The sequence below is a fragment of the Veillonella sp. genome (assembly GCF_018364065.1).
Classification (GTDB): Bacteria; Bacillota; Negativicutes; order Veillonellales; family Veillonellaceae; genus Veillonella_A.
Window position 1 is genome coordinate 115,344 of the sequence record NZ_JAGZMO010000004.1, and the last position, 57,671, is coordinate 173,014.

The 57,671-nt window shown below is 44.1% G+C and carries 49 protein-coding genes (2 of these 49 cut by a window edge); all 49 read left to right on the forward strand.

Features of this window, described 5'->3' with window-relative positions; genetic code table 11:
- Positions 1 to 776, forward strand: the 3' portion of a protein-coding gene (gene lpxK, locus KHZ77_RS05445) for a tetraacyldisaccharide 4'-kinase (RefSeq protein WP_295196458.1). It extends 361 nt beyond the left edge of the window; only the last 776 of its 1,137 coding nucleotides appear in the window; the start codon falls outside the window, past its left edge; the stop codon is at positions 774 to 776.
- Complete coding sequence (gene kdsB, locus KHZ77_RS05450) at positions 773 to 1,504, forward strand: 3-deoxy-manno-octulosonate cytidylyltransferase (protein WP_295196460.1); 732 nt, start codon at positions 773 to 775, stop codon at positions 1,502 to 1,504. The genes lpxK and kdsB overlap by 4 nt, the downstream gene beginning before the upstream one ends.
- A gap of 139 nt (positions 1,505 to 1,643) precedes the next feature.
- Complete coding sequence (kdsA, locus tag KHZ77_RS05455) at positions 1,644 to 2,465, forward strand: 3-deoxy-8-phosphooctulonate synthase (protein WP_295196462.1); 822 nt, start codon at positions 1,644 to 1,646, stop codon at positions 2,463 to 2,465.
- Between the two features lie 54 nt (positions 2,466 to 2,519).
- On the forward strand, positions 2,520 to 3,491 hold the full coding sequence (locus tag KHZ77_RS05460; protein ID WP_295196463.1) for a KpsF/GutQ family sugar-phosphate isomerase: 972 nt from the start codon (positions 2,520 to 2,522) through the stop codon (positions 3,489 to 3,491).
- A complete protein-coding gene (locus KHZ77_RS05465; protein ID WP_295196464.1) occupies positions 3,491 to 4,012 on the forward strand; it encodes an HAD-IIIA family hydrolase in 522 nt (173 codons plus the stop codon). Before KHZ77_RS05460 ends, KHZ77_RS05465 begins: the two co-directional genes overlap by 1 nt.
- Before the next feature lie 38 nt (positions 4,013 to 4,050).
- A complete protein-coding gene (locus KHZ77_RS05470; protein ID WP_295196466.1) occupies positions 4,051 to 4,986 on the forward strand; it encodes a lysophospholipid acyltransferase family protein in 936 nt (311 codons plus the stop codon).
- The gene (lptC, locus tag KHZ77_RS05475) at positions 4,973 to 5,512 is read left to right on the forward strand and encodes an LPS export ABC transporter periplasmic protein LptC (RefSeq protein ID WP_295196467.1); all 540 of its coding nucleotides are present in this window, start codon (positions 4,973 to 4,975) and stop codon (positions 5,510 to 5,512) included. The genes KHZ77_RS05470 and lptC overlap by 14 nt, the downstream gene beginning before the upstream one ends.
- A gap of 13 nt (positions 5,513 to 5,525) precedes the next feature.
- Positions 5,526 to 6,242 carry an LptA/OstA family protein gene (locus tag KHZ77_RS05480; RefSeq protein ID WP_295196469.1) on the forward strand — a complete coding sequence of 239 codons (717 nt, stop codon included), beginning with the start codon at positions 5,526 to 5,528 and terminating at the stop codon, positions 6,240 to 6,242.
- Between the two features lie 12 nt (positions 6,243 to 6,254).
- Positions 6,255 to 6,974, forward strand: coding sequence for an LPS export ABC transporter ATP-binding protein (gene lptB, locus KHZ77_RS05485; RefSeq protein WP_295196471.1), 720 nt, complete (start codon positions 6,255 to 6,257; stop codon positions 6,972 to 6,974).
- 19 nt (positions 6,975 to 6,993) lie between these two features.
- On the forward strand, positions 6,994 to 8,085 hold the full coding sequence (locus KHZ77_RS05490) for an LptF/LptG family permease (protein WP_295196473.1): 1,092 nt from the start codon (positions 6,994 to 6,996) through the stop codon (positions 8,083 to 8,085).
- Positions 8,086 to 8,291: 206 nt separating this feature from the next.
- Complete coding sequence (locus tag KHZ77_RS05495; protein WP_295196475.1) at positions 8,292 to 9,467, forward strand: DUF3084 domain-containing protein; 1,176 nt, start codon at positions 8,292 to 8,294, stop codon at positions 9,465 to 9,467.
- Between the two features lie 306 nt (positions 9,468 to 9,773).
- Positions 9,774 to 10,238 (forward strand): hypothetical protein, encoded by a 465-nt coding sequence (locus KHZ77_RS05500; RefSeq protein WP_295196477.1) that lies wholly within the window; start codon positions 9,774 to 9,776, stop codon positions 10,236 to 10,238.
- Positions 10,239 to 10,403: 165 nt separating this feature from the next.
- Positions 10,404 to 11,279: a YitT family protein gene (locus KHZ77_RS05505; RefSeq protein WP_295196479.1), complete on the forward strand. Its 876-nt coding sequence runs from the start codon at positions 10,404 to 10,406 to the stop codon at positions 11,277 to 11,279.
- A gap of 130 nt (positions 11,280 to 11,409) precedes the next feature.
- Positions 11,410 to 12,000, forward strand: coding sequence for a signal peptidase I (gene lepB / locus KHZ77_RS05510; RefSeq protein WP_295196481.1), 591 nt, complete (start codon positions 11,410 to 11,412; stop codon positions 11,998 to 12,000).
- Positions 12,001 to 12,856: 856 nt separating this feature from the next.
- The gene (locus tag KHZ77_RS05515) at positions 12,857 to 14,143 is read left to right on the forward strand and encodes an S-layer homology domain-containing protein (protein ID WP_295196483.1); all 1,287 of its coding nucleotides are present in this window, start codon (positions 12,857 to 12,859) and stop codon (positions 14,141 to 14,143) included.
- Between the two features lie 433 nt (positions 14,144 to 14,576).
- Positions 14,577 to 15,881 (forward strand): S-layer homology domain-containing protein, encoded by a 1,305-nt coding sequence (locus KHZ77_RS05520; RefSeq protein ID WP_295196484.1) that lies wholly within the window; start codon positions 14,577 to 14,579, stop codon positions 15,879 to 15,881.
- A 475-nt stretch (positions 15,882 to 16,356) separates the two neighbouring features.
- Positions 16,357 to 17,628, forward strand: coding sequence for a putative porin (locus KHZ77_RS05525; RefSeq protein WP_295196486.1), 1,272 nt, complete (start codon positions 16,357 to 16,359; stop codon positions 17,626 to 17,628).
- Between the two features lie 466 nt (positions 17,629 to 18,094).
- On the forward strand, positions 18,095 to 19,390 hold the full coding sequence (locus tag KHZ77_RS05530) for an S-layer homology domain-containing protein (protein WP_295196488.1): 1,296 nt from the start codon (positions 18,095 to 18,097) through the stop codon (positions 19,388 to 19,390).
- Between the two features lie 245 nt (positions 19,391 to 19,635).
- Positions 19,636 to 20,442, forward strand: a complete 807-nt coding sequence (locus KHZ77_RS05535) for a Cof-type HAD-IIB family hydrolase (protein ID WP_295196490.1) — start codon at positions 19,636 to 19,638, stop codon at positions 20,440 to 20,442.
- Between the two features lie 47 nt (positions 20,443 to 20,489).
- Entirely contained in the window at positions 20,490 to 21,416 is a 927-nt protein-coding gene (gene rapZ, locus KHZ77_RS05540; RefSeq protein ID WP_295196492.1) for an RNase adapter RapZ, read from the forward strand.
- Positions 21,417 to 21,421: 5 nt separating this feature from the next.
- Complete coding sequence (locus KHZ77_RS05545) at positions 21,422 to 22,771, forward strand: gluconeogenesis factor YvcK family protein (RefSeq protein ID WP_295196494.1); 1,350 nt, start codon at positions 21,422 to 21,424, stop codon at positions 22,769 to 22,771.
- Positions 22,772 to 22,935: 164 nt separating this feature from the next.
- Positions 22,936 to 23,877 (forward strand): DNA-binding protein WhiA, encoded by a 942-nt coding sequence (gene whiA, locus KHZ77_RS05550; RefSeq protein ID WP_295196496.1) that lies wholly within the window; start codon positions 22,936 to 22,938, stop codon positions 23,875 to 23,877.
- Positions 23,878 to 24,076: 199 nt separating this feature from the next.
- Positions 24,077 to 25,546 (forward strand): hypothetical protein, encoded by a 1,470-nt coding sequence (locus KHZ77_RS05555; protein WP_295196497.1) that lies wholly within the window; start codon positions 24,077 to 24,079, stop codon positions 25,544 to 25,546.
- Between the two features lie 199 nt (positions 25,547 to 25,745).
- A complete protein-coding gene (locus tag KHZ77_RS05560; protein ID WP_295196499.1) occupies positions 25,746 to 26,546 on the forward strand; it encodes an energy transducer TonB in 801 nt (266 codons plus the stop codon).
- Positions 26,547 to 26,868: 322 nt separating this feature from the next.
- Positions 26,869 to 27,828, forward strand: coding sequence for an AraC family transcriptional regulator (locus KHZ77_RS05565; RefSeq protein ID WP_295196501.1), 960 nt, complete (start codon positions 26,869 to 26,871; stop codon positions 27,826 to 27,828).
- A gap of 159 nt (positions 27,829 to 27,987) precedes the next feature.
- Positions 27,988 to 28,605: a MotA/TolQ/ExbB proton channel family protein gene (locus KHZ77_RS05570; RefSeq protein WP_295196503.1), complete on the forward strand. Its 618-nt coding sequence runs from the start codon at positions 27,988 to 27,990 to the stop codon at positions 28,603 to 28,605.
- A gap of 3 nt (positions 28,606 to 28,608) precedes the next feature.
- Positions 28,609 to 29,010 (forward strand): biopolymer transporter ExbD, encoded by a 402-nt coding sequence (locus tag KHZ77_RS05575; protein WP_295196505.1) that lies wholly within the window; start codon positions 28,609 to 28,611, stop codon positions 29,008 to 29,010.
- A 96-nt stretch (positions 29,011 to 29,106) separates the two neighbouring features.
- Positions 29,107 to 30,765 carry a heme anaerobic degradation radical SAM methyltransferase ChuW/HutW gene (hutW, locus tag KHZ77_RS05580; RefSeq protein WP_295196507.1) on the forward strand — a complete coding sequence of 553 codons (1,659 nt, stop codon included), beginning with the start codon at positions 29,107 to 29,109 and terminating at the stop codon, positions 30,763 to 30,765.
- Positions 30,766 to 30,910: 145 nt separating this feature from the next.
- Positions 30,911 to 31,885, forward strand: coding sequence for an ABC transporter substrate-binding protein (locus KHZ77_RS05585; protein ID WP_295196509.1), 975 nt, complete (start codon positions 30,911 to 30,913; stop codon positions 31,883 to 31,885).
- Positions 31,886 to 31,952: 67 nt separating this feature from the next.
- Positions 31,953 to 32,903: an iron ABC transporter permease gene (locus KHZ77_RS05590; protein WP_295196923.1), complete on the forward strand. Its 951-nt coding sequence runs from the start codon at positions 31,953 to 31,955 to the stop codon at positions 32,901 to 32,903.
- Complete coding sequence (locus KHZ77_RS05595) at positions 32,900 to 33,691, forward strand: ABC transporter ATP-binding protein (protein ID WP_295196511.1); 792 nt, start codon at positions 32,900 to 32,902, stop codon at positions 33,689 to 33,691. The genes KHZ77_RS05590 and KHZ77_RS05595 overlap by 4 nt, the downstream gene beginning before the upstream one ends.
- Before the next feature lie 156 nt (positions 33,692 to 33,847).
- On the forward strand, positions 33,848 to 34,363 hold the full coding sequence (locus KHZ77_RS05600; protein WP_295196513.1) for a flavodoxin family protein: 516 nt from the start codon (positions 33,848 to 33,850) through the stop codon (positions 34,361 to 34,363).
- A gap of 548 nt (positions 34,364 to 34,911) precedes the next feature.
- Positions 34,912 to 36,834, forward strand: coding sequence for a TonB-dependent receptor (locus KHZ77_RS05605; RefSeq protein ID WP_295196515.1), 1,923 nt, complete (start codon positions 34,912 to 34,914; stop codon positions 36,832 to 36,834).
- Between the two features lie 472 nt (positions 36,835 to 37,306).
- Positions 37,307 to 39,379, forward strand: coding sequence for a TonB-dependent receptor (locus KHZ77_RS05610; RefSeq protein WP_295196517.1), 2,073 nt, complete (start codon positions 37,307 to 37,309; stop codon positions 39,377 to 39,379).
- Positions 39,380 to 39,451: 72 nt separating this feature from the next.
- Complete coding sequence (locus KHZ77_RS05615; protein WP_295196519.1) at positions 39,452 to 41,617, forward strand: TonB-dependent receptor; 2,166 nt, start codon at positions 39,452 to 39,454, stop codon at positions 41,615 to 41,617.
- A 37-nt stretch (positions 41,618 to 41,654) separates the two neighbouring features.
- On the forward strand, positions 41,655 to 42,545 hold the full coding sequence (locus KHZ77_RS05620) for an energy transducer TonB (protein WP_295196521.1): 891 nt from the start codon (positions 41,655 to 41,657) through the stop codon (positions 42,543 to 42,545).
- A 359-nt stretch (positions 42,546 to 42,904) separates the two neighbouring features.
- The gene (locus KHZ77_RS05625) at positions 42,905 to 43,855 is read left to right on the forward strand and encodes an aspartate carbamoyltransferase catalytic subunit (RefSeq protein WP_295196522.1); all 951 of its coding nucleotides are present in this window, start codon (positions 42,905 to 42,907) and stop codon (positions 43,853 to 43,855) included.
- Positions 43,839 to 45,128: a dihydroorotase gene (locus tag KHZ77_RS05630; protein ID WP_295196523.1), complete on the forward strand. Its 1,290-nt coding sequence runs from the start codon at positions 43,839 to 43,841 to the stop codon at positions 45,126 to 45,128. The genes KHZ77_RS05625 and KHZ77_RS05630 overlap by 17 nt, the downstream gene beginning before the upstream one ends.
- Positions 45,125 to 46,198: a glutamine-hydrolyzing carbamoyl-phosphate synthase small subunit gene (carA, locus tag KHZ77_RS05635; RefSeq protein WP_295196525.1), complete on the forward strand. Its 1,074-nt coding sequence runs from the start codon at positions 45,125 to 45,127 to the stop codon at positions 46,196 to 46,198. Before KHZ77_RS05630 ends, carA begins: the two co-directional genes overlap by 4 nt.
- Positions 46,199 to 46,206: 8 nt before the next feature.
- Positions 46,207 to 49,410 carry a carbamoyl-phosphate synthase large subunit gene (carB, locus tag KHZ77_RS05640; protein WP_295196527.1) on the forward strand — a complete coding sequence of 1,068 codons (3,204 nt, stop codon included), beginning with the start codon at positions 46,207 to 46,209 and terminating at the stop codon, positions 49,408 to 49,410.
- A gap of 8 nt (positions 49,411 to 49,418) precedes the next feature.
- On the forward strand, positions 49,419 to 50,366 hold the full coding sequence (locus KHZ77_RS05645) for a dihydroorotate dehydrogenase electron transfer subunit (protein ID WP_295196529.1): 948 nt from the start codon (positions 49,419 to 49,421) through the stop codon (positions 50,364 to 50,366).
- 53 nt (positions 50,367 to 50,419) lie between these two features.
- Positions 50,420 to 51,376 (forward strand): dihydroorotate dehydrogenase, encoded by a 957-nt coding sequence (locus tag KHZ77_RS05650; protein ID WP_295196926.1) that lies wholly within the window; start codon positions 50,420 to 50,422, stop codon positions 51,374 to 51,376.
- A 254-nt stretch (positions 51,377 to 51,630) separates the two neighbouring features.
- On the forward strand, positions 51,631 to 52,056 hold the full coding sequence (locus KHZ77_RS05655; RefSeq protein WP_295196531.1) for a HutP family protein: 426 nt from the start codon (positions 51,631 to 51,633) through the stop codon (positions 52,054 to 52,056).
- 450 nt (positions 52,057 to 52,506) lie between these two features.
- Positions 52,507 to 53,424 carry a glycosyltransferase family 8 protein gene (locus tag KHZ77_RS05660; RefSeq protein ID WP_295196532.1) on the forward strand — a complete coding sequence of 306 codons (918 nt, stop codon included), beginning with the start codon at positions 52,507 to 52,509 and terminating at the stop codon, positions 53,422 to 53,424.
- Between the two features lie 31 nt (positions 53,425 to 53,455).
- Complete coding sequence (locus tag KHZ77_RS05665; protein ID WP_295196534.1) at positions 53,456 to 54,622, forward strand: nucleotide sugar dehydrogenase; 1,167 nt, start codon at positions 53,456 to 53,458, stop codon at positions 54,620 to 54,622.
- A 65-nt stretch (positions 54,623 to 54,687) separates the two neighbouring features.
- Positions 54,688 to 55,695 (forward strand): NAD-dependent epimerase, encoded by a 1,008-nt coding sequence (locus KHZ77_RS05670; RefSeq protein WP_295196535.1) that lies wholly within the window; start codon positions 54,688 to 54,690, stop codon positions 55,693 to 55,695.
- Between the two features lie 125 nt (positions 55,696 to 55,820).
- Positions 55,821 to 56,813 carry a glycosyltransferase family 2 protein gene (locus tag KHZ77_RS05675; protein ID WP_295196537.1) on the forward strand — a complete coding sequence of 331 codons (993 nt, stop codon included), beginning with the start codon at positions 55,821 to 55,823 and terminating at the stop codon, positions 56,811 to 56,813.
- A 254-nt stretch (positions 56,814 to 57,067) separates the two neighbouring features.
- Positions 57,068 to 57,589 carry a translation initiation factor IF-3 gene (gene infC, locus KHZ77_RS05680; RefSeq protein ID WP_295196539.1) on the forward strand — a complete coding sequence of 174 codons (522 nt, stop codon included), beginning with the start codon at positions 57,068 to 57,070 and terminating at the stop codon, positions 57,587 to 57,589.
- A 20-nt stretch (positions 57,590 to 57,609) separates the two neighbouring features.
- On the forward strand, positions 57,610 to 57,671 hold the 5' end (the start) of the coding sequence (rpmI, locus tag KHZ77_RS05685; protein WP_295196540.1) for a 50S ribosomal protein L35. Its footprint extends 136 nt past the window's final position; only the first 62 of its 198 coding nucleotides appear in the window; its start codon is at positions 57,610 to 57,612; its stop codon lies beyond the right edge, outside the window.

Genomic DNA, 57,671 nt, shown 5'->3' on the forward strand with positions numbered 1-57,671 from the left:
GTGATGAACCGTACTTATTGGCCAAAGGCTTGGATCAGACCAGCGTTATTATCGGACGCAATCGCAGTGCATCCGGCAATGTGGCGGTGAACGAACTTCAAAGTGATATACTTGTGTTGGATGACGGTTTCCAGCATCGCCGTTTGGCCCGCGATTTAGATATTGTTCTTATTGATGCGGTACAGCCTTTCGGTTACGACCATGTATTGCCGCGCGGTCTTCTTCGCGAGCCGTTGGACGGCTTAAAACGTGCGCAGGTAATCGTGCTTACCAAGACTAATTTGGTACCTAAAGATATACTGTTCGGCATTAAAAACCGCTTAAAGAACATGGTTCCGTATATGCCGATTTTTGAAACGATTCATAAGCCGTTAGCTGTGAAGACATTGGACCAGTGGGAACGCTGCAGCGACAATACTGTAGACAGCGACGAAGTGAAGAAACATCGTCTGTTGGCTGTAAGCGGTATTGGCAGTCCTGAATCTTTCAAAGCTACCTTGGATGGATTGGAATTCAATACGATTGACAGTATGGACTTTGGCGATCATCACGACTACACCACAGATGACTTGATTAAATTGTGGACGAAAATCTTCGCCACCGGTGCGACTGCTGTGATTACCACAGAAAAAGACGCCGTTAAATTGAGTCAGCTTTCAGGAATCAGAGATTTTAAAATACCGATTTATGTATTGCCTGTAGGCATTGAGTTCGTGGAAAACGAACAGGAATTCTTGGAGATCATCGACCGGACAGGAAAGAAGGGCAGACGATGAAAATAGCATGTGTAATACCGGCTCGTTTCGGTTCTACCCGCTTGCCGGGCAAACCCCTAAAGGACATTGCAGGTAAACCGATGATTCAACGGGTCTACGAGCAGGTGTCCAAAGCGACACATCCTCATGTAGTTATCGTAGCCACCGATGACCAGCGCGTTTTCGACGTGGTGGAAGGCTTTGGCGGTACAGCTGTTATGACCGATCCGAACCATTTGACCGGTACGGACCGTTTGGCGGAAGTAGCCCGCAAACAGGAAGACATTGATGTAATCATTAACGTGCAGGGCGATGAACCGCTTATCGAACCGAGCCTTATCGATCAGTTGGCTGTTCTTTTCGAAGACGACCATGCATTGAAAATGGCGACTGTGGGAGCGCCTTTGTTGGAAGAAGAATACAATGAACCGTCTGCCGCTAAAGTGGTATGTAACAAAAAGGGCGACGCCATGTATTTCTCCCGTTCGTTAATTCCTTATCCGCGCAATGCGTTCGTTAACGGACCATTGAAGCACATCGGCATCTATGCGTATACGCGTGAGTTTTTGCTCACTTATGCGGACATGGAACCGACACCGGCGGAATTGACCGAGTCCTTGGAACAGCTCCGCGCTTTGGAAAACGGCGTACCTATTCGTGTGATTAAAACCGATGCGCGCTTTGTAGGCGTAGATACACCGGAAGACTTGGTACGGGTTAACGAAATTTTTAAAAATCGGGAAAACTGATAACTAACATTCGGGAAAACCAATAGTTAACATTCGGGAAAACCGATTGTTAAAATTCGAGAAATCTGATAGTTAAAATTCCTCAAAAAATCATTAAGATTTTGTATACTAGTGAAATGAATCTATAAGGAGAATACTCATGAAAGAAGTTAAAGTTGGCAACCTTACTTTAGGTGGCGGCAAAGGTTTATTCCTCATGGCCGGCCCTTGTGTAATCGAATCCCCTGAACGCACTTTGGAAATTGGCCGTCGTGCGAAAGCCATTTGCGAACGCGTAGGCATTCCTTACATTTTCAAAGCATCCTTTGACAAAGCCAACCGCTCCAGCTATAAATCCTTCCGCGGTCCTGGACTGGAAGAAGGTTTGAAGATTTTGGCGCACATTAAAAAAGAATTGCAAGTACCGGTAGTGAGTGATATTCACTCCATCGAACAAATCGAACCGGCCGCTGAAGTTCTTGATGTATTGCAGATTCCTGCATTCTTATGCCGTCAGACTGACCTCGTATACGGGGCAGCTAAAACCGGCAAAGCTATCAATATTAAAAAAGGCCAATTCCTGGCTCCTAATGATATGATCAATGTGGTGAAGAAAGTAGAAGAAGCGGGCAACCCTAATCTTATGCTTACTGAACGTGGCGCTACATTCGGTTACAACAACCTCGTAGTAGACATGAGATCCTTCCCAATTATGCGCAGTTTTGACTATCCTGTAGTATTTGACGCTACTCACAGCGTTCAATTACCTGGCGGTGCGGGCACAAGCTCCTCCGGTCAACGCGAATTCGTACCTTACTTATCCCGTGCGGCTGTTGGTGCCGGCGTAGACGGTTTATTCATGGAAGTACATGACAATCCGGCAGAAGCCTTATCCGACGGTCCTAACATGGTATACCTAGATAAATTGGAAGCTATGTTAATGGATTTAGTGGCGATTGATAAAATCGTTAAAGGCGAATAATTATATAATTGACAATACAATGAGCAATTTCGCTCAGAAGGGATGGCATAGCCAATGAATGTATTAGAACAGGCGGCCCAGGTTCTTCACGAAGAAGCACAGGCCATTGAAGCATTAATAACAACTTTAGACAGTAATTTCAGTGATGCGGTGGCTATGATACTGGCCTCCAAAGGTCGCGTCGTTTGTACGGGCATGGGAAAATCCGGTCATATTGCACGCAAAGTGGCGGCTACATTAGCCTCTACGGGCACACCGGCCTTATTCCTACATCCCGGTGAAGGCGTTCACGGCGACTTGGGCATGGTTACGTCGGAAGACATTGTGCTCGCTTTTTCTAATAGTGGTGAAACCAGTGAAGTAGTCAGCTTATTGCCATCTTTGCGCCGCATCGGTGCCAAGCTGATCAGCGTAGTAGGTAACCGCAATTCTACATTGGCTAAAAACTCCGACATCGTATTGTTGGTGGAAGTGGAGAAGGAAGCGTGTCCGTTAGGATTGGCTCCGACCACAAGTACTACGGTGGCATTGGCCTTGGGCGATGCGCTGGCTGTATGCCTATTGGATCGTCATCATTTCACACCGGAAAACTTTGCTGTATTCCATCCGGGTGGATCCTTGGGCCGCAAGTTGCTCCTCACTGTGGAAAATATTATGCACAGCGGCAGCGACAATCCGGTTGTATATAAAGGTTCCACCGTGCGTGACGCCCTCTTTGTTATGACTGAAAAAGGGCTGGGCGCCACCAATGTAGTGGACGAAGACGGCAAATTAATCGGCCTCGTAACTGACGGTGACATTCGCCGCGGTCTCGACGCAGGCAGTAATTTCCTGGAATGGCCTGTAGAAGACATGATGACCACCATGCCTCGCACAATTACGAAAGATAAGCTGGCGGCGGAAGCTCTTCATATTATGGAGAAAAACCAGCCTCGTCCGATTACCGTATTACCTGTAGTGGATAAGCACAAACAGTGCATCGGTATCGTTCACTTAACAGATCTGTTGCGCAGAGGTATTGTATAATGGCTATAAAATGCTTAGTGCTTGATGTAGACGGCGTTATGACAGAAGGTGCCATTATCTACACATCAAGTGGTGAAGAAATCAAGGAATTTTATGCGCAGGACGGCTTAGGCTTAACTATGGCTCGTAAAGCCGGTATTAAACTGGCCGTTATTACGGGGCGCATTTCCGATATGGTGGCACGCCGTACGTCCGAATTGAAATTCGATTTCGTACGCATGGGCAGCCACAATAAAACACAGGACTTAAAAGACCTGATGAAAGAATTTGACCTGAAGCCTGAGGAACTGGCCTACATAGGCGATGACCTCAATGATTTGGGCGCCTTTCACCTGGTCGGGTATCCGATTTCACCGGCTAACGGCGTGGCTGAAATTAAAGCGGAAGCCGCCTATGTAACGAAAGCGACAGGCGGCCGCGGTGCCATCCGCGAAGCGGTGGAAAAGATTTTAAAGGATCAACATCAGTGGGATGCGTTAGTAGAATCCTACAAAAATGAATTATATGAACAAGGACAGTAAGATGAAGCAAAGTAATAGACAAAGGAGGCTCGTACGGTATGTCTAATGAGTGGCAATATACACTGCTGAAAAAACTCAGTGCCTTAACTTGTAAACTGTCGTATGGGACTGTATTGCGTATTGGTGCGACGTTGGGCCCTTTGTATTCCCTTTTCGGCAAAAAGCAGAAAAAACGGGGGATTAAAAACGTTATGCTCGGCATGGGAGTTACTGAGAAGGAAGCGGAAAAGATTTTATGCGAGCTCTTTAAGAACTTGGGTCGTTCCGCCATGGAAATCCTCTATATGCCGAACCTGACGAAAGAATTCATCCAAGAACATATTGAAATGCATGGTACCGAATATATTGAGAAGGCCTTAGCTGAACAGCGCGGCGTTGTCATTTTGACGGCCCATGTGGGCAACTGGGAATGGATGGGCGCCGCATTGGCTGCGGCAGGTTATCCGTCAACTACAATCGTTAAGAAACAGCCAAATGCACAGGTAACCAGACTGTTAAATGATTATCGTGAAATGGTGGGACTTGAAGTATTTGCCCGCGGCGGATCCGAGATGATTCGTGCTGTTAAGGCTATGAAGCAAAAGAAACTCTTAGGCTTCCTGGCTGACCAGGACGGATATATTCAGGGCCTGCCGGTTGAGTTCTTAGGACAAGAATCGTCTGCCGTTATCGGACCGGCCACCTTTGCTCAAAAATTCAAGGCACCGGTTGTGCCTGTATTTGCTCATCGTAAACCGGACGGTATCGGTCACGTGGTGGAAATTCTGCCGCCATTGTACTATAAAGATACGGGGAATGAAGCGGAAGATTTATACCGCTTGACGGAAGAAACTGTTCGTGTAACCGAAGATTTTATCCGGAAACATCCGACAGAATGGCTTTGGTTCCAGCATCGTTGGAATACGAAGCTCCATGAAATTGAGAACATTGAGGAGAAGTTAAAAGTGAGGGAGGCCGTACATGCGAAAGCATAAGAAAACCATAATTATGACCGCCATTGTACTGGCTTTAATCGGCGTTTTCGTGTGGATCTTCATGATCAGCAGCGTGGAAACTCCTGATGACCCTACAATGCCGCAAGGTGATTTGGTGACATTTGACGGATCGACAATTTCAGAAGAAAGTAATGGTCAGATCGCCTGGACAGTAACGGCGGAACAGATAAAAGTAAATCCTAAAACCAAGGAAGTTTACTTGACCAATATGAAGAGTGTTTTCTATAAAGACGGTAAAGAACTGACAGTTACAGCGCCGCGCGGACACATGACGGCGGATCACAACACATTCCAGCTCGGTGGCGGTGTTCAGGCTGTTGACAAGGACGGAGCGGAACTTCGTACCGATACGGTTACATATAATAATCAAACTAAAAAATTAAGTTCAACAACTGCCTTTACATTTACGAATAAAGACGTTACTATAACAGGTGATACATTTGAAGCGGATACAGTGTTACAAAATGTAACAGCTAAAGGGCATGCTAAGTTAGAGAAGAAATAGTGGAGGAATAAACATGAAATTGACAAAGGTTATGGCGGTAACCGCTGTAGTGCTCGGATTGGCAGTTCCGGTATGGGCCGCTGCTACTTCTAATTTAACAATTACAGCAGATACATTGTCCTATGATGGCAATTCCGGTAGAGCGACTGCCAACGGCAATGTGGTTATCACCAATGAAGATAAAACTATGACAGGCCGTGAAGGCTGGTATGATACAAAGACGCAGGAAGCATTCCTGACCGGCGGTGTAAGTATGCTCGGCACCAATATGAGCATGTCCGCATCGCAACTTCACAGTGTGAACAACACTCAGATTGAAGCGGCAGGCAATGTGCGTTTGCAAAAAGATAACAAGCAGGTATTCGGCGATACTGTAACATACAACACGCAGACTGAATACGGTACCAGCACAGGCAATGCGAAGCTCGTAATGGATGATGCGGTGCTTACCGGTGATTATGTGGAAGGGTGGCTCAACGAAATCAGAGCGACCGCACAAGGTCATGTAACATTGCACAGCAGCAAACACAATATTGATGCCAGCGCAGACAATGCGGTGTACACGCAGACACCGGGACAGAACGACGGTGTAGCGTACTTGACCGGTAATGCTCATGCAGTTCAAAACGGCAATGTAGTGAATGCGCCTGAATTAAAGCTTGAAATGAAAGACAATTCTGTACAGACAGTTGGCGGTCGAAGCACTTTGATTATCACGCCACAACAATAAGGAGCACTGTGGATGTACATAGAAACAAAAGAATTAGTAAAAACATATAAGGGCCGCAATGTAGTGGACGGCGTGAGCGTAAAGGTAAATGAAGGCGAAGTTGTCGGCCTTTTGGGACCAAACGGCGCGGGCAAAACGACTACATTCTACATGATTGTAGGCATCGAAAAGCCGAATGCTGGCGAGATCCACATTGGCGGCAAGGACATTTCCCTTATGCCCATGTACAAGCGGGCCGCTGAAGGCATCGGCTATTTGCCGCAAGAAGCGTCCGTGTTCCGCTCTATGTCGGTGGAAGACAATTTGCGTGCCATGCTGGAAACAACCAAGCTGAGTAAACACGAAATCGACGAGAAAGTGGAGTCTCTGTTGGAGGAGTTCCACATTACTCACGTGCGAACTCGCATGGGCATGCAGCTCTCCGGCGGTGAACGACGCCGTGTAGAAATTGCACGCTGTATTGCGTTGGAACCGCGATTTATTTTGTTGGACGAACCGTTTGCAGGGGTTGACCCTATTGCGGTTGCTGATATACAATCAATCATACGGCATCTTAAAAATAGAGGCATCGGTGTATTGATTACGGACCACAATGTGCGCGAAACATTGGGCATTGTAGACAAGGCATATATTCTTAATGCAGGCAAAATCCTCGTTGAAGGATCGGCTGATGAAATTGCCGTAAGCCCGATTGCCCGTGAATTCTATTTGGGCGATGCGTTTAGAATGTAGTCGGAGGTGATAGGCATACATGCGTATATTAGATAAATATATTTTGAAGGCGTTTGTGGGGCCTTTTCTCTTCGGGATATTTGCATTTACAAGTATCTTCGTAGGTACAGGCACTCTCTTCCGCATTGCGCAGTACATCACCGAGTACGGTGCATCCATTTGGGCTGTAACACGCGCATTTATTTTGGCTTTGCCGAGCATTGTAGTGTTAACGTTCCCGATGGCTGTATTGCTCGCCTCTCTCTTGGCTTTCGGCCGTTTGAGCGGTACCAGTGAGATTATCGTTATGCGTGCCGGTGGGCTCAGCTTCTTGAGACTGGCGTTGCCTGTGTATATAGCGGCGTTTATAATCTCCATCGGCGCCATTGCGTTTAACGAATATGTAGTACCGGCGTCAAATCACGCGTATCAGAATATTATTCGAAACGAAATTAAGCGTCAGGCTACGCCACAGGCGCAGGAACATATTATTATAAAAAATATGGACGGCGGCGACATCAGCACTTTGGTATATGCGAAGCGTTATGACTCTAACACTAAGTTAATTACGGGCATTACGGCACAGCTCTTTACGAATGGGGAAGTGACACAGATTGAAAATGCGGAAACCGCTACGTGGAACGGTACCTATTGGGTGATGCATAACGGCGTTATCTTCGATCTCTTGCCTAACGGTCAGGGCGTAGAGCGCACGATGCATTTCAACGAGCAGATTTTGCCGATTGCGAAGAATCCGGGCCAAATTGCCCAGGAACAGCGCGAACCTGAAGAAATGACGATTAAAGAATTGCGTCAGCAGATCAAAGCGTTTAAACTGAGCGGCGTGGACAGTAAAAAATGGGAAATGGAAATGTACCAGCGTTTCACAATTCCTGTGGCCAGCTTTGTATTTGCTCTGGTTGGCGCACCGCTGGGCTTGCAGAAGCAGCGTTCCAGCTCATCTATCGGCTTCGGCCTCAGCGTGCTCATTATCTTCGTATATTACGGCGTAATGACACTGACCGATGCGTTGGGTAAAGGGGGCGCCTTGCCACCGATTGTAGCGGCGGTCATCCCGGATACATTAGGGATTATTGCGGGTCTCTGGCTTAACTGGCGTGTATCTAAATAATAAAAGGTTTTCAACTTGTAACATATGGCTCATGATTGGAGCTATAAAAAATTACAAGTTGAGAGCCTTTTTCTTTTTATCAAAATAGAGTAAAATAAAAGAGAATTATATTGTATAGGTGTAGGAAAATATATGGTAAATTTTTCTACATATAGTGTTTAGGACTGCCATACTTAGGGATAGTCCTATTTGAGGAGGTTACCCCAGTGCTGGTTGGGTTAAATATACTGCTGATAATTGCCGTCATGGGTGGCGCCATCGCGTTTATCGGCGATAAATTAGGGACAAAGATCGGGAAGCGCAAGATGTCTATTTTCGGATTGCGCCCAAAACATACATCCATTATTATGACCATCGTAACAGGGATTTTAATTGCCGCTACGACCATCGGCGTATTGAGCCTGGCGTCGGAAAACGTACGTATTGCCCTGTTCGGCATGGAACAACTGCGCAGTGAAATGGCACAGTTATCATCCGATGTGGATAAGAAGAATGCGGAACTGGAAGCCGGGAAGAAGGAACTGCAGGAAAAAGTGGTTGCCTTAAATTCCATGCGTCAAGAAGTACAGGCTACACAGGCGGAAATTGAAGAAGCCAGAGCGGCCCGCGAAGCGATGGGTGCCGAACTTGTATCGGTACAGGACGCTTATAAAGAAGCGAATACGCGCTTACAGAAGTCGGCAGCAGACATTCAGAACCTGGAAGCCACTAAGCAGGAAATGGAAACGCATATTGACAACCTGAAAGTGACGACACAGCGATTGGAAGAAGGTATTGCCCATGTGCGTGAAGGTTCCGTTCTCTTTAGAAACGGCGAAGTTCTCAGCGGTGCGCTCGTTCGTCCGGGCTTAAATGAAGAAGAAAGTATGGCAGCTGTTACGGATATCTTAAATGATACGAACGGCCTGATTTTACGTCGCTTAGGTATTGACGAAAACAAACCGGTTATCTATGTAAGTCGTTCCAACTTGGCGGAAGCGGCGAAACAGATAGCAGAGGCTAATGAACAGATGACGGTGCGTGTAACGGCGGCGGCCAACATTATTTACGGCGAAGCGGCCTTAGCGGAAATCCATGTATATCCGTATAAGGAAATCTTCCCGAAAGGAACTGTCATAGCGTCGACTACAGTAGACGGCGGTTCTGACGCGCAATACGAAGTCTTGTCGTTCCTACAGTTAGTAAATGCGAAAGCTAAAGCAGAAGGCGTCTTGCCGGATCCGTTAACCGGTAACGTAGGAAGCCTGCCAGGCAGTGACCTGTTCGATATCATTCGCCAATTGAGTGCGGTAAACCATCCGGTTGAACTGGAAGCCATTGTCGAAGAAGATACATTTACAACAGGACCTATCCAGATAAAACTGCAGATACGGGACAAATAGACTTCATGTGTCATTAAAAATGCTAGTTTAAACTAATAGTTAGAGCTAAACCTTCAGTTTAAGCTGATTGTTAGAGCGAAATATCAAGATTAGACTGATAGTTAGAGTAAAATTTAAAAAGCTTATATAATAAAAAGCTGCCTGCAATTGTGTGGCAGCTTTTTAAATGCATAGAGTGAGAGTGTACTGATATTAAGAGTGCGCGTGTACTTAGATTGTTAATATACGTAATGAGTAGTGGTGTCAGTACACGGGAAACATATTATTATATAAAAATAGGACGATTCATGTGAAAGGAGAGCGGCTATGACGCAGCATACATTGCCGGATGAACATATAGTAAAAGAAACAGCCTCTATTATTGCAGTAGATCCGGGGCGGGAGAAGACCGGTGTGGCTCTGGTAGCCATAAAAGACAGTTGTTTGCTCCGTAAGGCCATTGTACCCACGGAGACGGTAGGTAAGTACTGTGCAGACCTGCTCGGGGCTTATAGCGCGATTGAGCGCATTGTGTGTGGTAATGGAACAAACCATCAGGCCGTATTTAAGGTTCTTACAGAGGCTGCTAAAGAATTTGGCAAGGAAGCGACGCTGACCGATGAAAAACACACGACGGAAGAAGCCCGGGTTCGTTACTTTGAATGGAATCCGCCAAAAGGATTGAAACGATTAATTCCGAAAGGCATGCTCTATCCGCCGGAGCCCGTAGATGACTTTACCGCTTGGGTAATCGGTGAGCGGTATTTGAACGAGAAAAAGCTTGAAACATGATTATTAAGGGGCTAATCTTGCAAAATACTCCATATATTGTAATTAAATCCTATAAATTTTCAAAAAAATTCAATATTTTGTAAATAAAACATTGAAAAAAATGGATATATCATTGATAATAGTATAGGAACGAATAAAATTGATTTATAGGAAGGGAGATAATTAATGGCAGCAGCTGTTAAAAAAGCACAAAAAATATCTTGGAAAGAAATTCTAATTCGCTATATATGGATTGTAATCGGTGCGGCAATTTATACATTCGGACTTGATGTGTTAATGGTACCGAAGAACATCATCGACGGTGGTGTAGTAGGTATTGCCTTGATGGCCACCGAGCTTACAGGCGTATCATTCAGTATTTACTTAATTCTCTTGAATTTACCTTTTTTATACTTCGGGTATAAATTGATAGGACGTAGTTTTACCATAGCAACGCTCTTCGGGGTTGTATGTATTTCCGTTATGTCCCTGTTCATGCATCAGGTGACACCGCCTGATATCGATCCGTTTCTGGCCGCAGTTTTCGGCGGGGTTATCCTCGGTATCGGGGTAGGCCTCATTATTCGAAACGGTGGTTCTTTGGACGGCGTAGAAATTGTTGCGATTATTTGGGATAAGAAAAGTTCCTTCTCCGTAGGGGAAATCGTAATGATTTGTAACCTCTTTATCTTAGGTGCAGCCGGTTTTGTTTATAACTGGAGCAGCGCAATGTATTCCTTGATTGCGTACTTCGTAGCCTATAAAATGATCGACTTGACCATTACCGGTCTTGAAGAATCCAAGGGCGTTATGATTATTACAGACAGCCCTGATGAAATCAGCGAAGTGCTTATGAATCGCTTGGGCCGTGGCGTTACCGTATTATTTGGTGAAGGCGGCTATTCAAAAGAACCGAAAAAAGTGCTATACTCAGTAGTGACGCGTCTTGAAATTACAAAGCTTAAAGATATTGTGTATGAACAAGACGAGAACGCGTTTATTACCATTTCTGACGTGCATGATGTATTTGGGGGCCAGTTCGGCAAGAAGAACATTCACTAAAAACGTTTGCTTGCAGTACTCGTAATTGATGGAATGGGGACTAAATACTGTCCAATCAATTGCTCATATCAATTGCTCATGCAGTCACAATGATGTGATGAAAGGAGTTCGGGCGAAGCTCGAAGAGATTATGGCAGAAGAAAGATCAATCGGTAAACAGATTATACATGAAATAGGCGAGTGGCTGTATGCCATCGTAATCGCCTTGGTAGTGGCCATTTTGGTTCACATTTTCGTTGGACAGATTACACGCGTATCCGGTGAATCCATGGAAAACACATTCCATAACGGTGATTTCCTGGTTGTATCCAAATGGGATCACATTCGCGGCATTACACCAAACTATGATGACATCGTAATCATCGACAGCCGCGTTAATCGCGAACGTACATGGAAAGACGATGTAACAGATGTGGTGTCCAACTACTTATCCATTTTCAGTAAAGATGCGGAACGTCATGATGCGTGGGTAAAACGCGTTATTGGATTACCTGGCGATAAATTAGAATTTAAAGACGGCCATGTTTGGCGAAACGGCAAAGAGTTGGAAGAACCGTATACGAAAGATCCGACCATGAACTACAGTCAGACTGCACCGGTAATCGTACCGGAAGGTCATGTGTTCGTAATGGGGGATAACCGTAACCACTCCAGCGACAGCCGCTTCATCGGACCTGTACCGATTAAAAACGTAATCGGCAATGTAGTATGGCATATCTAAGATAGAAAACGTTGGCTGAAAGATTAAGCCGATTACATACGAACAAAAACTAAAAAGCGTATATGCAGAAACAACCTCCTGAGGTTGGCCTTACCGGCTAACTTCGGGAGGTTGTTTTTATTGTTAGCATTCTTCTATTAGGTAGATTGGAAGCGATGCCTGTAAGAATAGAGTTCAGAGTAGTTTGACAAAGATAAAGAGCAGTGAAAAAGCCTATAAAATAGGCAGTAAAAGGGCATGAGATATAACAGTCTGTTAAAATTTTGATGATTAGAGGGGGAATGATAAGTAAATTAAAGATATATTCAACAAAATAGGATTATATGCAATTTTATCATTAGATGCATATAGAGAATAATAGAAATAACGAAAAATTATACTTTGAGTGAAATTTGAATAAATGAAAAATGAAATAATAGCGCCCAATTTAATGGTACTATTTTATAATTTCTTTACTTTATACAAATGGGAGTAATGGAACCTTATCAATAAACAGGCTTTATTGATAGGTTGTTAATATTAATAATATTGGAAACTTTACAAAAATAAGATTATTAAAAACATAATTAAGTCTTAAAGTTTAAAAAAATAGAGAAAAAATGAGATATTAAATGATAATGAAAGAACAATTGAAAACGAACATAATTTTACAATTTGTTTACTTTACAACTAGATTTTCATCGTGTTATCATTATGGCGTCTTAAGGAGCGAACTTATCATCAGAAAGTGATAAAGTTACAATAGAAGAAGGAAACGTGGATACTTCTGATTTTATACTTTATCGTTTTTATTGATGAGAAAGACGCCGCTAAAGACATTTTAACATTTTCTTTTTTACCGAAAGGGGTAAAGACCATGAAAAAACGTTTTGCAACAATGTTAGCGGCAACAGCAGTTCTTGGTGTAACTACTGCATTTGCAGCAAATCCTTTCTCTGATGTAACTCCATCCGATTGGGCTTACCAAAGCGTATCCCAATTAGCAGCTGCCGGCGTAATCAACGGCTATCCTGATGGAACTTTCAAAGGCCAGAACAACATCACTCGTTACGAAATGGCTCAAATGGTAGCTAAAGCTATGGCTAACCAAGCTCGTGCTAATGCTGAACAACAAGCCATGATCAACCGTTTGGCTAACGAATTCGCTAGCGAATTAAACAACTTGGGCGTTCGTGTAACAGCTCTTGAAAACAAAGTTGGCAACGTAAAAGTAACTGGCGATATGCGTCTTCGTTACCAAGGTTATGAAAATAACGGTCAACTTAAAGGTGTTGAAGAAGGTAAACCTGGTTATAGCAAAAAGTCTAAATTTGATTACCGTGGCCGTGTACAATTCAATGCTACAGTAAATGAAAACACTTCTGCTGTCGTTCGTCTTACAGGTTCTAATGAATTTGGTAATGCTTCCAATACTTCTGTGAGTATGGACCGTGTATATGTAGCTCATCAGTTTGGTGACAGCACTACTGCTATTGCAGGTCGTTTCGGTGCTTTCGTTGGCAATGGCTTAATCTATGATGATACTTTTGATGGTGCAGCTATTGCATACAACAATGGTAACTTCTCCGCATTGGCTGCTTACGGTTACTTCGTAGAAGGTGACTTGAAAGGTCTTTCTGAAGATAAAAACCTTTCCGTAACATTGTTACAGGCTCAAGGTAACCTTGGTGAACATGCTACAATTGGTGGTTTCTATGCATTCGCTAACAATAATGCAGAAGCATTTGCAACTAGCAAAACCTTTAACTTAGATGGCGACAGCTTCGACATCTATGGCGGTTTCGCTGATTTCCACTTCAATAATGTTTGGATCGGCGGCGAATATGCTACATTTGCTGAAGATGCTAAAGTAGGCGGCAATGACGCTTGGGTAGCAGGTATCGGTTTCGGCAACTACAATATGAAAAAACAAGGTACTTGGACTATCATGGCTCAATACTTTGACTTAGCAGAATCCGCTCCTGTATTCAGCTCCACTTGGAACCAACCAGAAAACCGTGATTATAAAGGCTGGTTGGCGACTGCAAAATATGCAATTGCTGATAACGTAGGTTTAGCTGCATACTATGCATTCAATGGTGAAACTCAAAAGGGTAAAGATATCGGTGACTTCTACCGTGCAGAACTTAACTACAAATTCTAATTTTATAGGATAAAATTAGAATAGTAGCATACTGAAGCGAAAGTGGATGTATTGCTCTTGATTGGTTAAATTCGATTGAACAAATTGAAAATGATTTAATAAAAGCTCGCTTGCTGATATTAGTAGGCGAGCTTTTTTGTGTGGTTGGATAAAAAAGTTACCAAACTATCAAAAGATTATTTATTTAAGTGTAATTTGATATGCAATAAATCCTATGAAATTAACGTGAATTATTCCTTTACAAAGGGACATGTGTATGGTACTATTAGTGCGTCTAAATTCTGTAAACTTATTGTAAGCAGGTGTTTAAGAGCTAATGGGAATTAAGGAAACATGGATACTTACGATTTCATTGCCTTAACAGTTTTATTAATAAGAGAGAGAGCAGAAGAGGACATTTTTTGTTCTTTGCATAACGAAAGGGGTTAAGACAATGAAAAAACGTTTTGCAACTATGTTAGCCGCTACTGCAGTTCTTAGTGTAACTACTGCGTTTGCAGCGAATCCATTTTCCGATGTAACACCTAATGATTGGGCATATCAAAGTGTAGCTCAATTGGCAGCTGCCGGTATTATCAACGGATATCCTGATGGCACTTTCAAAGGTCAGAACAATATCACACGATTTGAAATGGCACAGATGGTAGCAAAAGCCATGGCTAATCAGGAACGTGCCAATGCAGAACAGCAGGCAATGATTAATCGTTTGGCCAATGAGTTCTCTGATGAATTGAATAACTTGGGTGTTCGCGTTACTGAACTCGAAAATAAAGTGGGTAATGTAAGTATTTATGGCGATGGACGTTTGCGCTATATTGGTTCATCTGAAGGTGGTGCCAACAATTATGTAAAGGCTAATTCTAATAAGAAATCCAAGTTCGACTATCGTGCTCGTGTTAATTTCCGTGCCACAATTAATGAAAATACAACGGCAGTAATCCGTGTAGCTACTACAGGCATGGTTGAATTGGGGACCGGTGCCGATCAAACTAAAGATCCGCGTATTAACCTGGCTTATGTAAATCATAAATTCGGTGACAACACATCGTTAACTTTAGGCCGACAAGCATTGTATATTGGTAATGGCTTATTATTCGATGATATTTATGATGCTGCTAAACTTTCTTATAAGACAGATAAAATAAATTTAGGTGTAAGCTATGGTTACTTTGTTGGCGGTACTTTACATAATGATTACGATTGGGATGATACCAATAGTGTATTTAAAGGAAAGAGTTTTGACTCGGCCACTGCAGACGATAACTACACTGTAACTATTTTTGAAGCTGCCGGCAAAGTGAGTGATAATGTAACATTGGGGGGTTATTATATCCTTGCCAATGAAGGCTTTGATAATGATATTTATGGTGGTTATGCAGACCTTAAATTCAATAAAGTTTGGATCGGCGGCGAATATGCTACCTTCAATGATGATATTAACGGAAGCGGCGATACTGATGCCTGGATTGCCGGAGCCGGTTATGGCAATTTCAACATGAGTAAACAGGGGACTTGGGATTTCAAAGTTCAATACTTGGACGAAGGTAAATATTCTCCTGTAATTTCTTCCACATTTGTTCAACCTAAATCAACTGACTTCAAGACTTGGATGGTTACCAGTCGTTATGCTCTTGAAAAGAACTTAAGTCTAGTAGGATATTACTTATTTAATGCAGAAAAACAGGACGGTACATCCATGCCTGACTTCTACCGTGCGGAATTGAACTACAAGTTCTAAGTTATAATGCGGGAAACTAAGTAAAAATAATATAAAAAATATAAAGATTATTTAAAGAGGCTTTAAGATTTTCTCTGGAGACGGAGAAGGCTTAAAGCTTCTTTTTTTGTATATTATATTTTTCTAAATGGTGATCTTATAAAGCTTGTCGGTTTATATTTAAGTTCAGACATTTGCTAAAAATGATAAAAACAACATCAAAAATGATAAAAACAGCATTAAAATCATGAAAATAATCTTAATTTCATGAATTAATAATGAAAAATATAGAAAAGAATGAACTTGAAATGAACTTTCGGTAATTTCATCTTATCTTCAGTACCGAAGTGGTACTATGATTTCAGAAAAGGTTTTCCGATAGTGGTGCTGGTTTATAAGACGTAAAGGAAACGTGGATACTTTATAATGCTTATAACTGCAAAACTATTTTGAGAAATCCTTGAGAATTTTTTAATTCCGAAAGGAGATTTTAATTATGAAAAAACGTTTTGCAACTATGTTGGCAGCAACAGCTGTTCTTGGTGTAACTACTGCATTTGCAGCAAATCCATTCTCTGATGTAACTCCTAACGACTGGGCTTACCAAAGTGTGTCTCAGTTAGCAGCTGCAGGTATCATCAACGGTTATCCTGATGGCACATTCAAAGGTCAAAATAACATTACCCGTTATGAAATGGCTCAGATGGTAGCTAAAGCTATGGCTAACCAAAGCCGTGCTACTGCAGAACAACAGGCTATGATTAATCGCTTGGCTAATGAGTTCTCTTCTGAATTAAACAACTTGGGCGTTCGTGTTTCCAACTTGGAAAACAAAGTAGGCAATGTAAAAGTTACCGGTGATGTTCGTCTTCGTTACCAAGGTTCCGATAAAGGTGGCGTAATTAGCTCTTCCGACACTGATAAGAAATCTAAATTCGACTACCGTGCCCGTGTACAGTTCAATGCACAAGTAAATGACAATACTTCTGCAGTAGTTCGTTTAAGTTCCGGTGCTAATGAATTCGGTAATGGTGCAAGCAACTCTACAGACGTTTCCATCGATCGTGCGTATGTAGCTCACCAATTCGGTGCTAATACTACTGGTATCGTTGGTCGTTACAATGCATTCGTTGGTAACGGTTTAGTATACGATGATACATTCGATGGTGCTGCTCTTGCTTATGACAATGGCAACTTCAGCGCATTGGCTGCTTACGGCTCCTTCGTTGAAGGTGGTTTAGGCAGCAGCTATGCAACAAAAGGTGATTATACAACTTCTTTTGAAGATGCATCTTCCGATACTAACGCTACCGTAACTTTATTACAGGCTAAAGCTAAACTTGGTGAACATGCAAGCTTGGGCGGATTCTATGCATTCGGTAATAAAAACCTTGACGATGACATTTATGGCGGTTCCTTAGATATGAACTTCGATAAAGTTTGGGTTGGCGGTGAATATGCTCAGTTCAAAGATGCTGATGACGGCAGTGCTTGGGTAGCCGGTATCGGTTATGGCGATTACAATATTGAAAAAGCCGGTACTTGGGGCGTTAAAGCACAATACTTCAATGAAGATAAAAACTCTCCTGTAATCAGCTCTACTTGGAACCAACCATACAATGCTGACTATAAAGCATGGATGGCATCCGTAGATTACTCCTTAGCTAAAAACGTAGGTCTTTCCGCATACTATGCATTCAATGCAGAAGATCAGAACGGTACCGACTTACCTGATTACTATCGCGCTGAATTAAACTACAAGTTCTAATAATCCCTGAAATAACAGGTTAACTTGTAAAGAAATAGTCAGTAAAAAGTAAACACTTTGAAAAAAGAAATTACTTATTTGTTAAATTGAATAAGAAAACTAAATGAATTTATCGCAAAAATTTACTTAAGTTTTCAAAAATATGGAGTGAAAGAAGGCCTTGTTTTCAAGGCCTTCTTTTTGTTTGTTATTAAATAAATTTAAAAAATTTAATTGAAAACTAAATGTGAAAAAAGAGTTTTTTGAATCGAAAAAATTCACAATGGCTTTACATTTGATTTTTCGTGTGCTATCATAACCATAGATTCAGCGAACTGAAGAATGTTATCACTATGACGTATAACTGAACTGTGAGGAAACGTGGAAACTCCGGATATCGAGTTATATAGACTAGTAATTACATCTCGGATGTGCGCAGAAATCTATTTTTTTTATTTTTCTGTATTTACCGAAAGGGGTAATTACTATGAACAAACGTTTTGCAACTATGCTTGCAGCTACTGCTGTATTAGGCGTAACTACTGCATTCGCAGCAAATCCTTTCTCCGACGTAACTCCATCTGACTGGGCTTACCAAAGCGTATCCCAATTAGCAGCTGCCGGTGTAATCAATGGCTATCCTGATGGAACTTTCAAAGGCCAGAACAACATCACTCGTTACGAAATGGCTCAAATGGTAGCTAAAGCTATGGCTAACCAAGCTCGTGCTAACGCTGAACAACAAGCTATGATTAACCGTTTGGCTAACGAATTCGCTAGCGAATTAAACAACTTGGGCGTTCGTGTAACAGCTCTTGAAAATAAAGTTGGCAACGTAAAAGTAACTGGCGATATGCGTCTTCGTTACCAAGGCTTTGAAAACAAAGGTCAACTTAATGGCGTTAAAAAAGGTGTAGATGGTTATAGCAAAAAATCTAAATTTGATTACCGTGCACGTGTACAGTTCAATGCTCAAGTAAACGAAAATACTTCTGCAGTTATCCGTCTTAAAGGTGAAAATGAATTTGGTAGTGCTACAAACTCTGATGTAGATATCGACCGTGCATATGTAGCTCATCAGTTTGGTTCTGACACTACAGCTATCGTAGGTCGTTTCAACGCTTTCGTTGGTAACGGTTTAATCTATGATGATACTTTCGACGGCGCTGCATTGGCCTACAATAACGGTAACTTCAGTGCATTGGCTGCTTATGGTTACTTCGTAGAAGGCGATTTACGTGGTCTTTCTGAAGATGAAAACTTATCCGTAACATTGTTACAAGCTCAGGGCAACCTTGGCGAACATGCTACAATCGGTGGTTTCTATGCATTCTCTAACAACAATGCTAAGGCATTTGCAACTAGTGAAACATTTAATTTAGATGGCGATAGCTTCGATATCTATGGCGGTTTTGCTGACTTCCATTTCAACAACGTTTGGGTTGGCGGCGAATATGCTACATTTGCAGAAGATGCTAAAGACGGTAAAAACACAGGTAATGACGCTTGGGTAGCAGGTGTTGGTTTCGGTAACTACGACATTGCTCAAGCAGGATCTTGGGATGTTAAAGGTCAATACTTTGACTTAGCTAAATCTGCTCCTGTATTCAGCTCTACTTGGAATCAGCCAGAAAACCGCAACTACAAAGGCTGGATGGCTACTGTAGATTATGCATTGGCTAAAAACGTTGGTTTGTCCGCTTACTGGGCATTCAACGGTGAAGACCAAGACGGTAATGACTACGGCGACTACTACCGTGCAGAACTTAACTACAAATTCTAATTTTAGACTGTAGTTAAACCTCATAAGGTACTTACAAGAGACAACTCTTTCGAGAGTTGTCTCTTTTTTTGTGTTCAAAAAAGTTTCTAACCTTTTGTTCTATAAGCCTTCTATAATCCTTAATTTAAGTCGTTTTTATCTCATTTAGTTTCAGTCAAGTTGTTTCATTTTTTTCTATTTATGTTATACTTAAGTAATAGAGATTATTTTTTAGATTACCGCGTAAAAAAGTTATGAGGGTGTATATGAATAAAGAGATTAAGCTGTTGGCTATTGATTTAGACGACACGTTATTGCGTGATGATAATACGGTGTCCGCTTATACGATGGGGGTATTGAAGGAAGCGCAGAAGCGTGGGTTTCATATTGTGATTGCTACAGGCCGTATGTATCAGACGGCAGTTCCCGTAGGTCGCAAGTTAGAGCTTGGCGATTTGCCTATGATTCTGTTTTCCGGCGGATTGATTCAGCGTATTGAGTCAGGAGAAATTGTTTGGGAACGTGTAATTGAGCCAAAGATTGCGACAGAAATTTTGCAGCTGGCCAAAGAAAACAATTGGTATGTGCAATCTTATGTGGATGATGTATTATTGATCCATCACGATACAGATGCATCACGTCATTACGAAAAAACGACAGGTGCCAAAGCTGTTGCTGTAGGCGATGAGCTATATACTGTAACTAAGGGGCCAAACAAGTTGCTGTTTATCGGGGAACCGGAACGCTTGGAACTGATTGGACATACCTTACATGAAATGTATGGAGACAAATTGGAAATTGTTCGCAGCAAGGTGAACTTCTTGGAAATTAACAGTACGAACAGTACGAAGGGAAACGCGCTTCACACGATGGCCGAAGAATTGGGGATCACGGCAGACAATGTGGTGGCTTTCGGCAATTCGGAAAATGACGTATCCATGTTAAAGTACGCCGGTACAGCCATTGCAGTCGCCAATGCGGAGGACCCGATTAAAGAAATCGCCGATGAAGTATGCGAATCCAATGAAAATGACGGCGTAGCCAAATGGATTGAAACAAATTTATTTAAGTAATATAGAGTAGGGTCTCCTTGTGAGCAGAGTAGAAAGGAGTTATGAGTGTGGAAGGAAATTTTCGTTTACTTATCGTAACCGGTATGTCCGGTGCCGGCAAGACGCAGGTTATGCAGGCATTGGAAGATATGGGATTTTTTTGTGTGGATAATTTACCACCTGTATTGATTCCTAAATTCAGTAATTTATGTCGTCAGGCCGGTGAAAAAACAAATCACGTAGCCTTGGTGGTAGACATTCGAGGCGGCGAATTTTTTGAAAGCCTGTCGGATGCACTGAATTCCTTGAAGGAAATGAAAGTGCCTTATGAAATCGTATTTATGGATGCAACGGATGAAACATTGATCCGCCGTTATAAAGAAACGCGCCGCAGCCATCCGCTGGCTCCGGACGGACGTATTTTATTGGGCCTTCAAAAAGAACGTAAAATACTGGATTCAATTCGCCCGAAAGTTGATTATATTATCGATACGACGAATATGAAAACCAGTGCGTTAAAGGCCTATTTACGTAAGAAATTTTCTCAATTAAATGATAAAGGACAGGGCATTTCCGTTTCTGTTGTAAGCTTCGGTTTTAAGCATGGCATTCCACTGGATGCGGACATGGTGTGGGACGTTCGTTTCTTGCCAAATCCATATTACAATCCGGAGTTCCGTCATAAAACGGGGCGTGTACCGGAAGTTAATGCCTATATTCATTCCTTTGACGTAACGGAGCAGTTCTTGTCCACTATGTTCAATACGATGGACTTTTTATTGCCAAATTACGAAAAAGAAGGAAAGAGTCAATTCGTGGTGGCCATCGGCTGTACGGGCGGTATGCACCGCAGCGTCGCTATGGCGGAAGCCTTGTATAATCATGTGCAGACCTTAGGGTATCGCGCATCTGTAGAGCATCGTGATATGTTTAAAAATAATGTGGAAGAAGATTGTAATCCACGTGAAATAACAGCCGATGAAGTGAAGGAGTAATTCACATGATACATATGTCCGGATTTCGTTGGCTTACGCCGGGCCTGAAATTAAAGCGTTGGCTTGTTATGTTCGGCCTGGGTATGCTATTTGTTATTGCCGGTGTGGCCTTGATGATGAACTATCAGTGGCTATCATATTTTGAAGATTTATTTTTGCTCATGGTATTCGAAGTGACCGGTGCCTATGATTATACCGTACTTGCCACAATGGGCTTTGTCAGTATTATTATCGGCATTGTGCTTATGGTAATCGGTACTCGGCAGGTTGGCAAATCTGTTGTGAGAGCAATTATTCCTACCGATACGGATAAAGTAGGGGATTATATTTTCGAAAATATCCGCATGGCCAAAGGGCCTAAAGTGGTTGTAATCGGTGGTGGCACCGGTTTATCCACCTTGCTTCGTGGATTGAAAGTCCATACATCCAACTTGACGGCTATCGTAACTGTAGCCGATGACGGCGGTTCGTCCGGCCGTTTACGTGAAGACTTTAAAATGATCGCCCCTGGCGATTTACGTAACTGTCTGGTAGCCCTCGCTGAAAAAGAAGGTCTCATGGAACAGTTGTTCCGCTACCGTTTCGGCGGTGAAGGCGACTTGGCGGGGCACAGCTTCGGTAACTTATTCTTAACCGCTTTGACACAGGTACTCGACGCCGATGTGGACAAAGCATTGGATGCGGCCAGCAAAATTTTAAAGGTGCAGGGCCGTGTAATTCCTGCGTCTATTGAAAATATTTCCCTCATCGCGGAAATGGAAGACGGTACCATTGTAGAAGGGGAAAGCCAGATTCCAACTGTACATAAGCGTATTAAACGACTTTATACGGAACCGGCGTTACCACAACCGCAAGGTGAAGCGTTGCGCGCTATTGATGAAGCGGATGCTATTATTCTTGGTCCCGGCAGTTTATACACCAGTATTATGCCAAACTTGTTAATCGATAAAATCGTAGATCACATTAAGGCGACGAAGGCGCCGAAGTTCTACATTTGTAATGTTATGACACAACCGGGTGAAACCGATGGTTACACAGCCGGTGATCACGTGGAAGCATTGCAGAAAGTGGGCGGTCCTGAGTTAATCGATACAGTGCTTGTTAATGACGTGCCATTTGACGAAGCGGTTATTAAGAAGTACAAAGCGGCAGGGGCTGAACCGGTAAAAGTGGATATGGATCGTTTGGAAGATTTAGGCGTTCGTACGGTACGTGCGTCCTTATTGGAACATCCGGAAACGGCTGTTCATGACTCCAAGCGCCTGGCCAAAGTGGTAATGGACGTAATTTATGCGCTCCAATCCGGTTTGGATCCACATATTTTGGAATACTATTTAAAACGAGAAGATCGCTAATATTGTTGTTACTTGAGGCCGAGTGAAGACTACTGAGCTAGTTCTTTTGACGATGAATGAGTTGAATTTTAAGCGGCTTTAAGTAGCAATTAGCGTGATTAAAAATTGTAGCGATTAGAGCGATTTAAAATTTTGAGTAAATAGAAGAGAGAGGAGGAGCGACAATGTCATTTGCGGAAGACGTGAAAAACGAGCTTTGTCAGTTCAAGAATGAAACTGTATTGTCCGCGAAGGTTGAAGCATCTTGTTTGCTTCGCATGGGTGGCTCCTTGTTATTGGGGCGTCAGGGCAGTGTGGGGATTCGCCTGGCGACGGCCAACAATGCGGTAGCGCGACGGGTTTTGTCTATTTTGCGCGCTCACTATGCGCTGCACACATCTGTACTGATTCGCCGCGGGTTAAACTTGCGTAAGAAAAATGTGTACACCTTGATGGTGGATCCGACGGCGGAAGGGCGGGCGGCCTTGGAAGACTTGGCGCTGTGGCCTATGGATCAGGATATTCCCGATGAATGGCTAACGACCATGGAGACACGACGCGCCTTCTTGCGCGGTGCTTTCCTTGGCGGTGGTTCCGTGAATAAACCGGAAAGTGACTACCATCTGGAATTTATGACAGGCAATAAAAAATTTGCCGAAACTATCGTAAAAGTACTTCGCTTATTCCATATTGCCGCAGGCATGACAGAGCGAAAAGATGAGTTCGTCGTATACATTAAGGAAGGCGATTCGGTAACAGGATGCCTTCAGATTATGGGGGCTCAGTCTGCTCTTATGGAATTTGAAACAGTGCGCGTTGTTAAAAATGTGCGTAATCAGATCAATCGCCAGGTAAACTGTGAAACGGCGAATTTACAAAAAACGGTAAACGCCGCAGTCCGTCAATTGGAATCTATTCGCATTATTGAGCGACATCAGCCGCTCAGTGATTTGCCGGATAAATTGCTTACGGCGGCGCAGGTACGCCTGGATAATCCTGATGCAAGTTTGCAGGAATTATCTGATTTGATGGGCGGTCAATTGTCTAAATCGGGTATTGGACATCGCTTTAAGAAGTTGGAAAAACTGGCACTTCAATATGAGCCGGCCGGATTGGATGAAGTCTAGATTTGACCTTTACATTGTAAATGTATTATATACATAGTAAGTTAATTTTATATAAATCTAAGTCTTGACTTTAGATGTTAAATTTTAACGGATATAGTATAATATAGGTATAAGTATAGAAGTCCGGGGATTTATAATCCTTTGATGAGAATGTACCGATGTAACGTCTGTAGTAATGAAAAGATAGGAAGTTGTTATCGTGGAAAACAATAAATCAAACAAAACAGGAAAACGTTATAAATGGCTTGCCTTGGCCAGTGCATTATGGCTGCGCGGCGTGTCCATGGTATTCGGCGCATCCCCTACAACGGTGGATTGGAATACGATTAATTTAGTTCCATTGCCTGCTGTATTGACTGAAGAAAAAGATACGCTGATTTTATCAGACAGCCCGGAATATGTAGACAAGAGCGGTGTAGTAGCGGCAGGTACTGTAAACGGTACAGGACGTGTATTCTTCTATCATGTAAATGAAATGGAAGAACCGCAGAAAATCGCCATTGTGCTTGAAAATAAGGAAAATAAACCGGTAGAAGTAACCGTGCATCGCGCTATTTACGCAACACCAAGCTCCGATTACTTTAATGTAGGTCGCGAATTGTCGTATGATGATTTGAAGACTTCCTCAGTAGAAGCTAATTACGACTGGAAATTGGCGGCACAACATGGCCGTTCTTTGACAGCAGCGGGCGTATCCAACAAGAGTGCGAATGATAAAGAGGAACAGAAGCGTTATACATTTGGCACTGTGCCTGAATATAATGGAGACATTATGGGGACGGGCAACAGCGTAACCTCCACAGGTTATTTGGCCGCTGAAGGTGCTGTAACAACTGACGGAGCTCAAAGTGTTAACGGCGACAGTGCAAAAGTTGAATCGGGCACAATGAAACCGATGCAGCTCGTAGTGGATAAAGAACGTTACAAACAGATTAAAACGCAAACTGCACTTAACAAGAAAATGATTGAAAAGCGCGCTGACATGAAGGAAACAGTAGTGGCTACGTATCAGTTACCACCATTGGGCCGCATTGACTTGTTCCCGCAGTTAGATAAAGTAGTTGTATTAAAAGATCAGCTATTCTCAGGTATTGTTGACTTCACAACGTCCGGTCCTGTATGGACTAAAGTTATGATGGTGCCTCATGATATGCCGGCTTTAAATGCGGCGATTACTGCACAGGATCTGGAAATGGACGATGTAGCATTGCGCGGCACATACTTTGGTGCACAACGCCGACTCATGTTATTCCAACCATACGATACATCCCTAGGTCCTGTATCTATTATGGTGGCCAATGATCGTGAAGATCCATTCGTAGCCGGTGTGGATGAAATGAGTAATAACCAGCCTGTGACTAACCGCGGTAACTATGGTGTAAGCTATCACATTGCATTCCCGACTATCGGCGTGGAAGATTTTGCCGTGTACTTTAACCCATTGGGCGGTGCGTACTCCGGTGCACTCCGACTTACTTATGGGGATCAAACAGACATTTATAAAGTACCAAATACAACTCAACCTTATTTAGGTAATGGCACAATTTATGATACTCAATACCTTGATACATTCAAGGGTGGTCAAACATTGCATATCGAATTTATGCCAGCCGGTGCATCTAACTTGCCGGTACAATTCCTGTTAGTTCCTTTAAAACATAAAAACTAATTGGAGTTATAACTGAATAATTCAAAAGACGTCAACAATTCTGTTGACGTCTTTTTGTTTGAGAGAACTTAAAATCAGTAAGAAAATTAAATGTCTTTTTGGAGCAGATGGAGTTATTGTTCCTTGTTATCATTATTTTAATGAGTTATATTCTCATATTTATTAGGGATATAGCTCAAGTGGATTAGAGGTGATACGAATGGAACATATTTTTCTTTGGCGCCGTGCCGTTATCGGTTCGTTAGGCGTACATATAATGGGAGCCGTCTTTTTAGGGATTATCGGATGGCATATGAGTCAGTCTTTGCAGCAGGACTCCTATGAAATAGATTTGTCTATCAATCAGGATCAGGTGCAGGCGGAGAAGACTTCATTTGCACCGCCGTTGACGCAAACGGATATAGCCGCTCGTGTGACGGCGGCTATGCACGATGTGAAAGCTTCGGGGGAAAGTTCGAGTACTGATGCAGGTAGTCATGCAGGTGGCAATAATATGTCGGCAGGAGGAACTACAACGACTCACAGTACAGACACAGTCCCTGTACAGGGAGCTCAAGTTACTGCAGGACAAGGAACGATGGGTGTGCCTAGGGGCTCCGCCGGTGGTCAAGGTGTAGGCGGCGACTATGATGGTGCCGGCACAGGCACAGGCGGTGGCACCGGTATTGGTGACGGTGCAGGGAGCGGTTACGGAGAAGGCGACGGAGCGGGCTATGGCACCGGCGGTTCTTTTGATGGCGACGGATTTTGGAGTGCTGTAAATAGCAGTAAAACATACCCGGCACAGGCTGTTAAACGAGGCATTGAAGGCTCGGTAACTGTTCGCGTGGAATTGGACGGGGGAGGTAATTTGTTATCTGCCACGGTAGTAAGCTCATCGGGCAGCCGTATTTTGGAACAGGCTGCCGTACGGGCCGTAGAACGGGCAACGCCGTATCCGAATGCATCGGGACAGACGCAGGTGGTGGATGTACCACTGCAATTCCAATTAGTTGATTAGATAATTATTTGATACAGTAATTATTTGATACGGTAATTATTTGATACGGTAATTATTTGATACGGTAATTATCTGATAAGGTATTAGTCGATAAGGTAATTAGCAGATTAGTTGGATAGGTAATTAAGTAATTAGGTGAATTGCTAATTAATTGACAATTAATCTCAATAAATGTATAATAAAGTGGCTCTAAATGGAGCGGTATTATTTCAAGGTATGGAATTAATAGACCTTTCTGTAGGTACAGTTTATAGATTGTAATAATCTAAACGTACGTGCAGAAGGGTCTTTTTTTATTGGAGGCATATAAGGGATGGAACCGATGGAATTGATTAGAGATAAAGTGCAGGATACGGGAACACGCCTGTTAGAGGTGTTGCCGACGCACAAAGTATATGAGCGGAACAGTGAAGCGGGGCGGGCTCGCATGATCAGCCACAGTGTATTTGACGGCATAGAGCTGGTATACAATGATGTGGTTATGGATCGCATTACGCATAACGCCAGACCGCTGGAAGGCCTTTTTGAGATTCATTTTTGCCAGGACGGACGTATTGAATGTTCTTTCGAAAATGGAAAATGTTTATATATGAATCAGGGGGATGTTTCAATCGGTTGGAAAAAGAGCAATTCCTACCGTCACTCATCCTATTTCCCAAGCGGCTATTACAAGGGCGTGTCGCTGGCTGTTCATTTGCCGAAAGCACAGGAGGCCATCAATGATTTCGTAGGGGACGGTAAAATCGATTTACAGGCTATTTGCAATCGCTTTTGTCAAACCCACGAATTTGGACTCATCAAAGACTTGGGACGATTGAAAGACTTATTTTTAGATTTATATAATGTACCGCCGGTTTTACCGGAAGTATATTTACGATTAAAATGCGTCGAAATATTCGTCCTTTTGGGCACATTGAGCGGTGCGGATAACCGTGAGCGTGATTATTTTGACCGCGCCCAGGTGGAAACAGTAAAAGAAATTCACGACTTATTGGTGTCGGATTTAAGCAATCACTATACCATTGAAGAGCTGGCTGAACGGTACCGCATGTCCATGACCACGTTGAAGCGTTGTTTCAAGGGCGTGTACGGCATTACGTTATATCAGTATGTTAAGCGCAGTCGTATGCGCGAAGCGGCGCGAGAATTGAAGGAATCGAATGATACGATTTTAACCATTGCAAACCGCTGGGGCTACGAAAACGGCAGTAAGTTTTCCGGCGCTTTCAGACAAATTATGGGTTGCAATCCGAGAGAGTATCGCTTGCGACATAAGTGCTAAGTGCAGATGTGCTGTAGTAAAAGGCTCGTATGGAGTAAAAATGAATGTCTTAATGGAGCCTGAGTACCCGTTTGGGGTAGTTATGTAAAAATGAAATTTGTTATCATTTGATGTGCAGGGATTAAATGGATTGGTTCCCCTGCAAGGAGGTAATATACAATGGAAGCAGTTGCCTATGTAGGCCATTTATTTGTGAGCGGCGGCCTGGTGATGTACCCGCTGTTACTTTTGTCTATTATTACGGTAACCATTGCAATTGAACGATGGTATTATTTCAAACATAATACGCAGGGGATACGCGTTTTCGTGCACGGCGTATACCACAGTATTAAGGGAAATGACTGGGATACGGTAGATGAATTGTGCCGCGATTATCCGATGGCGCTAAGTCGTGTAATTCAGGCGGGCTTGCGAAACACGAAGTCGGAGCGGCACGTAAAAGACGGCTTTATGGAGCAGATGACCATGGAAATGTCGTCGTTCAAACAGTATCTTGATTATTTGAGTGCTATTGTTACCGTGGCGCCTCTGTTGGGGCTCCTTGGAACGGTTACCGGTATGATCGGCACGTTCGGCGTGCTTGATGCGGGCGGCGGTGCTTCAGCAGTAACCGGCGGCATCGGGGAAGCACTCATTGCGACGGCCAGCGGCCTGTGCGTGGCCATTATCGCCTTCGCGGTGTACACCTTCTACAACCACAAGTTGGATCATTTTATGGTTAATTCTGAAAAGACCTGCCTCATGGTAGTGAATAACTTGAAGAAGGAGTGGGATTAAGAGATGTTTAAAAACTTGGGAATGAAGCAGAAACCTGTGTTTATGATTATTCCGATGATCGATATTATCTTCTTTTTACTCGTATTCTTTATGATGAACAGCATTCAGACGGTGGTTCAAAAATCGCTGGATGTGCAGCTTCCTGCAGCGCAGACAGCACAGACACAGAAGCAAGTTCCTGTTATAATAACCTTAGACAGAGCGGGACATATTGTGATAGACTCACAATCATTTACGGCGGAGACGGCTAAACAGATATTAACGTCCAAAGCGGCCGAAAATCCCTCATTAGCAGTTATTTTACAGGCGGACACACAGGCACCGCACGGCCAGGTCGTGGCCATTATGGACATGGTGCGCAGTGCGGGCATCAAGAAATTTTCCATAGGTGCAACTAATCAGTAGTTGTAATCATTGCATCTAATTAGCAGGCCCAACCAATCAGTAGAAACATAATTACTCATATAGTATGTAAAAGCTTTTGAAAGGACCCGATTTATAATGAAACTTGAAGAATTATTTGCGAGTATGTCCGAAGAAGAGCGGATTATACAATTTGGACGCCACACAAATAATCCTTTAGTGGAGGCGTTTGATGCGAAGCGTGTCGTACATGCGGGACTGAACGGACGCCCGTTAAGTCCTGAATCAGCGCAGTCCACTTGGGAGAGCGTCATGGCCGAGGAGCCTGTAAAAGGGCAACTTCAATCGGCGTATATACACATTCCGTTTTGTCAGACTAAGTGCCTATATTGCGGTTTTTTCCAAAATGCGGCCAATCAGAGCGCGGAAGACCGCTACGTAGACTTATTGATTGAGGAAATGGAACGTGATGCGGACCATCCTCGCCTTAAAAACGGATTAATACAGACAGTCTTCATCGGCGGCGGTACGCCTACATCTTTGTCGGCACATAATGTGAGCCGTTTGCTTAAAACGATTAAAAAATGCCTTCCGTTGGCTAATGACTATGAGCTTACCTTGGAAGGACGAATCAATGATGTGGTGCCGGAGAAAATGGAAGCGTGGTTTGCCAATGGTGTAAACCGCATGTCCTTGGGCGTGCAGTCATTTCATACGGACATTCGCCGTCAAATGGGACGACTGGATGATCAGGAGACAATTTTAAAACGCTTGCAAGCGATCAAAGAATACAATCAGTGCTCCTTGGTGGTGGATTTGATTTACGGCTTGCCGGATCAGACGCCGGAGAAGTGGTTGGAAGATTTACAAATGCTGGAAACTGCGCCTATTGACGGCATGGATTTATACCAGCTGAATGTATTTGAAAATAGCGATTTAAACAGCCAGATTCAGAAGGGGATAATTTCGCCGGCAGCGACTACGCAGGAACAGGCGCAAATGTTTGCCTTGGCTCGTGAGTTCGTTGATACTCATAACTTCCGACGTTTAAGTGCGGCTCATTGGAGCCGTTCCACTCGTGAACGGAGTTTATACAATATGATGGCGAAGCGAGGTTATCCGATGTTCCCGTTCGGCTGTGGTGCCGGGGGCAATGTAAACGGATATATGACCATGTTGCATCGTTCCCTTCGTCCGTACGAAGCGATGGTGGAAGCGGGGCAGAAGCCGTTTATGGTTCTCATGAAACAGTCACCGCTGCAGGAAATGGTGAACATCATTGTGGATCAGTTGGAACATTGCCATTTTGATTTGCGTCCGCTCATTGCTTACGACGAACGTCTGGGCGACTTGGCTTGGCTCTTTGACTTGTGGTGTGACCGCGGTTTATGCAGACATAATGGTGTCATGTACCAGTTGACCTTGGCCGGTGAATTCTGGCATGTGAATTTGACACAGACAACCATTGAAATGGCACAATACATTTTGACCGGCGAGACCGTAATGCTAAAAGAAAAAATCGCCGCTCAAAACAAAGGGAACGGCGGAGGACATCCGGCGGGAGTGCCTAAACATGGAGGCAGTCATCCGGCTGGCGTTCCGAAACATGGAGGCGGTCATCCTGCGGGCGTTCCAAAGCATGGAGCCGCACATCCCGGCGGTGTACCTAAAGGCCACCCGGCAGGTATTTCGAAAGAGGGCGCAGCTGGGCATCCTCATGGAATTCCTAAGCACGACATAGGTGCTCATCCGACAGGTCCTATTAAAGGGCATCCGGCAGGAATTCCCAAGCAATAAGATGGAAAGCGGAAAGATTAAATAAACAACGATGCTAATACAAGTTACGTTCAGTCACAAAATGAATTAGCGTAATATAGTAAGGTAAGTAAAGTAAGTAAAGTAAGTAAAGGCAGTGAATTAAGGTGGTAAGTGAGGTGATGGCTTGAAGAAATATTTAATGATTCCTGTAACATTGGTTGTGGGCAGTTTGCTCGTTTTAGCTATATGGCTTTCAGGTTTTTCTGTAAATCAGGAGCCATCAGTTATGACGCGCACCGTGGTTGATGCCACGGGAACGCAGGTTACTATGCCCTTACATCCGAAGCGGGTTGTCATTTTAAATTCAGCGAATTTGGACATGTATTATGCGGTAGGCGGTACTGTAGTAGGGAAGCCGCGCTCGTCGTATCTGTCCCCGGAGTTGATCAAGGCTACCGCCGATGTGCCATCCATCGGGACAATTCACAGTCCCAATGTGGAGGCCATTATCGGATTGCAGCCGGATTTGGTTATCGGCCTGAACGTGCCGTTTAACACGAATCTGCGGGACATGCTGAGCCAGGCGGGCATACCGCTGTATATAAATGATTTGAACACCTATGACGATATGATTAAGGAGCTTCGTTTTTTTGGTACCCTCACAAATCATGAAGATGTAGCCGAGGCAACATCAGAAGAAGCGTTGAAGGGCTATAATGAAATTGTAAGGCTCGCAAGAGCCGAGCAGGGACCGCGTACTTTGATTATTTTCGGCGCACCCGGCAGCTTCAGTATGGCCACTACAAAATCGTTTGGAGGCAATCTTCTTCAGATTTTGGGAGGCGACAATATTGCAGACCGGGACAGTTCGCTTACAGGCGAATACGTGCCGCTCAGTTTGGAGTACATTATTAAGACGGATCCGGAGGTTATCTTCTTCATTTCCATGACAAAAAAGCCTGACAGCATTGAAACGTTTAAGCGTGATATGCAGGAAAATTCAGCGTGGCAGCAGGTAAGTGCGGTGCAACAAGGACGCATTTATTACTTATCGGGCGGCTTGTTCGCAGCCAATCCGGGCACGCGAATCAATGAAGCTTTGAGCATTATGTATAAGGATTTGTATGGAAAGGAGCCGTCGTATAATGCGCCTCAATGAAGATAGACAAATTAAAAATAATCAGTACGCCGATGCGCGTTATGGTCGGCGAAAAGCAGCCTTTCTAATGGCCGGGCTTTTATTACTCGTGGCTGTATGGGCAGGCATTTTATATGGCGCAGTGCCTATCAGCATGCAGGATCTAATGGCCATGTTTACCGGACAGGGGGCGGCCGATACGGAGCAAATCGTGTATTACTTACGTATACCTCGTGTAATAACGGCTGCCTTAGTGGGTATGAATTTAGCTTTAGCAGGCTGCATTTTGCAGGGCGTACTTCATAATCCGCTGGCCGATCCGGGCATTATCGGCGTTACGGCCGGTGCCGGGGTATCGGCTATGGCGATTATGATTTTAGCGCCAACCTTGATTTTCTGGGTGCCGTTGGCGGCCTTTGTAGGAGCCTTGACCGCTTTGGCTATCGTATTTTTACTGGCCTGGGACAGAGGCATCAATCCGTTGCGTCTCATTTTAGCCGGCGTGGCGGTAGCCGCCTTTTTCGGCGGTGGAACGACCGCTTTGTGGGTAGCGTTCCCTGACCGCATTCAAGGAGCCGTAAACTGGCTGGCCGGCGGTTTTGCCGGGGCTCGCTGGTCCTATGTATGGATTGTTTTGCCTTACAGCATAATCGGTTTAGTGGGAACACTTTGGAATTACCGCAAACTTAACGCGCTCCAAATGGGTGATGAAGTGGCCTTATCTTTGGGGATTAATTTAAAACAAACACGTTTTATTTTAATCCTGTTGGCAGCCGTTTTAGCGGCATCGTCAGCCAGTGTAGCCGGACTCTTAGGCTTCGTTGGCCTCATTGTGCCTCATATTATGCGTCTCGTCGTAGGCTCGGACTTTGCGTTCTTATTGCCTGCGTCAGCCGTGTTCGGTGCCGCCCTTTTAGTAGGTGCTGACACCTTCGCACGGACCATATTCAGCCCTATGGAAATCCCGGTAGGCATATTCTTATCCTTCCTGGGAGCTCCATTCTTTTTGTATTTATTGAAACGGAGGAGCCGAGCATGACAGGAATTTTAGAAATGACGAACGGCTCTATCGGGTACAGGGAGCGCGTTGTAGGGAAGAATATTAACCTTACGTTTCACAAGCCGGAGATTGTGAGTATTATCGGGCCTAACGGTTCAGGTAAGTCGACCGTGTTGAAAACGCTGGGACGACTACTGGAGCCTGTAGGCGGCGTGGTTATGTTGAACGGCAAAGACATTCAACAGCGAGGGGCCAAGGAAGTGGCACGGATTATTTCCATGTTGCCCCAATCGGCCCAGGCACCGCAGGACATGACTGTACGAGATTTAGTACTTTGCGGACGGCTGCCTTATCAAAATGCGTTCAGCACTTTGACGGAGGCTGATGTAAAAGCGGTGGATGATGCGATTACAGAAACGGGCCTTGAAGATTTACAACACAGACCGTTGAAAGATTTGTCCGGCGGCGAGCGTCAACGGGCCTGGCTGGCTATGGCGATTGCGCAGGAGCCGAAGATTTTGATGCTCGATGAGCCGACCACATTTTTAGACGTGCGATATCAGCTGGAACTTATGAAGCTGGTTGTGAAGCTTCATAAAACGCGCGGTATTACAGTCATCATGGTACTTCACGACTTGAATCATGCGGCCCATTTCAGTCATCGACTGATTGCTGTGAAAAAAGGTCAGATTATGGCGGACGGACCGGTGACTGATATTTTCAATGAAGACGTGCTGAGCAATCTATACGAAGTGAATATGATGTTCAACAAGGTTCGCATCGGCGAAGAAGAACACACGATCTGCATACCGTACAGTCAAGATTGAGGTTGAAAAAACTTAAGACTGAAAAAACTCAAGATTGAAACTGTAAAACTTCAAGCTTGAAATTGTAAAACCTCAAGATTGAAGCTGTAAAGCCTCTAGATTAAGCCTGTAAATCGGTGATTTAGTTTATAGTAATTGTTTGAAAGGAGCTCTACGATGAAGAGTATTGTTATTTATTCGTCCCGTACGGGGAACACAAAACAAGTGGCGGAAGCAATTCATTCGGTGTTACCGGAAGGTACCCCTATTGTAACGGTAAAAGAAGCGCCGGAGAATTTGAAGGACTATGATGTTGTGTTTATGGGCTTCTGGGCTGATCAGGGCAATGCCAATAAAGAGGCGCAAGCGGTACTTAAATGCATTGATGCGGAAAAAGTGGCCTTGTTCGCCACATTGGGCGTGCCACCTATGATGCCACATGCGAAAGAAACTATGGTGGCAGCTACACAATTACTTCCTGAAGGCCAAACACCGGTAGGCACATTCATGTGTCAGGGCAAAGTAGACCCTAAAGTAATTGAAATGATGTTTAAAATCTTCCCTGACGGACATCCTCATGGCCGCAGTGCGGAACGTGAAGAACGCCATAAACAGGCTGCATCCCATCCGGACGCGAACGACTTGGCTAAGGCTAAAGAATTTGCCAAAGACGTGTTGGCTAAATTAGGGTAAGTTTTTAATTTAGTAAAAGCTTATATATTGTATATGCTTTTAAATTAGTGAAAGTTTCTAAGTTAGTATCAGCGTTTAACTTGGAATACGCTTTTATATGAGTTTAAATTTTTATATAAATTTTAAAATGTATTAATCTGACATAATAGGTAAGGACCTATTCGCAATTTTCTTGGGAGCACAGGCGCAGTAAGCAGTGGCAGTCGTTACAACTGTTGCAACTGTTCACTTACATGCGCTGTGTGGCGAATCAGGTCCTTTTATTATGTCATTTTTTATGCATAGATTTTTGTGAAGTGTAGTAAGTGCTATTTGTGAAAGCGGCTTTAGTTACGTGAGTTAAGGGCATATAGAAAAGTTCTATTCAGAAAAGTAAATATTAAATCATATATGTGATTGTTGTTGGAGGTGATGCAGAGAGGGAGTTATGGTTGCCGTGTGGGTAAGTAATGGAAATTTAAGGGGATACCGTCACTTACAATTACTTATGGAGCTTAGTGTTTAGGGATATTTTAAAAGCGCATAAATAATTTATAGGAGATTCAGGTATGAACGGAGTATCAAAAAAGCATTTAATTTTAACCGGTTTAATTTTGTCGGCTATGGCGTCGCCGGTGTGGGCCGCCGATTCTGTAAGTGACTCAGACAGCACAGTGAGTCATATTGACACCGTTGTGGTAACCGCTTCAAAAACGAAAGAAACAATTAAAGCGGCACCGCAGGCCGTTGAAGTAATTACGGCGGAGGATATGAAAAAACTGGGCGCCGATAATTTAGTGACCGGTTTACAGTTGGCAGATAACTTAAGCTTGTCCGGTGCCACGCAGAGCGGCACGGGAAATCAGGTTATGCTTCGGGGCATGGACTCCCGTCACACACTGATTTTAGTGGACGGAAAACGTATGTCCGGCGAAGATACGGCGCAGACAGCCAATATTTATGTATTGAGCCGCATTAACTTGAGCAATGTGGAACGCGTGGAAATCGTGCGCGGTGCAGCCAGTGCGTTGTATGGATCTGACGCTATGGGCGGTGTTATTAACATTATTACGAAGAAAAATGCGGAAGAAGGCGGCTCCGTTGGTGTGAGCACAGGGAATCATGAAATGACGAACTGGTACAGCTATTCCACCGGTAAACAGGGCCGTTGGACTGCTACGGCGGATGCGCGATTTACAAAAGTACGCGAAATCAACGTACTCAGCAGCTCTTCGTCGTCCGGCAATGTATATAATCAGCCGAGCTTATACGGTACGAAGCAATTCTATAATGTGAGCACCACTTATGATTTCGAAAATGCTAACAACAATGAACTTCGTTTTGATGCGTCTTATTGGACTTCTAACATGCAGACTTCGAGTAGCAACAAGTCTTCCATTGCCCGCTATAATCAGGACGGCTACGATTTAAGCATGGCGTACAGCGGTAAAACGGACAGAAACGAGTATGAAATTCGTACGTACTATGACCGTTTAAATCGCGAGTATCGCCCGGCTTCATCAGCGTTGAACGAAGACGGCAAGTATTACAACTTCGTCGTGGAAGCTCATGACACTATGTATGTGAATGATGATCATACCCTTACATTCGGTGGTGAATATCGCAAAAACTATTACGAAGGTACACGTTTAGAAGATGAGGCGGCTCATGAAGTAGATTCTGTAGCGGCTTTTGTGGAAGATACATGGCAAGTCAATGATAAATGGATTTTACAGCCGGCTGTGCGTTTTGAACACAATGACCAGTTCGGTTCCAATGTGTCTCCGAAGTTGGGTACTACCTATAACTTCACCGATCATTTCCGTGTGAAAGCCAACTACGGATTAGGCTACCGAGCCCCAAGTATTTCCGATTTGTACATGAACTTCAGCCATACTGTGGGCACATTCTCGTACCGCATCTTAGGTAACGAAAATCTGGAACCTGAAAAATCCAGAAACTTTGATGTGTCCTTGGAAGGTGAAAAGGGCAACATGTTCGCAAAAGTGACTTACTACGACAATCGCGTTAAGAACTTGATTGACTATACGGTAGTGGGGTATATTAGCGGCTTCCTCACTATGAAGTATGTAAACATCGATGAAGCGCGTATTAAAGGTGTGGAAAGCACTTTGGGATACAACTTCAGTGACCGTTTAACCTTCAAATTGACACATAATTACATTAACGGTATCGATGAAAGCGATGGCAGCCGCTTGGCTAACCGCCCACGCTCCATCAGTACAGCTCAGCTTTCTTACGACAATAAAGAGACAAACGGCTATAATATTACGCTTTGGGATTCCTTTACTGATGATTATTACTTTAACAGCAAGTATTATAGCTTCAATACTCTCAATGTGTCGGCTACGAAACGCGTCAATAAAGACTTGTCAGTTTTTGCGGCGGTGGAAATTATCTTTGATAAAGAAATTGATGATCTGTACATGTTCGGACGCGTATGGCGTGTTGGGGCAGAAATGAAATTCTAATCAGTGAAACTCATTACAGCCTTTATCATGGACGTGTCGTGGGCGTGTAGTTTGAAGTTGTCCACTTCCAATGCTATGTTTTGGGCATGTGGTTTGAAGTCTCCCACTTGAAATGATATAAAATAAAAAGTTTACATTAGATTCTAAGTAGAATCTTTATGATGTTCGTTATTCGGGTAGGACTAAGCAGTCTAAGAAACGCTATGGTTCTGCCCGAATCACTTTTTTTAGATACTTAAGATGAAGGGATAGTGATAGGTCCTTCTTTGCATAGAGCATAGTTTATCACTGTTTTTTATAAGCCTTTGTGTAGACGCGGTTTATAGCCAATCGAGGCCTTGAACAGGTGTGTGTGAAATGAATTTATATGTTCGAGGACCTAAGCAGTTATGAGGGCGAACAGTTACTTTGTTCTTTGTGATTTAAACGTTTGTACGTGCGAGTATTGGTGTTGTATAAGAGGTAAACAAGAATGAGAGATTTAAAAAGAAAAGATTTAGTGTTACGTGCCATGACATTGGCGGTGCTGTTGGCGCCGATATATGGCGTGCAGGCGGCAGATTTATCGACGGATGTGGTGTTGGTAACAGCATCGAAAACGGAGGAAACGGTGAAGGCCGCGCCGCAGGCTGTAGAAGTTATTACAGCGGAAGACATGAAACAGATGGGGGCTACGGACCTTGTGTCGGCGTTGCAGCTGGCAGACAACGTGAGCTTGGCTGAATCTGCCATGACCGGAAATCAGGTTATGCTCCGCGGCATGGATACGAAGCATACACTGATTTTAGTGGACGGGAAACGCATTGCCGGCGAAGATACGGACAGTACAGCCAATGTGTATACCCTTGGCCGTATGAGCCTTGATACGGTGGAACGTGTGGAAATCGTACGCGGTGCCACCAGTTCGTTGTACGGCTCTGATGCGATGGGCGGTGTAATTAACATTATTACGAAACTGCCTGACAAAGAGGGCGTGACCGTTGGTGTGAATACGGGGACGAAACAGCAGAATAATTACTATCGTTATGATTCAGGTAAACAGGGGCGTTGGAACGTGTCTGCAGGCGCACAGTTTACAAAAGTAAGACCGAATAATATTTACACGAAAACGGAAGCATCTGCTACGAAAGTGGGCAGTGAAGGATACAACCGTTATATGTTCGGCAATCGTCAGAATTTCGACATTACGGCTACGTATGATTTTGAAAACGAAAATAAAAATAAATTGCGCTTGGACGCTAATTATTTTAAAGAAAAACTACGTACGGAATTAGCTGATGTGCAGGGCATTAATCGAGGCATGGTGTATGACCAGCAAAAAGACAAGGTGGAGCACTATGATAATACGGGTTACGGCTTGAGTGCCACGTATACGGGCTCTACAGAGAAAAACGATTATCAGGTCCGCACTTATTACAATCAGCTGAGAAAAGATTATGACATGAGAAACAATGTGGATTTTTCTTTCTTGGGCCGTTTCAGCAAGGTAGCACAAACTATGATGGAGCGCATGTATCCGAGCTCCGATTACGACCGTGCCAAATATTACACATGGGTGACCGACGCGCAAAACACTATGTATGTGAATGAAGATCATACGCTGACCTTCGGCGGGGAGTATCGCAAGGTGTATTACGCCGGCACACGTTTGGGAGGTCAAGCCGATGCGAACGGAGTGAAGAAACAGGAAGCACATACAGTTAATTCCTACGCGGGCTTTTTAGAAGATACATGGCAGGTAACAGATAAGCTCATGTTGCAGCCGTCCATTCGTTATGAGCACAACAGCTCCTTCGGCTCCAATGTGTCGCCTCATATCGGCTTAAACTACAGCATTACAGATAGCCTTCGTTTCAAAGCGAATTATGGCAAAGGCTATAAGGCGCCAACCGTTTCCGAACTGTATATGAATATGTGGCACAGCCCGGGGCCAATCATGGTAAATGTAGTGGGGAATCCTGATTTGGAACCGGAAAAAACCACGAACTTTGATATTTCGCTGGAAGGGGAGCGAGGTAAATCATTTGGGAAAATTACCTATTACAATAATAAAGTTTCAAATCTCATCAATTACAACCAGTGGCGAGATATGCTTACCGGCGTATACCACGCGCAATATGTGAACGTGAACAAAGCGCAGATCAACGGCGTTGAATTGACCTTGGGACATAATTTGAGCGACCGTTTAAGCTTAAAAGCTACGTACAATTACATCGATGCTATGGATAAAACCACGAATACTCGATTGCTGAACCGCGCTAAATCCATTACCACCATTCAGCTTGCTTACGATGACAAACAGCCGACCGGTTACACAGCCGTTCTCTGGAACAGTTTTACTCATGACTATGCGTATAACGCAAGCGGCCGCAGCAGCACAGATTATAACCTGTATTCCTTCAACACACTCAATGCGGCCATCACCCGTAACTTTAACGAAAACCTGTCAGCCTTCGTGGCCGTTAACAACATTCTCGACAAAGACGTGGAAGAATTGAACATGTACGGACGAGTATGGAGAGTAGGAGCTGAGATGAAATTCTAGGCTCAATTTATTAGATGGTAGTTAGGTATGACATGGAGTACATGAAACATATAAGGGAGTTAGAGGTTTATAATGAAAAAATTGAAAACTAGAGAGTTTATATTGACCGGATTGATTGTAAGTGCGTTGGCGGCGCCATATTTCGGGGCCGGAGTCAGTGCGGCTGAGACCGCTACTAATGCGGATTCCACGACGGTTGATTCCGGTATTGTGCTGAAAGCAACGAAGATTCAGCAGGAATACGTGGAGATTAATCGCTTAAAAGAAACAAAGCAGATTATTGTTTTGGATAAGAAAGATTTACAGGAAAAGGGGTATACATCGGTGTCGCAGGCACTGAGTGATGTGCCAAGTATTATGGTAGGGGCCACAGGCTCCGGGGATATTGATATTCGCGGTCAGGGATCCGATCAGGCAAACCGCAATATTCAAGTGTTAATCGATGGTGCACCGGTTACAACGTTAGTAAATCATCCGCTACAAAGTAATTACGACATTGTTCCAATCGAACAGATTGAAAAGATTGAGATTGTTCCCGGTGGCGGTTCTGTATTATATGGTTCCGGCGCCGTGGGCGGTGTAATTAATATTACAACGAATTTGCGAGACGGTGCGGCACAAAAGAGTACCGTGTCTACAGAATGGAATTCCAAAGGCTATCGTCTGAATGCGGCCGTTGTGGCTCCATTGGGCGAGAAGGCGCAGATGGAAGTTGATTACTCTAAAATTGACCGCGATTTATACTTTGTCAACACGTATCGCAACAGTGACTATTATGCGGTAGGGATTCATGCACAGCCTACAGAGAAGCAATACTTTACAATCCGTGCGAGCCGCTTAAAGGAAGAAGGGCAGCACATTGAAAATGTGAATGCGAAAACATTGGCCTCGGCAGGCCCTAACTATGTACCGGACTTTCAAAAAGAAACCATAGGGCTTGATGCGGAGGGGCATAAAATTATTCAAGAGCGACGCCGCTATCTCTATGGTGACAGGGAATTAACAACTTATTCTGCTCATTATCGAAATGACTTCGCAGACAATTGGTACTTCGATACAGAGCTTTTCTATAACGAAGGGTACTATAAAAATATCAATACGTCTGATAAGCAGATGGATCACAGCACGCGCGGTACACGTATGAAGTTCGGCTACGATTATGGCAATGAAGATAATTTATTAATCGGCATCGATTACATGCAGCAAAAGGCGAATCTCGATTACAACGACTATAAATTAGTGAATTCGAAGAAGAAAACGTATACGTTGAAGCCGTATTCGTTTAATTACGACAAGAAAACAAAAGCTATCTATGCCCTTAATACAATTAAAAACGGTCGCTTTACTATGACCCAAGGGATTCGTCGAGAAGTCATCGACTGGGGTTTTGATAAGACCGGTAATAACATCAGCGGGGCGGATACGTCGGTGCGTAACAATGTAGCGGCTGAACTTTCTGCAGCGTATCACTACAGTGACTTAGGGCGCGTGTATGCTCGTTGGGAACGGGGCTATACGACGCCGGACGGCATTCAGATCAGTGATGAAGTTAGAATAGATGGTGTTAAACGGTATGTGCCGACCAATGCGGATGATGAAATTTTCAATATTTATGAAGTAGGTGTTCGCGATAAAATCGGCGCATCCGCTGTAAGCTTGACAGCGTTTTACAATGAAACGAACAATCAGCTGAATCGCTTCTACATTATGGATAAAAACGGTTTATCTTATCAGACGTTGAATTTGTTAAAAACGAAGCGTCACGGCATTGAATTATCTCTCAGTCAGCGCGTTGGTAAATGGAGATTTCAAGAAGGTCTGACATACCTGAAAGGTAAGAGTGACTATACCGAGTGGGGCCGCGATTACATGGTGTCCAACGGTAAGCGCATCGTAAATTATACGAAGAGCGGGCTCAAAAAAGTGCCGAAGTATAAGGCCTTGCTCCGTGCCGATTACAGTCCTAACGATCAATGGACAATCGGATTGAAATATACTTTCTTTGGTGAGTACAATAACTTCCTTGAAGATGCGAATAAAGAAACTGACGGCATCATGGCGTCTTACGGCTTATTTGACATTAATGTCAATTATAAGGCCAATGACAGTGTTACTTGGTATGGCGGCATCACTAACGTATTCAATAAACGTTACTATGAATATGGTGGTGACGGCTTCTATACCTATGTACCGGGTGCGGAACGCATGTACTTTGCCGGTGCTAAATATACATTCTAATATGCTGTAATAAATAATTCGGGAGGAGTTGAAGCAGTTGGACAGGTGGTATCGAAGTTGTATAGACTCCGTTGGAATTCATGCAGTAACGTTGTTTCTCATCGGTGCGGCCATTGTGTATTGGCCGGCCACGCCTCCGGCTCCGACATATGTGGAGATTGAAATTAGCGGCGGAGGCAGTTTAGGCGGCAGTGGTGGAGGCGGTGATGCGGGCGGATTAGGTAATGTGGGAAATATTTCCATGCCCGTCAAAAGCGCAGGCACTGAAGCCATGGTTCAGGCCGCAATGAAGGAAATAGACCAGGCTATTGAGTCCGGTGAAATCGTTACGAGTCGTACGATGAATGACGCTCATGGGGTAGCGTCTAACTCGTTAACACACTCTGCGACTATGATTAATTCCAATGGAACTACAGCCTCAACAGCGACTACGTCAATGACAGGGGATGTAACAGGAAATGGCTCCGGAGTTGGCAGGAATCCTGACGGTCACGGTGCATTCAGAAACGGAACAGGCACCGGCACCGGATCGGGGAACGGCAACGGTGATGCGGATGGAGATGGCCGAGGTACCGGCGAGGGGAGCGGTAACGGTCTGGGCGCCGGCTTTTCCTTAGGCGGTGACGGCATTTATACGGCCACTGACGGCAGCAATGTGGATTATACATTGCTTCGTGATGCGGAGGGACGGTGGCCTGATGAAGCTCGCACCGTAGGCTATTCGAAAGTGGTACGTGTGAATGTGCGAATTCTGGTAGATACGGACGGGAGCATTTCTGATGTGACAGTAATGAATGATGCGCCTAACTTGGGATTTAAGGAGGAGGCTGTTCGGGCGGCCTATGGTATGAAATTCGCGCCTATATATTACGAAGGCCGCAACATCCGCATGTATATGGTGAAGCCCATTGAGTTTTACCCGCAATAGCGTAATAAGCACATGAAGTTTATTCGTATAAGTTTATGAATCTTATTCGCATAGAGCTATGAGTTCTACGCGTATAGGACTATGATTTTTACCATCAATAAGTTTGATAAATGCCACACGAGGTTTCACGAGCTTTCGCCTTGACAGGCTATGTTCCTACAGGTAAAATAAAGGAGTAAGAAACAGAAAAACAGTACGAGAGACTGTTCGTTTGAAATCATAACCTTTTAAGTTAGTCCTGTGAGGCTAGTAAAGGAACATAGTAGGGACCCGTGTGGCCATGGGTGTATCACTACGTCTGCTATAGACCTTTTGCCTCTGGCAAAAGGTCTTTTTTGATATCAGTTAGGAGGCTGACAATGGGACAAGTAAGTTTAAAGGGCAAGCACCTTCTGGGATTGGAAAACGTATCCCGGGAAGAGATTGAACTCATTTTACGAGTAGCCAAGAAAATGAAGAAGATTGTACTTTCAGATGATAAGAAACATCCTCTTTTGAAAGGCAAATCCATTATCAATTTATTTATGGAAAACAGTACTCGCACCAGAAGTTCTTTCGAATTAGCCGGTAAGTACTTAGGCGCTGATGTAATCAACATTTCCAAAAGCGGCAGCTCGATGGCAAAGGGCGAAAGTTTCCGCGACACATTGCTCACTATGTCCTACATGGGCACTGACGCAATCGTAATGCGTCACAGTGCTGAAGGGTCTCCTTTATACGCCACTAAAGTGGTAGATCCAATCATCATCAATGCCGGTGACGGTGCGCACGAACATCCGACACAGGCACTGCTTGATATGTACTCCATTATCGAACGCAAAGGCTCCTTGGAAGGCCTAAAAATCGTCATTGCCGGCGATATTATGCACAGCCGTGTAGCCCGTTCCGATATTTACGGCTTCACTAAAATGGGTGCCGATGTACACTTGGTAGGTCCTCGTACCTTGGTATATCCTGAAATGGAAAAAATGGGCGTAACCGTACATCATGATGTGCGCGAAGCCTTAAAAGATGCAGATGTAGTTAACGTACTCCGCATTCAGTTGGAACGTATTAACTCCGCCTTATATCCGACAAATCGTGAATATGCACGCATTTTCGGTATCAATAAAAAAGTATTGCAGGAAGCAAAACCTGATGTAATGGTTCTTCATCCGGGCCCAATGAACCGCGGTCTTGAAATCGCGCACGACGTGGCATACAGCGACGAGTCAGTGATTCAGGAACAGGTTCGCAACGGCGTGGCCGTTCGCATGGCAGTATTATACTTGACGATTATAGGAGGTGACGGCAGTGAGCTTGCTGATTAAAGGTGGTACGGTTGTAAATCCGGCCAAACAACAACATGAAATCGCCGACATTTTAGTGGTGGACGGCAAGATTGCCGAAATCGGTAAGAATTTAACGGCTGAAGCCGATGAAGTATATGATGCCACAGGGCTTATCGTGGCACCGGGTCTCATTGATATGCATACGCACCTTCGTGAACCTGGTCAGGAAGCGAAGGAAGACTTTTACAGCGGTACTCAGGCGGCGGCTGCCGGCGGGTTCACACGCATTGCTACTATGGCCAACACCAATCCGGTAGTGGATAATGCGGCATTGGTACGCGGTCTTCGCAAACAGGCGGAATTGACCGGCGTTGTAAAGGTTGAGTTCATGGGTGCCGTAAGTAAAGGCCTTAAAGGCAAGGAATTAGCTGAAATGGGCGATATGGCGGAAGCCGGTGTAGTCGGGTTCTCCGATGACGGCCACTACGTGGAAAGCGCCGCGTTCATGCGCCGCGCCTTGGAATACTCCAGCATGTTTAACAAACCTGTTATCGACCATGCGGAAGAAATTTCCCTCACTTGTGAAGGTCATATGCACGAAGGTTTCGTGGCTTACCAGATGGGGGTGAAAGGCCGTCCTGCCGTAGCGGAAGATATGGCGGTGGCACGCGATTTGCTCCTGGCTGAAATGACCGGCGGTCACATTCACATTGCGCACGTAAGCAGTAAAGATACAGTGGATCAGATTCGCGCAGCAAAAGCGAAGGGCATCAATGTTACCTGCGAAGTAACAGCACAGCACTTATCCTTCACTGACGAATACTTGCGTGAATACAATCCGGCTTTTAAAATGGCGCCTCCGATTCGCTCGGAAGACCATCGCCAGGCTTTGTTGGCCGGCGTAAAAGACGGCACTATCGATGCGATTATTACAGACCATGCTCCGCATGCGGAAGAAGAAAAAGATGTGGAATTCTGCTGTGCTCCGAACGGCTTCAGCGGATTGGAAACATCCTTGGCGGCTGTAATTACACATACATATAAAACGGGAATTTTATCCCTTGATGAAATTGTAAGTCTTATGAGCGTGAAACCTGCTCAGATTATGGGCGTCGATGCAGGCGTTCTCGAAGCAGGTAAAGCGGCGGATATCACGGTGTTCAGCACTGATGATACTTGGACCGTGGACCGCAATCAGTTCTACACGAAAGGTAAAACCAGTCCGTTCGACGGCATGACCTTGACGGGTAAAGCAAAACTTACAGTTGTAAATGGCGAAATTGTTATGAAAGAGGGAGTTGTGATCCGGTGAAAGGTAAATTAGTATTACAAGACGGCAGCGTATATGAAGGCCAATTCCTAGGCGGCGCTCCTATCCTCGGCGAAGTTGTATTTAACACGGGGATGACAGGTTATCAGGAGATTTTAACAGACCCATCCTATGCGGATCAGATTATTACATTAACATATCCATTAATCGGTAACTACGGTGTGTACCGCGATATCGTGCAGGCACCGAAACCATATTGCCGTGCTATGATCGTAGGCGAATTGTGCGACTTCCCAAGCAACTGGCAGAATGAAGGCACTTTCGAAGAAAATCTTCGCGCGTACGGCATTCCTTGCTTATACGACGTAGACACTCGCGCTATTACGCGCCGCATCCGTAACCACGGCGTTATGAAAGGTGTTGTATGTCCGATTAATACTCCACAGGAACGCATTGACGCTTTATTGCAGCAGTCCTTGCCAACTGACCAGGTTATGCGCGTAACTACAAAATGGGAAGGCTATCGCGGCAGCGATGACGCACAGTACCATGTAGCCGTTTACGACTTCGGTATTAAAGAAAACATTTTAAAATCCTTGGAAGAATGCGGTTGTCGCTTAACCATTTTCCCGGCTGATACAAAGGCTGAAGATGTGTTGCGCGTCGATCCTGACGGAATCTTCTTATCCAACGGCCCGGGGGACCCTCAAGATCTTCAGTTCGCCGTAGAGGAAATCAAGAAATTAGTAGGCAAGAAACCTATTTTCGGTATCTGCATGGGCCATCAGGTATTGGCTCAAGTGTTTGGCGGTTCCACTTATAAAATGCGCTTCGGTCATCGCGGATCCAATCATCCGGTAAAAGACCTTCGCACAGGCCGCGTTTACATTACATCGCAAAACCATGGCTACGCAGTGGATGAAAACAGCCTCAACGCAGCGGACATTACAATTACGCATCGCAGTGTGAACGACAACACTGTAGAAGGCATGGTTCACAACACATTGCCTGTTATGTCCGTTCAGTACCATCCGGAAGCGTCTCCGGGACCAACTGACAACTTATACTTGTTCGATGAATTTGAAAAAATGATGGATGAATTTAAAAAATAGAGAGGGCTGTGACAATGGAACAAAAGAAAATACTCGTTATCGGGTCCGGCCCGATTATTATCGGCCAGGCTGCGGAATTTGACTATGCCGGTACACAGGCATGCCGCTCCTTACGTGAAGAAGGTTACAAAGTTGTGTTGGTAAACTCCAACCCGGCTACAATCATGACAGACCGCGACATTGCGGACCGCGTATATATTGAACCGATCAGCCTTGAATTCGTAACCGAAGTTATTCGCAAAGAACGTCCTTACGGTTTACTTGCCACCTTGGGCGGCCAGGTAGGCCTCAACATGGCGGTAGAATTGTCCGAAGCGGGCGTCCTTGAAAAATACGATGTAAAATTACTCGGTACAACCTTGGCGGCTATTAAACAGGCGGAAGACCGCGAGCTTTTCAAAGAAGCGATGAAACGCATTAACCAACCTGTACCTGAAAGTGATATTTTCAGCGACGTGGAAAAGGCTGTTGAATTCGCTAACCGCATCGGTTATCCAATCATCATTCGCCCTGCTTACACATTAGGCGGCACCGGTGGCGGTATTGCTCACAACGAAGAAGAAATGTACATGATCGCGCTTCGCGGCATTAAGCTCAGCCCGATTCATCAGATTCTGGTAGAACGCTCCGTAGCAGGCTGGAAAGAAATTGAATACGAAGTTATGCGCGACGCTGCCGACAACTGCATCATCGTATGTAACATGGAAAATATCGACCCTGTAGGGGTTCACACCGGTGACTCCATCGTTGTGGCACCAAGCCAGACTTTGAACGACTTACAGTACCAAATGCTTCGTACCGCTTCCGTAGACATTATTCGCTACTTGGAAATCGAAGGGGGCTGTAACGTTCAGTACGCATTGGATCCTTACAGCAACCAGTACTATGTAATCGAAGTTAACCCTCGTGTATCCCGTTCGTCCGCGTTGGCTTCTAAAGCAACCGGCTATCCAATCGCGAAAGTGGCTGCGAAAGTTGCTCTCGGGATGACCTTGGACAGCATTACAAACGCCGTAACCGGTGAAACTAAGGCTTGCTTCGAACCATCCTTGGACTATGTAGTAACGAAGTTCCCTCGTTGGCCATTCGAAAAATTCAACTTGGCTGACCGCACATTGGGTACACAGATGAAGGCAACCGGCGAAGTTATGGCCATTGACCGTACTTTAGAAGGCTCCTTATTGAAAGCTATCCGTTCCTTGGAAATCGGCTTAGATCATATCGAATTGCCTAAGATTACCCATGAAACTCCGGAACAGCTCATCGAACGCTTACGCCTTGTAGATGATGAACGCATTTATGTTGTGGCGCAGGCTCTTCGTGCGGGCATCAGCGTGGAAAAAATCCATTTCATTACGAAAATCGACACATTCTTCATCAACAAGATTAAGAATATTGTAAACGTGGAAAAAGACTTGGCTAAGAACGGCGTTACTGAAGAAAACCTTCGCACCGCTAAGCGATACAGCATGCCGGACAAAGTGATTGCCCGTTATGCTAACACAACGGCTGAAGATGTATTGGCAAAACGCAATGAATTCAAGTTGTTCCCAACTTATAAATATGTAGATACTTGTGCTGCTGAATTCGAAGCGCACACACCTTACTACTATAGTGCGTACGCTTATGAAGACGAAGTGGTGCCACGCGGCGATAACAGCGTTATCGTATTGGGCTCCGGTCCTATCCGCATCGGCCAAGGGGTAGAGTTCGACTATTGCTCCGTTCACTCTTCCTGGGCACTTCGCAAGGCAGGCAAACAGTCTATTATCATCAATAACAATCCGGAAACAGTAAGTACGGACTTTGATACATCGGACAGCCTCTATTTCGAACCACTTACAGTGGAGGACGTAATGGAAGTTATTCGCAAAGAAAACCCAATCGGTGTTATCGCACAGTTCGGTGGTCAGACCGCTATCAACTTGGCCGGTCCTTTGGCTGAACGGGGCGTAAAAATCCTCGGTACTTCCGTGGACAGCATCGACATGGCGGAAGACCGCGAACGATTCGACGCCTTATTGGCTGAATTGGGCATTCCTCGTCCTGTAGGGGCTCTCGTAACAAGCCATGAAGAAGCGATCGAAGCGGCTAAACGCTTGTCCTATCCGTTAATCGTTCGTCCTTCCTACGTATTGGGCGGCCGCGCTATGGAAATCGTGTACAACGACAAAGAATTGGACGTTTACATGAAAGAAGCGGTAGTGGCCTCCAAAGACCATCCTGTATTGATTGACCGTTACATGGTGGGCATGGAAGTAGAAGTTGACGCCATTGCGGACGGCGAAGACGTTTGTATCCCTGGTATCATGGAACAGATCGAACGTGCCGGCGTTCACTCCGGTGACTCCATTGCCGTATATCCGGCTCAACATTTATCCGAGGAAATTACTGAACAGATCGTAGACTACACTCGCCGCATTGCGAAAGGCCTTAATGTAAAAGGTATCGTAAACATTCAGTACATCGTTGCGAACGGCGAACTGAATGTAATCGAAGTTAACCCTCGTTCTAGCCGTACAGTGCCATTTATCAGTAAAGTAACCGGCATCAACATGATCGAATATGCAACACGCATCGCCTTAGGCGAAACCATCAAATCCATGGGCTTGCCTACCGGTCTCGTACCTGCTAAAGACTATGTGGCTGTGAAAGCACCTGTATTCTCTTTCTCGAAAATGGGTCTCGTAGAAATCGCCTTAGGGCCTGAAATGAAATCCACCGGGGAAGTTATGGGTATCGGCCGTACATACTCCGAAGCATTGTTCAAAGCTATTCACGGCGCCAACATGCGTATTCCTGAAAAAGGCCATATCCTTATGACCGTAGCGGACCGCGATAAAGAAGAAGCATCTCGCTTGGCGAAAGGCTTCATCGACTTGGGTTACCACATTCAGGCAACCGGCGGTACCGGCAAATACTTTGAAGAACACGGCATCCCTTGCGTAATCGTTAACAAGATTCACGAAGGTGAAAACAACTGTGCCGACTTAATTCGTCGTGGTGAAGTAGACTTAATGCTCAACACCTTGACTTACGGCAAACGCCCTGAACGCGAAGGTTTCCAACTTCGTCGTTTAGCCGTTGAAATGGGCACACCTTGCTTAACATCTCTCGATACGGCACGCGAAGTATTACGTGTAGTAGCCGGTCGAGCCAGTGAAGAATTTAAAATTGAAGTAGAAGCGTTACAAGATTTTGAGATGGAGTGATCAGATCCATGAGTGGATATGTAGAAATGGCGCGAGTGCTCCGCAATGAGCAAATCGGATCCGATGTATGGATTATGGATCTATACGCCCCTAAACAAGCGGCCGAAGCTAAGGTCGGACAATTTTGTAATGTACGTGTAACCGGTGGAACGGCGCCTTTATTGCGCCGCCCCATCAGCTATGCGGGCTTTGACAGTGTAAACGGCACGATTACCTTGTTGTATCGTGTGGTGGGCAGCGGCACCGAATTGATGACCTGCCTGGAAGAAGGGGACGAACTGGATTGCCTGGGACCTTTGGGCAGCCAGTTTGAGCTCACAGATAATATGCTGCTCGTAGGCGGCGGCGTAGGTATTGCACCGATGCTCTGTATTGCATCCAAACTGAACGAAGTGGAAAATACAGCCCGCTATACGAACGAAGAAGATGAAGAAAAAATCGAACCGGTTCCATCGAAACGCGCCACCGTGGTGCTTGGCTTCCGCAACGAGTCGGAAACCTTCTGGGCCGATTTATTTAAAAATTGCCCGGTAGACGTTTACGTGACGACTGACGACGGCTCTGTTGGCACAAAAGGCTTCCCTACAGCCATCATGCCGGAACTCATTACGAGCGAACGGGGCGAAGAAAAACGCAACTTGCAACCCTACCTGGTAGGGACTAAAACATTAGTTGATGTGGACGGTAAAAAGGTTGTGCCTGCAGAAAACGGAAACGGCTCTGTAGCTTCAATCGGATTTACATCTGTATTGACCTGCGGCCCTACACCTATGATGAAAGGTGTGGCCAAAGTGGCGGAAGACTACGCCGTGCCTTGCCAGGTATCCCTGGAAGAACGCATGGGCTGCGGCACCGGCGGCTGCCTCGGTTGCGGCTGTCACGGTCGTAGCGGCAAACGCTACAAAGTATGTAAAGAAGGCCCTGTATTCCCTGCGGAGGAGGTGTTCTTTGAATGAGTCATGAACATTTAAAACGCCTGGGAGACCACGGTGAATTAGGCTATCAATACATGGACCACGAAAAAGATTTGAACGGTAAAAAACCGGCTCATAAGGAACTGGCTGTAGACTTCTGCGGTATTAAAATGAAGAATCCGATCGTAGCCGCATCCGGCACATTTGGTTTCGGCCTTGAATACGCAGACTATTTGGACCTAAGCAATGAAGTGGGTGCCATTTCCGTAAAAGGCTTAACGCCGAAAGCGCGTAACGGTAACGAAGGTACGCGTATTGCGGAAACGCCATCGGGCTTGTTGAACTGCATCGGCCTGGAAAATCCGGGTGCCGAAGCGTTCGTGGAACACATTTTACCGGAACTGAAAAAATACGATGTGCCAATTTTGGCCAACATCTCTGCGGCGGACATCGACGGGTATGCTTTCATGGCGCAAACCTTGTCCGTAGAAGGCGTAGCAGGCTTCGAAGTTAATATCAGTTGTCCAAACGTTAAAAACGGCGGTATGGCTTTCGGTGTCAGCGCTGAAAGTGCGGCGGCTGTTTGTAAAATCGTGCGCGAAAAAACAAACTTACCGGTGATTATGAAATTATCGCCAAACGTAACAGATATTGTGGAAATTGCCAAAGCTGTTGAAGCGGAAGGTGCTGACGGCATCAGCATGATTAATACATTGCTTGGCATGGCCATCGACGTGAAAACACGTCGTCCTGTATTGGGCAACCTCTATGGCGGTCTGTCCGGCCCGGCTGTAAAACCGGTAGCATTGCGCCTGGTTCATCAGGTAGCGCAGGCTATCGACTTGCCGATTATGGGCATGGGCGGTATCATGAACGGTACCGACGCCATTGAATTCATGCTGGCCGGTGCGGACATCGTATCCGTCGGAACAGCCTCCATGGTTGATCCTCGCGCCATCGCACTCATCGCAGATGGCATGAAACAATACTGCAACGAAAACGGCGTAGCTCACGTGAGCGAACTCGTTGGGGCGTTGCAGCCGTATAGATAAGTTGTGGTTTAATAAGCTGTGGCTTAATAAGGTGTGAGCCATATTAGTTACCTAATTGCAATGGCTATATCAATACAAGTAGCTTTATAGGAAACTATTTGGGGTTACATAAGTAAGCTATAGCTTTATAAGAAAAATAAAGAACCGTACCGAAATACAGGAAACTGTATTTTTCGGGGCGGTTCTTTTTATATAATCACTGCCTATGATATAATTACTATGTATTGTATTAAGTAGTATGGTAGGAGGTTTACATGGAGTACAATAGTATTGCTATTGGCCGTGCAGCGTTGCAGTTGGCCATAACAGAAACCAGGGAAAAAGAGCAGATTTTACGTAAAGAATTACAGGAAAAGGGGATCCGATCCGTAGCCGTTGATTTCGGCGGGCAGTTCGTGCAGTCCATTCCGAAAATCATTGAACACGCCGTAGTAGCGGCGCAGCGTCAAAAAGTAGTGGCTGATAACCATATCGGCGAAGGTGCTGTAATCGGAGCTACCCAGGAAGCGTTGGAACAGTTGAAGCGTAAAGCTATTGGCCTTAACGTGGGCGGTAAAATCGGCATTGCCCGATACCGCGAACACATTAGCGTAGCCATTTACATTGGCGTTGGCATCTTGCACCTTAACGAAATCGCTGTGGCCATTGCACATCGAAGCTTGCCGGCGAATGAAGGTTAAGGTATAACCGTTAAAGCATAATCGTTAAATCACAGTTGGAAAACCTAATAAATGAAGATTAGAGACCTGAGGGGACTTGAGAGTGTTCCGGATGGTCTCTTTTAACGTGGGGGCGCTTATTTGTGAAAATTAGAAGCTATTTGAAACTATCGAATCTATCATTATTAGCACCAATAGACGAACAGGAGAATGCATCGGACGTTTTATTGATAATACAGATTTGACGACGGTTCAAAAAAATATAAGTTTAAAACTCTCCAAGTCCAATTTAAAAATATGTTATAATATTTAGATAGACAAATTGACAGGATTTCCTAGTTACCAATAATTATCAAACGGAGAATAATAATGAAAGAGTTTCCTTCCAATTTTTTTGAAGAAGCAAATTTTATAAAATCGAAAATAGATTATAATTTCCTTGACTTAAAGCCAGGTGAGCAGGCTTACCATGTGGCATATAATGTGAATGACGGCTTTATTCATATTATGGGCGCCTCCGTGGTATCTGTATTGGAAACCAACAAAGAACAACCGTTCGTTTTCCACCTTTTTACCGACGGATACAGTGAAGAAAACAGTAAGAAAATCGAACAGCTCGCTAAAGACTGGGGCTGTCGTTGCATTTTATATCATTTGGACATGAAGCCTTTTGAAGACTTTCATATCAAAGTAGCCCGTTTCTCACGCATTACCTATGGACGCATCTATATGCCGAAGGTGTTGAAAAAGTATACCGATCACTGCATTTACCTTGATGCGGATACTATGTGTTGTGGTTCTTTACGAGAACTTTGGGAATTGGATATGAATGGGGCAGCCATGGGGGCTGTTTCTGAGCATCCGGAAGCGGTTACTTATCGGGTCGGCTATTTGAATTTGAAAAATGGAAAATACTTCAATGACGGCATTATGTTAATAGACATTAATCAGTGGGAAAAACAGGAAATCACAAAAAAAGCGTTTTCCTATCAGAACGAACCGCCAAAACGCTTTCTGGGACAAAGCCAGGACGTACTAAATTTAGTGTTTGACGGAACTAACTACTTCTTGCCGTCAAAATATAATCGCTCCGGCGGCGATCCGGAAGGTCAGGCGGACACTGTCATTACGCATTGGACAGGACGCCGGAAACCTTGGCAGATGGTCGTTACGGAACGCGATGCACAGTGGCGTATGTACAATGAAAAATCTCCGTGGGAAACAATTACCAATATTCTGCCTATTAAAAAACCGGAGAATTATCACGACTTCCAGCAATGGGGCCGTTACCAGAAATCCTTGGGACATTATGGCAAATATTTACAGGGAATGTTCTGGTATGCCGCACTTCGCACAGTGTATAAATTGGGTGGAAATAAGAAGAATTAAAAAATCGTAGAGAGATAAGAAGGAATAGATCATGAAAATCGCAATTGCCGGGACCGGCTATGTAGGCTTATCCAACGGATTGCTGTTGGCGCAGCACAATGAGGTTGTGGCCTTGGATATTGTGCCGGAAAAAGTAAAACAATTGAATGAGGGCATATCCCCGATTATTGATAAAGAAATTTCGGAATACCTTAAACGGTCGGATATTAACTTTAAGGCAACATTGGATCCGAAAGAAGCATTTACAGATGCGATGTACATTATCATTTCTACGCCGACTAACTATGACCCGAAGAAAAACTTCTTTGATACGTCTTCTGTGGAAGCGGTGATTGAAGAAGTGCTGGATATTAATCCAGATGCAATTATGATTATTAAATCAACGGTACCGGTTGGATTTACTGAAAAGATGCGTCACACATACAATACGGAAAATATTATTTTTTCACCGGAATTCTTGCGAGAAGGTAAGGCTTTGTATGATAATTTATATCCATCCCGCATCGTTGTAGGTGAACGTTCTGAACGAGCTAAAACATTTGCAAAACTCCTTCAAGACGGGGCATTGAAGAAAGACATTGATGTGCTGTTTACCGGTTCAACAGAAGCGGAAGCGATTAAGCTCTTTGCAAACACCTACTTAGCATTGCGTGTGGCTTATTTCAATGAGTTGGATTCCTACGCTGAAATGCGCGGTCTGCACACGGATGAAATTATTCAAGGTGTCAGCTTGGATCCTCGTATTGGTGATTTTTATAACAATCCGTCATTCGGTTATGGCGGCTACTGCTTGCCGAAGGATACAAAACAGCTTTTGGCAAACTATCACGATGTACCACAGAATCTCATGTCCGCAATCGTGGAAGCGAACAGAACTCGTAAAGACCATATAGCGGATATGATTATTCAGAAACAACCGAATATTGTGGGCGTGTACCGCCTCACAATGAAGAGCGAGTCTGATAACTTCAGAGCGTCCGCTATCCAGGGCGTTATGAAGCGTATAAAAGCGAAAGGCATTGAAGTAGTAGTGTACGAACCAACGTTAGATGCTCCTGACTTCTTCAGATCGCGCGTTATTAAAGACTTGGACGAATTCAAGAAGGTCAGCGACGTTATTATTACAAATCGCTGGTCGAAAGAGCTAGACGATGTGGCGGATAAAGTATATACGAGAGATTTATTCGCTAGAGACTAACTTGATGAAGTGTGCTCAAGTTTTCTATTAATCGATATGACATATTGGGAAAAGGATGTGAAGAGATGGGGGCATACAATCCCTTTGATAATTCAAAAACAGTTCTTGTAACCGGAGCAGCCGGGTTTATCGGTTTTCATCTGGCACAACGTCTGTTGGAATTGGACGGAACGGTTATCGGCTTTGACAATGTGAACGACTATTATGATGTATCGCTCAAAGAAAGTCGTTTGGAAATTTTGGCGAAGTATCCAAAGTTTACCTTTATTAAAGGCGATTTGGCAGATAAAGTAGCTGTAGAAGCTATTTTTGATGAATATAAACCGGCTATTGTAGTGAATTTGGCAGCACAGGCCGGCGTTCGCTATAGTATCGATAATCCACAGGTGTATTTGGAGTCCAATATTATCGGCTTCTTCAATATTTTGGAAGCATGCCGTCATCATGAAGTGGAGCACTTGCTTTTTGCCTCCAGTTCGTCTGTATATGGCAATCAGAAGAAAACCCCGTTCTCTACAGACGATAATGTGGATCATCCAATCAGCTTCTACGCGGCAACTAAGAAGTCGAACGAGTTGATGGCGTATACATATAGCCATTTATATGGAATCCCGGCAACAGGACTGCGCTTCTTTACTGTGTATGGCCCGTATGGCCGACCTGATATGGCGTATTTTAAATTTACCAATAAAATTTTCGAAGGTAAGGCCATTCAGATTTATAATGATGGTGACATGTATCGCGATTTTACCTACGTGGATGACATTGTGGAAGGTATCGAGCATATGCTGAATAATCCACCGAAGGAAAATGAACAAGGCGATCGTTATAAGGTGTATAACATTGGCAATAATAAACCGGAAAAACTCATGCACTTCATTGACGTGTTAGAGCAGGCTATCGGCAAAACGGCTGTAAAAGAATATTTGCCTATGCAGCCGGGTGATGTGTATCAGACTTATGCCGATGTAAGTGAGTTGCAGAAAGACTTTGATTTTAAGCCGGCGACCTCTATTGAAGAGGGCATAGGGAAGTTTGCGGCATGGTATAAAGCGTATTACTCGATAAAATGATTTTATATGTATGATTTTGATGATTTCCGGATAATATGGTATAATACGGTACAATATAGTGAAATTTAGGGGATTTCATTATACTAACTTATGAAGGTATTAGAGGTTGGCTTTAGGGAGGGTCAATGGGGCCGGAATTATTATCAGTTATAGTTCCTGTATACAATTGTGAGCTATACTTAAGGGAATGTATTGAATCTTTATGTAATCAAACATATAAAAATCTTGAAATTATATTGATTAATGATGGGGCTACTGATAGAAGTCCGGATATTTGTGATGAGTATGCAAAAAAAGATATTCGTATTCAAGTAATTCATCAAGAAAATAAAGGTCTTAGTGCTGCCCGAAATAGGGGCATAGAGGTAAGTACAGCGAAATATATAACATTTGTGGATTCTGATGATTTCGTATTATTGGAAGCCTTTGAATTGTCAATGGACGCTGTTAAAAAACATAATTTGGATTTTGTTCGTTTTTTGGCGTACAGATCGGGAGACGGTAGTAGTGGTACCGGAGATGTTACGCTAAGTTTGGAAGATGAGTACGAGGAACGAATAAAAAAGTGTATAGCTAATAGCTGGGCAATAGCTTGGGGGAGAGTTTATCGGAAAGAACTTTGGGATAATATAAGATTTCCTGAAGGACGATTTTTCGAAGACACTTTTGTTGCACCTTATATAATAGAAAAGACTAAGCGCTGTGGAACAATAGAAAAAGAACTTTATTTTTATAGAAAAAATCCTTGCGGCATATGTAGTACAAGTATATTTAATTCTAAAAAAAGATTTGACTACGTGTTGGCTTGTGAAGAATATTTGAAGTTTGCCATAGCAAAATCAGTATGTATAGAAGAAGCCAGAGGGGCTTTAATTAAGTCAATATTGTATTATTTGACTGCTTTTTATGGAGCTGATGACAAGAAAGACGAACGATTCGTTTATGCCACTGAGTTACTACGGGCGGAACTTAAATTACCTTATAATCGTCAGCGTTTGAATGGTAAATATCAAATATATATAAAGAGCTTTGACAAATTTGAATTTGTTCATTATGTAAGTGCTAAAGTATCACTATATGCCCAACTTATTAAGAGTTATATAAAATCGAACAAATAATTTAATTTTTGTGGTTGACAAAGTATGTCTTAACAGATATACTATTAAAGTACTCTTTTGAGAGATATAAGAAGTAGAGGCCATCCGCTTCTCACCTGTTATCACGAAGTAACGGGTTGTATAGAGTTATACACGCATAGCATTATTTGTTGTGCTGTATAGAATGACTTAGCTCGTATCGGATGGCGTTATGCCATCCGTTTTTTTATTATATATTACATAACATTTTAAATAACAAAGTATTGTACTTGGAGGTGACTGTTATTAGTAAAGATACACCACGTATTAATGAAGAGATTCGCGCTCGCGAAATCCGTGTAGTAAGTGCTGACAATGAACAGCTGGGGATTATGACTGTTCGTGAAGCATTAGCGTTAGCTGAAGAACATCAGTTAGATTTAGTGGAAGTGGCACCAAACGGTAAACCACCTGTATGCCGTATTATGAACTACGGTAAGTTCCGCTACGAACAACAGAAACGCGAAAAAGAAGCAAAGAAGAAACAGAAGACTTTCACTTTGAAAGAAGTAAAGCTTCGTCCACATATTGAGGATCATGATTTCTACGTTAAAATGAAGAACGCTGCCAAATTCTTGGCAGACGGCAACAAAGTTAAAGTAACAATCATGTTCCGTGGCCGTGAATTGAGCCATCCTGAATTAGGTCAAAATGTTTTAACCCGTTTCGCCAAAGAATTAGGCGAACAAGCTGTAGTAGAGAAAGACGCTAAGCTTGAAGGTCGAAATATGACAATGATATTAGCAAAAAAAGGATAATTTGAGGAGGATAATTAATTATGCCAAAGATTAAAACTCGCCGTGCAGCGGCTAAACGTTTTGCAGTAACCGGTACCGGTGA

Coding starts and splice junctions, on each gene's coding strand:
- KHZ77_RS05610 (WP_295196517.1), top strand. CDS start 37,307: ATGAGAGATTTAAAAAGAAAAGATTTAGTGTTACGTGCCATGACATTG.
- KHZ77_RS05480 (WP_295196469.1), top strand. CDS start 5,526: ATGAAATTGACAAAGGTTATGGCGGTAACCGCTGTAGTGCTCGGATTG.
- KHZ77_RS05675 (WP_295196537.1), top strand. CDS start 55,821: ATGGGGCCGGAATTATTATCAGTTATAGTTCCTGTATACAATTGTGAG.
- KHZ77_RS05600 (WP_295196513.1), top strand. CDS start 33,848: ATGAAGAGTATTGTTATTTATTCGTCCCGTACGGGGAACACAAAACAA.
- KHZ77_RS05525 (WP_295196486.1), top strand. CDS start 16,357: ATGAAAAAACGTTTTGCAACTATGTTGGCAGCAACAGCTGTTCTTGGT.
- KHZ77_RS05500 (WP_295196477.1), top strand. CDS start 9,774: ATGACGCAGCATACATTGCCGGATGAACATATAGTAAAAGAAACAGCC.
- KHZ77_RS05490 (WP_295196473.1), top strand. CDS start 6,994: ATGCGTATATTAGATAAATATATTTTGAAGGCGTTTGTGGGGCCTTTT.
- KHZ77_RS05575 (WP_295196505.1), top strand. CDS start 28,609: ATGTTTAAAAACTTGGGAATGAAGCAGAAACCTGTGTTTATGATTATT.
- KHZ77_RS05665 (WP_295196534.1), top strand. CDS start 53,456: ATGAAAATCGCAATTGCCGGGACCGGCTATGTAGGCTTATCCAACGGA.
- KHZ77_RS05595 (WP_295196511.1), top strand. CDS start 32,900: ATGACAGGAATTTTAGAAATGACGAACGGCTCTATCGGGTACAGGGAG.
- lepB (WP_295196481.1), top strand. CDS start 11,410: ATGGCAGAAGAAAGATCAATCGGTAAACAGATTATACATGAAATAGGC.
- KHZ77_RS05650 (WP_295196926.1), top strand. CDS start 50,420: ATGGACCACGAAAAAGATTTGAACGGTAAAAAACCGGCTCATAAGGAA.
- KHZ77_RS05625 (WP_295196522.1), top strand. CDS start 42,905: ATGGGACAAGTAAGTTTAAAGGGCAAGCACCTTCTGGGATTGGAAAAC.
- KHZ77_RS05505 (WP_295196479.1), top strand. CDS start 10,404: ATGGCAGCAGCTGTTAAAAAAGCACAAAAAATATCTTGGAAAGAAATT.
- KHZ77_RS05590 (WP_295196923.1), top strand. CDS start 31,953: ATGGCCGGGCTTTTATTACTCGTGGCTGTATGGGCAGGCATTTTATAT.
- kdsA (WP_295196462.1), top strand. CDS start 1,644: ATGAAAGAAGTTAAAGTTGGCAACCTTACTTTAGGTGGCGGCAAAGGT.
- KHZ77_RS05605 (WP_295196515.1), top strand. CDS start 34,912: ATGAACGGAGTATCAAAAAAGCATTTAATTTTAACCGGTTTAATTTTG.
- KHZ77_RS05615 (WP_295196519.1), top strand. CDS start 39,452: ATGAAAAAATTGAAAACTAGAGAGTTTATATTGACCGGATTGATTGTA.
- KHZ77_RS05670 (WP_295196535.1), top strand. CDS start 54,688: ATGGGGGCATACAATCCCTTTGATAATTCAAAAACAGTTCTTGTAACC.
- KHZ77_RS05470 (WP_295196466.1), top strand. CDS start 4,051: ATGTCTAATGAGTGGCAATATACACTGCTGAAAAAACTCAGTGCCTTA.
- lptC (WP_295196467.1), top strand. CDS start 4,973: ATGCGAAAGCATAAGAAAACCATAATTATGACCGCCATTGTACTGGCT.
- KHZ77_RS05570 (WP_295196503.1), top strand. CDS start 27,988: ATGGAAGCAGTTGCCTATGTAGGCCATTTATTTGTGAGCGGCGGCCTG.
- KHZ77_RS05535 (WP_295196490.1), top strand. CDS start 19,636: ATGAATAAAGAGATTAAGCTGTTGGCTATTGATTTAGACGACACGTTA.
- KHZ77_RS05465 (WP_295196464.1), top strand. CDS start 3,491: ATGGCTATAAAATGCTTAGTGCTTGATGTAGACGGCGTTATGACAGAA.
- KHZ77_RS05515 (WP_295196483.1), top strand. CDS start 12,857: ATGAAAAAACGTTTTGCAACAATGTTAGCGGCAACAGCAGTTCTTGGT.
- KHZ77_RS05530 (WP_295196488.1), top strand. CDS start 18,095: ATGAACAAACGTTTTGCAACTATGCTTGCAGCTACTGCTGTATTAGGC.
- kdsB (WP_295196460.1), top strand. CDS start 773: ATGAAAATAGCATGTGTAATACCGGCTCGTTTCGGTTCTACCCGCTTG.
- KHZ77_RS05520 (WP_295196484.1), top strand. CDS start 14,577: ATGAAAAAACGTTTTGCAACTATGTTAGCCGCTACTGCAGTTCTTAGT.
- hutW (WP_295196507.1), top strand. CDS start 29,107: ATGAAACTTGAAGAATTATTTGCGAGTATGTCCGAAGAAGAGCGGATT.
- KHZ77_RS05560 (WP_295196499.1), top strand. CDS start 25,746: ATGGAACATATTTTTCTTTGGCGCCGTGCCGTTATCGGTTCGTTAGGC.
- KHZ77_RS05645 (WP_295196529.1), top strand. CDS start 49,419: ATGAGTGGATATGTAGAAATGGCGCGAGTGCTCCGCAATGAGCAAATC.
- KHZ77_RS05655 (WP_295196531.1), top strand. CDS start 51,631: ATGGAGTACAATAGTATTGCTATTGGCCGTGCAGCGTTGCAGTTGGCC.
- whiA (WP_295196496.1), top strand. CDS start 22,936: ATGTCATTTGCGGAAGACGTGAAAAACGAGCTTTGTCAGTTCAAGAAT.
- KHZ77_RS05565 (WP_295196501.1), top strand. CDS start 26,869: ATGGAATTGATTAGAGATAAAGTGCAGGATACGGGAACACGCCTGTTA.
- KHZ77_RS05545 (WP_295196494.1), top strand. CDS start 21,422: ATGATACATATGTCCGGATTTCGTTGGCTTACGCCGGGCCTGAAATTA.
- KHZ77_RS05460 (WP_295196463.1), top strand. CDS start 2,520: ATGAATGTATTAGAACAGGCGGCCCAGGTTCTTCACGAAGAAGCACAG.
- lptB (WP_295196471.1), top strand. CDS start 6,255: ATGTACATAGAAACAAAAGAATTAGTAAAAACATATAAGGGCCGCAAT.